This window comes from Ferrimonas futtsuensis DSM 18154 (genome assembly GCF_000422645.1).
In the GTDB taxonomy this organism is placed as follows: domain Bacteria; phylum Pseudomonadota; class Gammaproteobacteria; order Enterobacterales; family Shewanellaceae; genus Ferrimonas; species Ferrimonas futtsuensis.
The window spans coordinates 1-57417 of record NZ_AUGL01000008.1 but is presented as its reverse complement, the minus strand read 5'-3'; the positions used below and the strand labels follow the sequence as shown (position 1 = coordinate 57417).

Genomic DNA, 57417 nt, shown 5'->3' with positions numbered 1-57417 from the left:
GATGCCAAGCCTAAGGCTCAGGAAGGCATGGAGGCCAAGGCCGACGAGGTTCAGACAGAGGAAGGCGAGAACGACGAAGAGGGCGAGCGTGAAAACAATCGCCGCAGCCGCCGCAGCCCACGCCACCTGCGTGCCGCCGGCCAGCGCCGTCGTCGCAAGCGCGATGATGACAATGGTGAAGGCGAAGCGGACTCAGCCGATCTGGAAGCAGAAGCTCAGAAGGATCCTGTGACCGCCCGCTACCCGGAAGCCACTGAGATGGCCGAAGAGACACAGCTGGAGATGTTCGACGGCCAGGCAGACGCTCCGGAAGGCGAATCTGACGAGAAGGCGGAAGCCCCTAAGCCTCGCCGCAGCCGTCAACCTCGCAGTCGTAAACCGAAGTCCGACAAGGCCGAAGCCAAGAGCAGCGAAGCTGCCGAGCCTAAGGCGGTAGAGGCTGAGGAAGCCGACGTGCCCACGGCCGTAGACGCCCAAGCCGCCGAGCCTAAGGCCGTAGACGCCCAAGCCGCCGAGCCTAAGGCCGTAGACGCCCAAGCCGCCGAGCCTAAGGCCGTAGACGCCCAAGCCGCCGAGCCCAAGGCCGTAGACGCCAAAGCCGCCGAGCCCAAGGCCGTAGACGCCAAAGCCGCCGAGCCCAAGGCCGTGGAAGCCCAAGCCGCCGAGCCCAAGGCGGTGGAAGCCCAAGCCGCCGAGCCTAAGCCTAAGCCTAAGGCCGTAGACGCCAAAGCCGCCGAGCCTAAGGCGGTGGAAGCCCAAGCCGCCGAGCCCAAGGCCGTGGAAGCCCAAGCCGCCGAGCCCAAGGCGGTGGAAGCCCAAGCCGCCGAGCCTAAGACTGCTGGCAGCCGCTTTGCCAAAGCTGCGTTCTCGCAGGCCGCCACCCCAGAGGTTGAGGTTCCGGAATTTGAACCTGTGGTTGTGCCTAAGAGTGAAGAGGCCAAGGTGGAAGCCAAGCCGAACGACTTTGCTCAAAGCCGCTACCGCTTCTCCTCCAACGCCGGCATGACCAAGCCGACCGACGCAGAGTAAGCGAAGCGACAAGAAAAACCGGCAGCCCAGTCTGCCGGTTTTTTTATGCCCGTACCGAATCGTTCACCGGGCCGGGAGTGTGTGCGCCTCTGCCGCTTTTTATCAGGAATCGGGGCCAAAATGTGCCGTGGGTAACATCCTGATAAAAATCCTTTACGAGCACTGAACTTAGGCTATTAGAGTGAATACTAACAAGGTAGTTAACCGGTTTTAGGAGTGATTCTTGATGAATCCCATCAGAGGCCTGCTTTTAGGTCTGCTACTTATTTTCCTCTCTCCTCTGAGCCAGGCCGCCGATGCGGACTGGTTTACCCATGACAGTGCCGGGGAGCCCAGAGTCACCCTCTACTTCTTCTGGTCTGAAACCTGCCCTCACTGCGCCGAAGCCCACCCCTTCATCGAAGATAAACTGCTGGCTCAGTACCCCTGGATCGATCTCAAGGACTACAAAGTCCAGGATGCAGGCACCCGCAGCCACTGGCAGAAGGTGGCCAAGCTGACCGGCACCGAGCCCACTTCGGTGCCCTTTATGGCGGTGTGTGGCACCCCCATTGTCGGCTACACCAGCGAGCAGACCACGGGCCAGTTCCTGGAAAACCAATTGCGTGCCTGTTACCAGCGCTTGGGTGGCAGCCTCAGCGGCATTGCCCCAGTGGCCAGCGACAGCGTCGACATGAACGCCCCGCTCGACCTGGGCGCCCAGTGTGGCGATGGCGAGGATGGTACCTGTGGCATCACCGACATGAATGCCCCTGCGGTTCAGCCTGTCGAGTTGCCCTTCATCGGGGTGGTCAATCCTGAGAAACTCTCTCTGCCCGCCCTGACCGTGGTGCTGGCCGGTGTGGATGCCTTCAACCCCTGCGCCTTCTTTGTGTTGCTGTTCCTGCTGAGCGTAATGGTGAATGCCAAGAGCCGCGGCCGCATGCTGATTGTTGGCGGCATCTTCGTCTTCTTCTCAGGGCTGATCTACTTCCTGTTCATGACCGCTTGGCTCAACCTGTTCCAACTGCTGGGCGATGGTTCCGACGGCGGCTGGATCATTCTGGCGGCGGGGATACTGGCCATTGTGGCCGGCGTCATCAACGTCAAGGAGTTCTTCCTGCAGCGTGGAGAGATCTCCCTCTCCATGTCAGCAGAGAACCGAACCGGCCTGATCAAACGCATGGGCAAACTTTCCAGTGCGTCCAGCCTGGCGGCGATGATCGTCGGCTCCACCGTACTGGCGATCCTGGCCAATGCCTACGAACTGCTGTGCACTGCCGGTTTCCCGATGATCTACACCAGCGTGCTCTCCATGCACGATATGGCTGAGAGCACCCGCTACATGTACCTGGTGATGTACAACGTGGTGTATGTGATCCCTCTGGCGGCCATTGTGACCGTGTTCGCCCTGACCATGGGCAAGCGCAAGCTGACCGAGAAGGAGGGCCAGACCCTGAAGCTGATGTCCGGCGTGATGATGCTCTCCCTGGGCGGTACCCTGGCGGTCAACCCCAACGCACTTCAGAGCCCGGTGGTGGCCATCGGCATGATTCTGGTGGCCATACTGGTCACCGCCGTCATCGTGCCCATCAAGCGCCGCTGGGAGCGGAAACAAGCGTAAGGGCGTGATGGCCTTTCGACCCGACACCAAAAAGCCGGCTCTGAGAGCCGGCTTTTTCATGCTTTATGCCCCCTTAAGCCAGGGAGTTAGCGGGCCAGCCGCGCTATCCAGCTGTCCGCCGCCTGCTCCAGCAGGTCGAGCACCAGTTCGAAGCCATCGCTACCGCCGTAATAGGGGTCCGGCACCTCCCCGGACTGGACGATCATGGCCAGTTTGTAGGTTAGATGGGCCGGGCAGCGAGCCTTCAGATCCCGCATGTTGCTGCCATCGGCGGCCAAAATCAGGTCAAACTGCTCGAAATCCTCGTCGGTGACCCGCCGTGCACGCATGCCTGAGAAGTTATAGCCTCGCTGTCGCCCGGCGGCGGCAGAGCGCCTGTCCGGCTGCTCTCCGGCGTGGTAGGCATCGGTTCCGGCGGAATCCAGCACCAGCGGCAAGCCAGCGGACTCAAACCGGTGGCGGAACACCGCCTCCGCCGTTGGGGAGCGGCAAATGTTGCCAAGGCAGACAAAAAGTACAGAGGAAACAGTTTTGTAATTCATAAGGCTTATCTAAGTCGAATCTGCGGTAACGACCTCAGCCTATCAGAAGCCCGAAAAGACGGCGAGTCCGCTAAGCGGCACCAGTTCAGCCCCACTCAGTGAAAATGCAGATCCGCATCGATCTCTTCATCGGTGATCGATCCGGGCACATCGAAGCGCCAGCGGACCAGCCACACCCACCCCAGAGCCAGAGCCAATACGAAAACCAGTGTCAGGATAAAATGGATGATTGCGGTAACAAGGGTTGAAGATACAGACATGACCACCTCTCCAGTATCGATGACCTTGCCCCGCAGCAGGGTATTCTCCCCGACCCCATTGAGTCCGGCCGGCAGAAGACCTGCTGCACAGGCCCATTGCTTCATACCTAGAGGGTAATCCGAAATTTTAGGCATTTCCGCCTAATTATTGTTCACCCCTGACGTTGCCCGCGCTGAAATGGGCCAGAATGCCTGGTCGATGGCGGTGCTGGCCCGATTCAGGTCCGGGTCGCGGTCCAGTAGACGAATGCGACGATGGGAACGATCAGCAGCAGCTGCCCCAAGATATCCTGGGTGAATAAGACATGAGTGATGTAATACCAGTCCATGAGTACCTCCTGTACAGAGAAGGCAGGGAGGGAGGTTGACCAACTCGTCGGACGCCCCCTTGCACTGTGGAGTTGGCCCTTTAAGTATAGTCCCTGTTGTCTGGTGTTGTCGGCAGCTTACCCCTAGTTTACTGATAATGCGCGGGAAAAAGGGGGCATCTGACCGAAGTCAGACACCCCCTGGCTCCAGGGTCAGGATTGAAGCTTGAATCTGTCTACCAGGCCGCTCAGCTGCTGGTTGGCCGAGGCCAGGTTGCGGGCGCTGTTGGCCACCATTTCACCATTGTCACTGAGCTCCATGGCCATGGACTGGAGGGAGTGCACATTTTTGCTGATCTCGTCGCTGACGGCGCTCTGCTGGCGTGCCGCCTGATCGATGCGGCCACTGAACTGGTCGATATCGCCAATGACATTGCCCATCTGTTCCAGGCTGAGAGTCACCCGTTCGGTGTTTTCCGCCACCAGGGTGCAGCTGTGCCGGGTGTTGTGAACCATGGCGACCGCATCGCCGGCACTCCGAGTCAGCTGGGTGATGATCTGATTGATCTCGGCGGTGCTTCCCTGGGTTCGGGAAGCCAGGTTACGCACCTCATCGGCCACCACGGCAAATCCCCGTCCCTGCTCCCCCGCCCTGGCCGCTTCGATGGCCGCATTGAGCGCCAGCAGGTTGGTCTGCTCAGCGATCTCGCCTATCACCCCCAGTACCGAGGCGATCTTCTGGGTATCCTGGTTCATGGAGTCAATGCCGCCCGCCGCCTGTTCCATCTCCCCTATCAGCGCCCTGACGCTGTCCGAGGCCTGCTTGACGGTCGTCCGGGACTCCTGAGCCTGACCTGTGGCCGAACGGGTCATGGCAGAGGTGTCTGCCGCTCCCTCAGCCACGGTATCGGCACTGGCACTGACCTGGGTGATGGCGGTGGCCGCCAGGGAGGTCTCCCTGGCATGGCGCTCCAGCGCCTGGCTGTTACGCTGGGTCTGGTTGTCCAGCTCAGCCAGGGATTGGGTGATGTGATCACTGGTCTGTTTCACCTGCAGCATCATCCCCTGCAGATTTTCCACAAACTGATTGAACGCCTTGCGAATGGCCCCAAGCTCATCTTCGGTCTTGACCTCCAGCCTGGCGGTCAAGTCCGCATCTCCGGTACACAGGTTTTCGATTCTGGCCTGGAGATCCCGCATCTCAGCGATGATCTTGTTCAGCAGAAACACCGACAGCGCCATGGTCAACACCAGCAGTACCAGAGAATAGCTGATGCTCTTTAGCACCTCGGCACTGAACAGTTCCGCCATCGCCCCGCTCAGCCCCTGCTCGATGTCGGTCACCTCATGCTCGAACGCGCCGGTGACGATGATCCAGTCCCAACGGGGGAACACCGACCGGGCATAGGTAATGCGAGGTTCACGCTCGCCCGTTGAAGGGTTGGGTTCCAGGGTCTTGAGTACCGTTTCTGCGCGACCGGTCAGTGCCTGAGTCACCGCCTGGGTTGCCGGGGATACCGCCCCCACCAGGGCCGGATCCGGATGGGCGAGAATCTTCCCCTCACGATCCTGAATCCAGAAATAACCGAACTCCCCGAACCTGGACTCCGCCACCGCGGTCAACACCGACTCTCTGGCCGAGGTTTTCAGGGTGCTCAGATATTCGCCGGTGCCTATCACCAAATTCAGGGGTTCAAAGTAGAAGGAGGCGGACAGCTTCTCCTCCACCAGGCCGGTGGCCGGATTGGTAAAGAAGTAGCTGGCAAATCCAATCTTACTGCTGCGTGCGGATGCCACGATGTCTCGGGCGTAAAAGTTGCCCTTCTCATCCTGGGCATCCCTCGAGTTGCCCACCGCCACCTCGCCATTTCCCGAGGCTTCGTTGGCCAAAGAGTCTGCATCGTAGGCAAAGAGGTAACGACCCTCTCCCCAGCGGTACTCATTGATGAAGGTATAGAGCAGCATCATCTCATCGTCGGTCAGGTTGTTTTCATACATCCTTTCCACCGAGTCACGCACCGACGCCAGTTCCCTGGCCAGGGCCTGCCGAATCTCCTGCTCTTCCGTAGCCCGGTAGGCAACTCCCACCCCCCGGACCAGAGTCTCCACCTGTCCCGCCAGATTATCCCGAATCAGCCCCTCGACCCGTGCGGAGACCTGCTGCTGCTGCTGATCCAGCACTTTGGATTCAATCCAATACAGGTTGGCACCGAAGAAGCTGCTGACAGCCAACAGCACTCCGGCAATGAGAATGGCCAATTTCCAGCGAATGGTGAGGGTCATCAGGGGCTCCAGCCAACCTTCTAGTTAAGGTACATCTAATATAGCTGGAGACAATATTTCAATATCTGCAAAGAGGATTTTCACCAGTTGTGGGGGCACTCCTGTTTTGAGAGGCTGCCGAATAAATTTTGGCCGCCTGCACCCCGGGTTCTGTTAGGAAGATCACACTGAAAATCAAACGAGTTCAACTCACTAAATCAGTGCGGTCTGAAGCTGTTTCATCAGCCCCTCTCCGCCCTGTTGATCGACGTAATCGAGCAGTATCTGGCTGAAACTGGCTACCATCTCCGGCGAAAGTCCCAGGGAGGCGAAGGCATCATTCAGTCCCATCAGGGCACCACCGCTCTGCCCCAGAACCGTGCCGAGCAAACCCGAGGTTCCGTTGCCCTCCCCCGCCTTTGACAGCAGATCGCCCCCCACTTGCATCAGGCCATCCATTCCGGGCAGCACCTGAGACAGCTGACCCAGGGTTTCCGGCGCCAGGTTGGGTTCAGCAGTGGCCAACAGGGCACCGATTCCGCCACTGGCCTGCTCTTGAGAGACCCCCAGTTGGGAGGTCACCAGGCCCAGCAGATCATCCATCGCCTGGGCCGGTGAGCATACGCAGAGCAGAGACAGTAACAGAGGGGCAAACAGCTTCAACATGGGAGACTCCAAATGGCCAATGTTCATCAAGCATAGACCAGAGAACTGCTGGCCACTGCCTATTTAGGGGTAGCGTACGCCCTCCTACCCAGGTGGGGCTTACAGCCATTGATTCAGGGCATTCACCAGGGCTTCCCTGTGGATCGGTTTGTGCAGCACCGCATCCATGCCCGCATCCAGGCACATGCGGTGCGCCTCGGCGGTGGTGGTGGCGGTCAGTGCCAGAATCGGCATCCGGCATCCTCTGCGGCGCAGCGCCTCGGTGGCGGAATACCCATCCATCTCCGGCATACTGCAATCCATCAGAATCAGGTCAAATGAGTGGGCACTGGCCTGCTTGAGCGCCTCCCTGCCGTTTTCCACTATGGTCACTCGACACCCCTGACGCTCCAGCATCATCCGCACGACCAGTTGATTGGCCTTGGTGTCTTCGGCCACCAGGATGTTGCCGCTTTTGTGAATGGACTGCTGCTCACGCTCGGTGCTCTGCCGCGGGCAGCTCTCCAGATTCAGAGTGAAGTGGAAACGGCAGCCCTCCCCCGGGTGGCTCTCCACCTGCAGTTCACCACCGAGACGCCTCACCAGCTTTTGGCTGATGGACAGCCCCAGGCCGGTGCCACTGCCCTCCCCCTTCTGCTGGGAGAAGGGTTCAAACAGCCGCCCCATGAATTCGGCGTTGATCCCGGGCCCGCTGTCAGTCACCGAGGTGGTCACCTCAGCCCCCGAGTCGGACAAGGCCCCCTTGAGTCCAAGGATCACGCCGCCGGACTCGGTATGGTTGATGGCGTTACCCAGCAGATTGAGTAACACCTGCCGATAGCGGCTGGGATCGAGTTTGACCGACTCGGGCAGCCTGCCCTCCAGGCGGTAATCCAGCTCCAAGCCCTTATCCGCCGCCAGGGGCCGGACAATCTCCAGAGTATCCCGGCACAACTGATGCAGGTCGGTGGCCTTATCGTTCAGACAGAACTGGTCGGATTCGATCTTGTTGTAGTCCAGAACATCGTTGATAAGGGCCAGCAGACTCTGACCGGACTGAGTCAGAACCCGGAGTAATTGGCGCTGTTCACTCTCCAGATTGGTGGAAGCCAACAGGTCGGCACACCCCAATACCCCGTTCATCGGGGTGCGCAGCTCATGGGTCACCATGGCCAGGAACCGGGAGCGCAGGTTGGACATCCTGTGGGTCTCCTGCTCCGCCAGTTTCAACTGGGTAAAAGCCAGCCAGTTGTCATAGAAGGCGTTGAGCAAAGAACACAAATCCCGCAACAGAGACTGCTGAATCTCCTGCCAGCTCAATTCACCGTCAAAAAGCACCACCAGGCGTACCCCGGTGTCCACCGACTGATGGCCACGAAGGTAACCGGACTCTCGGAGCATCGCCTCGCCACTGGCCAGGGGGCCGCTCTGACGCTTGGGCCAGGGGCCGTTGTACAGACTGGGCCACCCCAGAGTACGGCCGCGGCCCCACTCCAGCCCCACCCACTGGGCATCGAGCAAAAGACCCAGGCGATTGAGACACTCTCGGATGGCATCGAAAGGGGCCACGACGTTACAGCCTAGCAACTCCCGGCTGACGCCGAGCAGGTAGGTGTCATACCTCTGCCGCAGGCGAATCTCACCGGCCTGCTGCTGATTCACCGCCTCCAGTCGCTGATTGGCCTGATAGAGCTCCAGACTCTTGCTTTCCAGCAACGCCTCCGCCTCCTCTCGGGCCTGGCGCTCCCTCTGATAGCGTTTCTGCCAGATCTCCGACATCAGTTCACCTGCTTGGTTAGCCTGAAGGCGACCCGTGTCTTACGTTCACCACTGAGATCTTCCATCTCTATCTCCACCCGCTCCTTGAAGTGATCACAACAGTGGGCAATCAGACCGTGGGCTACGTCGGCCAGGCCTCGCTCAGAGTTGTAGATCACTTCCATGTAACCGCTGTCGGTGTGGGGAAACTCGAAGGTAGGTACCTGTGCATGGGCGTGGATCTTTTTTACCTGGGTGTGGATCTCGTTCTCCACCACCTGAAGAAACTCAAAACTCTCGTGACAATCCGCCAGTCGCTGTGGGTAGAGGGTCACCAATCGGGGGAAGAGGTGATAACCGTAGGTATAGAGCAGTTCGGGGACGGGCTTGCCCACCAGGTCGCTGAGGGTCACCACCAGCTGCACCATCTCCTGGTGGTCATAATTGCCTACGCGGGTGTAGGCCCCGCCGCTGGCAGGCGAAACCCGCTCCAGCATCGCTTCGGTAACGTCCGGGCCGAAAGCGTTGTCGACTAGGTCCAAAAACTCCGTAAAAATAATACCTTGCATCTTGCCTCCCTGGCATGGAGATAGGCTCTGAAAATAAGCTTAGACCATTACTCTTCCTTAAGCCTATCCGCAAAGCGCTGATAAATAGAGGCAACTTTAGGAGAGATCACCACCTGGCAATAGGGCTGACCGCCGTGACGTTCGTAATACTCCTGATGCCCCTCCTCGGCGGCATAGAAGGGCGCATCATCGGTGATTTCGGTCACTATGGGGGCGGCGAACAGGCCGGACGCATCCAGCCGACCGACAAAGGCCTCGACCTTTTGCCTCTGCGTCGGATCATTGCACAGCACAATGGAGCGGTACTGGGTACCCACATCCGCGCCCTGACGATTCAGTGTGGTGGGGTCGTGGGCGGCAAAAAACAGCTCCAGCAGGGAATCCAGATCCACCAGGGCAGTGTCATAGCGGATGCGCACCACCTCGGCGTGACCGGTGCCGCCACCGCACACCGCCTGATAGCTGGGGTTCTCACTCTGACCACCGGCGTAGCCGCTCTGAACCGAGAGGACGCCATTGACCCGACGAAACACCGCTTCGATGCACCAAAAACAGCCTCCACCCAGGGTGAGGGTGTCGATGCCGGATGCCTGTTGAGGCTCGAAGGCCAGGCTCAGGGAGTTGACACAGTGACGCTCGTTGGCTGGGGTCAGCCTCTCTCCGCGAAAGACATGGCCCAGATGCCCGCCGCAGGCGCTGCAGAGTATCTCGGTGCGCCGGCCATCGGCATCCACCTGCTCGGTCACCGCCCCGGTCACCGGGGTCTCAAACGCCGGCCAGCCACACCCGGCATCAAACTTACCGTCGCTGTGGTAGAGGCGAGCCCCACAATCTCGGCACAGGTAATGCCCGTCACTGCTGTGATTGAGAAACCGGCCACTGAAGGGGGCCTCGGTCCCCTTATGGTGAAGCACCTGCTGTTCATCCGAGGTCAGAGGACGCTTGGGCATAGACTCTCCTAAGATTCAGCAAAGATCACCGCGCCCTAGTGGGCTTCCAGGCGCCAGCCAGCTGATTGCATGCAGATGGCAAAGCGATCATTGAAATTTGCCTGACTGTCATCGGTACGGCTGTTACATCTGTCCCGATCGGCCATAAAGGCCTGGCTGTCCTTGGTGTCGTGCACCCAGGTGGCATCGGGTTGTCCACAGCCACTGAGCAACAACACACCACATAATCCCAAAAATCCAAGTCGCATAGCAGTTTTCCTTTTCCAGTATTGGTCGTCACTGACCCTCAACCATAGTACGTCAAAGTTGACCGGCTGGGCACCGTCTCAAGACCCTCGCTGACTGCGGTTGCATCACCGCCATCACCGTGCCAAACTTCCGCCCGCAATTTTAGGAGTCCATTATGTCAACAGAGATCTACAAAGAGTTCTACTTTGAAGCGGCCCATAGGCTGCCCCATGTGCCTGAGGGCCATAAATGTGGCAGGCTGCATGGCCATTCTTTCCTGGCCAGGATCTATATCCAGGGAGACGTGGACGCCCACACCGGCTGGATCATGGACTTCGGCGATCTGAAAGCGGCCTTTAAGCCCATCTACGATCGCCTGGATCACCACTACCTGAACGATATCCCTGGGCTTGAGAACCCCACCAGCGAAGTCTTGGCCCGCTGGATCTGGGAGGAGCTCAAGCCCACTCTTCCGGAGCTCTCCATGGTGGAGATTAAGGAGACCTGCACCGCAGGTTGCCGCTACCGGGGAGAGTAACCCACAAAAAAAGCAGCCAGTTGGCTGCTTTTTTTCTTTGGCCTGCCGAGGAGTTTGACATCGACCTGGCCGAGGTGTTCTCCGGCAATTGCTCGGAATTACCTCATGGGCAATTCGACATTGGCGAACATCTCATCCACCTGCTGCTGATCGCGAAGCAGCTGCGCCTTCTCCACCCGCTCACGAGTGAGATGAGGTGCAAAACGCTCCATGAACTCATACATATAACTGCGCAGGAAACTGCCCTTTCTGAAACCGATCTTGGTGGTGTTGGGCTCGAACAGGTCGCTGGCATCCACCACCACCAGGTCGCTGTCCTCCATCTCATCCAAGGCCATGGTGGCCATGACACCCACGCCCAGGCCCAGACGCACATAGGTCTTCAGCACGTCGGCACTGGTGGCGGAAAACACCACTCGGGGCTCCAGCCCCTGGGCGTTGAACGCCTTCTCCAGGGCGCTGCTGCGATTGAAGCCGAACACATAGGTCACCAGGGGGTACTGGGCCACATCCGCCAGGGTCACCCGGCTGGCCGAGGCCAGGGGGTGATCACGGCGGAACACGATGGAGCGATTCCAGTGATAACAGGGCAACATCAGCAGATCGTGATACATGTGCATCCCCTCGGTGGCGATGGCAAAATCGGCATCACCGCGCACCGCCATCTCACAGATCTGATCCGGTGTGCCCTGATGCATATGCAGGTTGACCTGGGGATAACGCTCGATAAAGCCTTTGATCACCTCCGGCAGCGCATAGCGGGCCTGGGTGTGGGTGGTGGCAATCACCAGATCGCCACGATCCGGTTGGGTGTACTCCCGGGCCACCTTCTTGATGCTCTCCACCTTACCCAGCACCTCGGAGGCGATGTCGATCACCTGCTGGCCGGCAGGGGTCACATGGGTCAGGTGTTTGCCACTGCGCCCAAAGATCTGGATCCCCAGTTCATCCTCCAGCATCCGCACCTGCTTGCTGATCCCCGGCTGAGAGGTATACAGGCTTTCCGCGGTGGCAGAAACATTGAGGTTGTTGTTGAGGACTTCTACGATATAGCGCAACTGTTGCAGCTTCATGGGCTTCCCGACTATCTGAGCCTATTAATTCCTATTAGTTATAGCCAAAAGGCTTTTTGACATCAATCGGAATATGGTGTGACCTCCCATGACGGGATGCACATCAATCGACAATAGTGTAGGATTGACAAAAATTCTAACTCTCTGCTAAAGCATGTCATTTTTCGCCGTCGTCGTTATGGTCGTGGTTGCCCTGCTGGTGATCATCGCCATCAATCTGGTTTATCAACATCACGAAGCCAAAGAAGCCCAGCGACGCAAGGAGCTGGCGAGACAGCGCGCCGTCATTGAAGAGACCGAAGAGATCCTCTCCCAGGCTGCCCTCATCCCCATGAGCAACGCCCTGCTGCAGACCCTGAATACCCGGATCCTCGATGCCCTGAACCAGTCCAAACAACTGGCTGGCGGCAGCAGTGAGTTTGACTCCCGCATCAGCCACACCGTTGCCCAGCTTTCCGCCCTGGAAGCGGGCCAGCTGGGCCAGGAGAGCATCGACCTGTTCCAGTTGCCCAGCAACGAAAAGCAGACCCTGGTGCTGATCCAGACACTGAAGAAGCTGAAACCCGTGTTGCGCAATGAGCACAACAAGGGACGCATGGCCGCAGAGGTGTTTACCGATGAAGAACTCAAGGTAGACAAGCTGCAGCTTCGCATCCACATCGAAGTGTTGATGAACCGGGCCCGCAATCTGGTCAATGCCCGCCAGCATGGTTCCGCCAAGATGCTGCTCTCCAAGATCACCCTGGCCCTGAACAACCAGGTGTTGGCCGGCCCGGACTACCGGGCGCGCATGCTGGCAAAGACCAATGAGCTGCTGCAGGTGATTGAGGGCTCCAGGGAGGATCTCAGCAAGCAGAACAAGCCCAAGGATGACCTTGACGAGCTGTTCCAGCCGAAGAAGAAATGGTAAGACGGGGCCCTGCGGGGCCCTTTTCTCTTCCCCCCCGATTCCAGATTGGGATCCCCATTCCAAAATCATCACCCCTCCTTGCCGGTAGCCAGCCCCGGGAGTAGCATGGCCCTGCCTTCGGGCAACTATTCTCAGGGCGGGGTGAAATTCCCCACCGGCGGTATGTCCCTTGCAGGGATGAGCCCGCGAGCGCCTGCCATTAGGCAGGGTCAGCAGATCTGGTGAGACGCCAGAGCCGACGGTGACAGTCCGGATGAAAGAGGATAGGCGTAACAGCCCTTTCATAGGGACAGTACGTCCGCACGGCGGTGGTTCCACTGCCTGCCGGGTCGTGGCCGCTTGCCACGACCTAATCCTGATGCCCTGATTCTGGTAACTAACGTATTTTTAAGGACCTACCATGAATCAGTCTCTACTTATCGGAACTCCCCACTCCCGTGTGGAAGCGGCCATTGACGCGCTGAAACAGGGCCAGGGCATCATCCTGGTGGATGATGAGGACAGGGAGAACGAAGGCGATGTCATCTTCGCCGCCGAAACCATCACCAAGGAGCAGATGGCTCTGCTTATCCGCCACGGCTCCGGCATTGTCTGCCTGTGCCTGACCCCGGAACGGGTTGAGCAACTGGCCCTGCCGGCGATGGTGACGGACAACAACAGCCGCAACCAGACCGCCTTCACCGTTTCCATCGAGGCCAAGGTCGGCGTGAGCACCGGCGTCTCCGCCTCCGACCGGGCGGTCACGGTGCGCACCGCGGTCGCAGACGGCGCCCGCCCCGAAGACCTGGCCCGTCCAGGGCATGTGTTCCCCCTGCGTGCCCAACCGGGAGGCGTCCTCTCCCGCCGCGGCCACACCGAGGGCTCGGTGGACCTGGCCCGTCTGGCCGGCCTGTCACCGGCGGCGGTGATCTGCGAACTGAACCACGACGATGGCGAGATGATGCGCCTGCCGGCCCTGGCCGAGTTCGCCAAAGCCCGTCAGATGCCTCTGCTGACCATTGAGGATTTGGTGGCATACAGACTCCAACAGGAACGTCAAAGCGCCTGAGAATGCCTCTGAGGCGCTTTCAGACACAAAAAAGCCCGCTGACTGCAGCGGGCTTTTTCATTTCTCGTTGATTAACGCGGTGTTCAGGCCTTCTTCTTGGCGGTCGCACGCTTTTTGGCCTGCTCCTCGACCCATTTGCCATCGATGTACTTGGCGGTCCAGCCGGTGGCCTTGCCGTTGACCTCGGTGGCCACGTACTGCTCCTTGGTCTTACGGCTGAACTTCACCACCGCCAGGTTACCGTCGCCATCTTTGGCGGGAGCCTCGGTCAGGTAGTGGAACTTGGGTGAGATGCGCTCTTTGAAGCGAACCAGCTCCTCCACCTTGGGCGCACGGGTTTCACGGCTCTTGGGGAAGGTGCTGGCCGCGAGGAACAGTCCGGCGGCGCCGTCACGCAGCACGAAGTGAGCGTCGGACTTCTCGCAAGCCAGCTCGGGCAGCTGCACCGGATCCTCTTTCGGCGGCGCCACCTCACCACTCTTGAGCAGCTTACGGGTGTTCTTGCAGTTCTCGGTGTTGGTGCAGGCGAAGTACTTGCCGAAACGGCCGTTCTTCAGCTCCATGTCGGCACCGCAGCGGTCACACTCGATGATGGGGCCGTCGTAGCCCTTGATCTTGAAGCTGCCCTTCTCCACCTCGTAGCCGCTGCAGCTTGGGTTGTTACCACACACGTGCAGCTTACGCTGTTCGTCGATGAGGTAGCTGTCCATGGCGGTGCCACACTTGGGGCAACGACGCTTGTGACGCAGGGCTTCGGTTTCCAGGTCCTCGCCTTCGAGCACCGCCACCGCCTCCTCACCGGGAGTGAGGTTGATGGTGGTCTTACAACGCTCTTTGGGCGGCAAGCTGTAGCCGCTGCACCCCAGGAACACGCCTGTGGTGGCGGTACGAATGCCCATGGGACGCTCACAGGTGGGACAGGGGATGTCGGTCAGCACCATCTCGTTGCCCACCATGCCGCCCTCGTCGGCGGGCAGGCCGGCCTGGTCCAGGCGCTGGGTAAAGCCGCCGTAGAACTCGTTGAGCACCTGTTTCCAGTCGCGCTGGTCGTCGGCAATCTTATCCAGGGTCTGCTCCATCTCCGCGGTAAAGTCGTAGTTGAGCAGGTCGGTGAAGTTCTGCACCAGACGGTCGGTAACGATCTCGCCCATCTTCTCGGCGAAGAACCGGCGGTTCTCCACCTTCACATAACCCCGGTCCACGATGGTGGAGATGATGGAAGCGTAGGTGGAGGGACGGCCGATGCCGCGCTTCTCCAGCTCCTTCACCAGAGAGGCTTCGTTGAAGCGCGCCGGTGGCTTGGTGAAGTGCTGACGCGGGTCCAGCTCCTTCAGGCTGAGGCTGTCCCCCACCTTGACCGGGGGCAGGATCAGGTCCTCTTCGCCCTTGCGTCGCAGCGGCGGCTGAACCGCGGTCCAACCGTCGAAACGCATGATGCGGCCCTTGGCCTTGAGCTCATAGTCACCGGCGGTCACCGTCAGGGTGGTGGCGTCGTAGCGGGCCTCGGTCATCTGACAGGCGACAAACTGGCGCCAGATAAGGTCATACAGACGTTCTGCGTCGCGCTCCATGCTGGAGAGGCCGTCAGCCTTGACGGTGACGTCGGAGGGGCGAATCGCCTCGTGCGCCTCCTGGGCGCCCTCCTTGCTGCCGTACACCTTGGGGGCTTCGGGCAGGTAGGCGTCGCCGTGCCATTGCTGGATGTAATCACGGCAGTTGGCCACCGCCTCCTTGGAGAGGTTGGTGGAGTCGGTACGCATGTAAGTGATGTAACCGGCTTCATACAGGCGCTGAGCCAGGGTCATGGTCTTCTTCACCCCGAAGCCCAGGCGGGTGCTGGCCGCCTGCTGCAGGGTGGAGGTGATAAAGGGTGCCTGGGGACGGCTCTTGCTGGGCTTGTCCTCACGGCCGGCCACGGTGTAACCCGCCGCCTTCAGGGCCGCCACGGCGGTCATCGCCTCAGTCTCGTTGCCCAGCTCCAGCTTGTTGCCCTGGAAACGGGCCACCTGCATCCGCAGGGCATCGCCGGAGGCGGAGCTCAAGTCGGCGTGCAGGTCCCAGAACTCCTCGGGAACGAAGGCGCGAATCTCACGCTCACGCTCCACCAGCAGGCGCACCGCCACGGACTGAACCCGGCCGGCAGACAGGCCTCGGCCAATCTTCTTCCACAGCAGAGGCGACACCATGAAGCCCACCACCCGGTCGAGGAAACGACGGGCCTGCTGAGCGTTGACCCTGGCCTGGTTCAACTCCAGTGGGTGGGCAAAGGCTTCCTTGATGGCGCCCTTGGTGATCTCGTTGAACACCACCCGACGGTAGCGGCTGTCATCACCGCCAATCACCTGCTGCAGGTGCCAGGCGATCGCTTCCCCTTCGCGGTCCAAATCCGTTGCGAGATAGACGTGGTCCGCCTTGGCGGCCAGGGTCTGAAGCTCTTTGACCACCTTCTCCTTGCCAGGCAGGACCTGGTAGTTGGCCTTCCAGTCGTGTTCGGGGTCGATGCCCATGCGGGCAATCAGTCCCTGATACTCTCGCTCGCGCTTATAGGCGGCTTTGGCCTCTGGGGCCATCTTACGCACTTCCGCGGCACTCTTGGCCGGGGCTGCTGACTCAGATTGACTGGCAGAGGTGGGCAGGTCACGGATGTGCCCCACCGAGGATTTCACGATGAAGTCTTTGCCGAGATATTTGTTAATGGTCTTCGCCTTGGCGGGCGACTCCACAATTACCAGTGATTTAGCCATGGCGGGGGTTAGGACACCTGTCTGCAAGCGGTTTATACAAAGTGGCTCCATATATAGAGGGAAGACCTGTCAGTTTCAAGCCTTGAGCCCCAAGGAAGCCATCAGTTAGTCGAAATTTGTCCAATCGAGAAAATTTTTGGGACTAGATTCGCATATAAAAAAATTACTAATGCAATGAGAGAGGCAACGCAAGTAATAGTTATGCAAATGTTACTTTCGGGCGACAGTTCCCCCCTTGTCCATCACAGTTTGCGCCTTATACTGTTGACTTTCTTCATCTGCTTGTTCAGCCCTCCCCGGAGACCAGGCAGAGAGGTTTAACTATAAATAAGTAAAGGAATTTTCATGCGCGCTTTTGAAGCCAACTTCGATGGCCTGGTAGGCCCCACCCACAACTATGCCGGCCTCTCCTTTGGCAACGTTGCCTCCCAGTCCAACGCTCAGGCGGTTTCAAATCCCAGGGCCGCAGCCCTGCAGGGACTGGACAAGATGCTCTCTGTCCAGCAGCTGGGCATGGTGCAAGGGGTGCTGGCGCCCCAGCAGCGCCCCGACATCCACACCCTGAAGCAGTTAGGCTTCTCCGGCAGTGACGGGGAGATCCTGCAAAAAGCCTTCGACACGGCGCCACACCTGCTGATGGCCTGCTACTCCGCCTCCAGCATGTGGACCGCCAACGCCGCCACCGTCTCCCCCAGCGCCGACAGCGCCGACGGCAAGGTGCACTTCACACCGGCGAATCTGGTGAACAAGTTCCACCGCGCCATCGAGCATGGGGTCACCGGACGCATCCTCAGGGCCACCTTTGCCGACCCACAGAGGTTTGCCCATCACGATGCCCTGCCCTGCCACGAGATGTTCGGCGACGAGGGCGCCGCCAACCACACCCGCCTGTGCCGGGATTATGGCCAGCCAGGGGTGCAGCTGTTTGTCTATGGTCAGCACGGTTCGGATGCCACCGCCCCCAAGCCCAGCCTCTATCCCGCCCGTCAGACCCTGGAAGCCAGCCAGGCGGTGGCGAGGCTGCACCGGCTGACTGACGACAACACCGTCTTTATCCAGCAGAACCCCGATGTCATCGACCAGGGGGTATTCCACAACGATGTGATCGCCGTAGGCAACCACAACGTGCTGTTCTACCATGAGCAGGCTTTCCTGGAGACAGCGTCCAAGCTGGAAGAGGTGCGCCGTAAGTTTGGCGAGGGTGAACTGCATTTCATCCGGGTGCCCACCGAGGCGGTCAGCATCGACAATGCGGTAAGAAGCTACCTGTTCAATACCCAGATCCTTACCCTGCCCAGCGGAGAGATGGTGATCATCGCCCCCACAGAGTGCCAGGAGAATGCCCAGGTGGCCGCCTACCTGCAGAGCCTGGTGGCCGACGACAACCCCATCGCCAAGGTACACTTCTTCAACGTCAAGCAGAGCATGCAAAATGGGGGTGGCCCCGCCTGCCTGCGCCTGAGGGTGGCGATGAACGAGCAGGAACTGGCCGGGGTGAATCAGGCCACCCTGATCAATGACACCAGCCACGCCAGCCTGCGCGCCTGGGTCAGTAAGCACTATCGCGACCAGCTGACCCTGGATGATCTGCGTGACCCGTCGCTGCTGAACGAATCCCTCACCGCCCTGGATGAGCTGACCCAGCTGCTGAAGCTGGGCAGCGTCTACCCCTTCCAGCGGGGATAACCCTTGATTCTGGGCCCCGGAAGGAGCCCAGTGCCTTTGCTGGCACCTCTCTGTGCCACAGGGGCGGTGTTGCCCTTCGCTGCCCCTACCCTGCCGCTCAGGGGTATTCTGGGCTGCAGACACAAAAAAGCGGCCCCGATGGGGCCGCTTTTTCTCTCTCTCAATTCCCTAAGGCATTACAGCAGGGCTGGAATACCAGGCAGCTGACCCACCAGGGCCAGGGCGCCTACACAGATGATGAAGGCGATCAGCGGGATAACCAGACGGTCTGCGGTGGACAGCTGAGCGGAGCGCTCCTTGTCACCGATCAGGCCCAGGTTGTCCAGCAGCATGGTCAGGGCCCAACCAAATACCGGGTTGACGAAGGCACAGGAGAACATGCACACACCGGCGCTCTGGGCGCTCTGGTTGTCACGTACCATCTGCATGCCCGCTTCCAGCAGCGGCAGGAATACACCCACCAGCAGGGCCACACGCAGTACCGGCTCCCACATGGCCAGATCCATGGGGTAACCCAGAACTGCGGCCAGTACACACATCACACCGGTCAGCAGGGCGCCACCAGGAATAGGACGCTTGGCGATGGCCGCCGGAATCATGTAGGTACCCCAGGAGGAGGCCAGGTTACCGCCGCCCAGAACAGAACCTACGATCTGACGGATGGAGCACACGGTCATGGTGTCGTCCACGTTCATCAGAACGCCTTTGGCCTTCTTGGGATAGTTCAGCTCCTGGAATACGCGGTGGCCCAGGAAGTCAGGGGACCACATGGCAACCGCCAGGATGGCAAAAGGAATTACCGCGACGAAGTGGCTCAGCTCAGGCCAGCCCATCTGCCAGCCGGTGTTTTCACCCCACCAGAAGAAGGGGCTCAGAGGCGGCAGACCGGGTTCGGTCACGAACTCGAAAGGCGTGCCCATGGCCCAGGCCACGGCGCCGGCCAGGAAGGAACACAGAGGAATCGCCAGCCAACGCATCTTCACACGAGCCAGGTAGGCGTAGATCACCACGGTGGCAAAAATCACCCCGAAGGAGACATAGCCCATGCCGATGCCGGAAGACCAGGCTTCCAGCTTGGTGATCTGGCCGACCAGGCCGATAGCACCGAGGTAGATGAGCAGGCCGCCCTTCACACCCTCGCCGGTCATGGTCACCAGTCGGGATCCCCCCTTACTCCAGCTGAGCAACAGGCCAAAGACCCCCACCATGATCCCCAACGCCAGCGGGTGACCACCGGCAGCAGCAATCAAAGGAATCAGCGGAATCATCGGGCCGTGGGTACCGGCCAGGTTGGTATTGGGGTTCAGGATGGCTGAGAAGACGACTGCGAACAGGACACCCGCAATCAGCAGTTCGTAACGAACGTTTTCGGCAATGAACTCGGGAGACAGACCGAACTGGGCAGCAAAAGCCGCCGCCATGGCGGTCACCATCACCACCTTTCCGATGGTCGCCGCGAGCGCCGGGATCAGATCTTCGAACTCAATGCCGAAATCGCGAAACGGCAAGTGCACACGCCAGCGCCGGAAGTTCATGATGGTCAGTTCGTTTTCGAGATAGCTCTGACGATTCTCGAAGGAACTGGCCGGCTTATGGCGATCCTTATAGGAAGCAGTTTGTGTTGACATCGATAACCTCTGGGGATTAATCCAACAGTTAGCTGGAGAAATGGCTGACCACTAATTCCGCAACAGTCGGCTTACATTTCATTTTCGTTGTCGTCGAATTCTAGTTAGACGCATTCTGCAAATCAAACAGTGGAATTCAGGCTCTAATTTCACCAAAACTTTATCGACGCAGATTCACTCAAAGGGCCAAATACCTAAATCAGACATTTTTATCCCTTAAATATCAGTTGGATAAATTTGATTAACGACCAATATAACCAAAAGTTAGTTAGTGATAGATTGTGCCTATAATCGAATGTATATCAATGAATTAGCCCAAATCCATGTAGCCCAATTGTAACGAAGGCTCTTTTTTTACTTGAAATGGATCACGAAAATTAGCAGTGGATGATCTGGTTCGAAAAAGGGGGGAGGATTGAGGAAAACGGGTAGCTCAAAAGGGAGTCAACCAGAAGTTAAATGTGATCTTCAGCGGGCAAACCCAAATTATCTTGCCAGAGATCACAATTATGACATCTCGCATAATCCTTTTATTACTCATGCGGACTGCCTGCTTAGCTTTCAGGCAATTCGGCGGATACGGGTCGATTTCGCCCTCAGAGAGCAACAAAAAAGGATCGGTATCGTTACAAATCAAACCATTAACCAACAGGCACTGAGAATGCCCTTTTGTCTCCACTCAAGACGCAGAAGCAAAAAAAATCCCCGCCGAAGCGGGGATTGCTATTAACTGGTAATTTACAACGATCTTACGTTGCGCTGCATATAGTCGGAGAACTGCTCATACAATGAGGTCATCAGCTCGCTGTCCAGGGCAACGCCATCGGCATCCTGCAACAGAATCTGAGTGCCCAGCTCCACTTCAGTCAGCTTGACGCGGTACGCCCCAGAGGCCAGCGCCAGGATGTCGTTATTGCCCCACAGGTTGGCCCAGAAGCCTTCGTTAGGATCATAATCCACGTAGTAGGTGCCCTGGCTCTTATCCAGGTCCTTTACGGTAAAACCAAGGACCGGCAGGACCCGATCCAGACGGTTCCACACCCGCTCGAAGCCCGCCTCAGTCTCAAACGCGGTATTACCGTCGGCGTCCGTGGCCAGGCTCAGGGCCATCCCCTCGGCTCGCTCCAGGTCCCGTAACTTGTTCTGCTGGGTCTGCTTGAAATTCATGTAGGAGATGGCGTTATTCAGCATGTCGATGGTGTAGCGACGCTTATCCGAATCGGTCAGGGCGATATCCTGGTCCTGCTGGTCAACGAACTCTTCATGATCCAGCAGTTCAATGGTCAGGGAGCCGGTATGGCCGTTGTCACGAACCTGTACCTCGAATCCATAGCGTTGACGCAGCTTGTACTGCTCTTTACTCCACCAGGAACCGCCCAGCTCCTCAACCACCTCGATCCAATCGGTGTCAACTTTGCCCTGAACGTCATCCCGGCTGTCGATTCCGATCTTCTTGTGGTCGAGGAACTCAGTCAGGTTGGCCATGATCTGATCTTTCAGATTGACCTCATCCCGCTGGTTTTCAATCAATACGGTTACGCTGTCGGCGCCCTCCTGCAGCCTGACCCCTTCGCCCAGAGGCAACACCTGAAGTGGGGAACGAACATCGACTCTGTCGCCAAGAATCTTGTCACCAGTTGCAGAAGCAGGAATTACGAATTCGCTGCTCACCTTGGGGGGATTCAGCCCTTCGGGCACCACCAGAGGCACCGGCTCAGGCTGCTCAAGGTAGTTGTAGTTGCCCTCGGCCTGACGCCGCTCGAGTGGAGTGGAACATCCGGCCAGTGCCGATACCACCAGCACCCCCAATAAAACTCGCTTCATTCTTTTTTCCTTTTTATAAGGCACCGGCCTGGGCCAGTGCTTGGCGCACCTTGTCGTGGTGCGCTTCGGACAATGTTGTCAGTGGCAGACGCAGGTCCGCCAGGGGCATCTTACCCATTTCGGCCAAAGCCCACTTAACAGGGATGGGGTTAGCTTCCGCAAACAGAGCACCGTACAGACCAGTCATCTTGTCATTTTGCTCGGCGGCTGCAGCACGGTCACCCGCGGCGGCGGCGACGCACATCGCCTTGAATACACCGGGGACCACATTGTTGGTCACAGAGATCACCCCGTGGCCACCGAGGAGGATAAACTCCATGGCCGTCGCGTCATCGCCACTGAGCAGCAGAAACTCGTCGCGGCAGAGTTCCTTGAGCGTCGCCACCCTGGACAGGTCTCCAGTAGCCTCTTTGATTCCAATAATCCCAGGAAGTTTCGACAGCTCTGCTGCGGTTTCCGGCAAAAGGTCACAACAGGTTCGGCCAGGAACGTTGTAGAGGATGACGGGCTTGGCCGCCACATCGGCAATGGCGGTGTAATGGGCAATCAGGCCAGCCTGAGTAGGCTTGTTGTAGTAAGGGGTCACAGACAGGGTGCCATCCACACCCGCAGCCTCACAGGCCAGGGTAAGTTCGATCGCTTCCTGAGTGGCATTGGCACCGGCACCGCCGATCACCTTGACTCGGCCAGCCACGGCTTTGACTACCGCTTCCACCACCTCTATATGTTCCTTGGGGTTCAGAGTCGCGGACTCACCCGTGGTACCCACCGCCACGATGGCATCGGTTCCCTGCTCGATATGAAACTCAACCAATGCGTTTAAGGCATTGAAATCGACGGAGCCATCCTCATTAAATGGGGTGACCAAGGCAACAATACTTCCGCTAAACATCTTCCGAATTCCCTAGACCATAGAGCAAGCTATGGTACTTGTGGCCAGGGACATTGACAAGGTTATGGACAGGCCGGGCAGGCCCTGGCTCCCAGGGCTTAGGCCAATGAGGTTAACTCATAACCTTTATTGATAAGTTTTTCTCATGATTGGAGAGAAACAACTGTGCTAGGATGATTGACCGATATAAAAACAATAACAAGTTATTACCTGCCAAGTAAGGACCACCATGACCCAGTATCTTGCGGTAACGGCTATGGGGACCGACCGTCCTGGCATAGTAAATCAGTTGGCCAAGCTCACCGCCAGTTGTGACTGCGACATCATCGACAGCCGCATGGCGACTTACGGCAACGAGTTCAACCTGATTATGCTGGTAGCGGGCAGTCACACTGCCATTACTCTGATGGAAAACCAGTTACCCGCCAAGGCGGCGGAACTGGATCTGCTCACCATCACCAAGCGAACCAGTGAACACGTTCCACAAAACCATATTGCCCGTCTGGCCGTTGAGTACTCCGGTGAAAACCGCCGCGGAACCATGAAGCTGATCACCCAGAGCCTCGAAGATCTGGGCCAGGATCTGGCCGGAATGCGGACTCATGCGGACGCAGACGAGAATGGGACTGCCCTGCAGCAGTTGGAACTGTTCATCAACATCCCAGAAGGCACAGATACCGACCACCTGGAAGTGCAGCTGAGGGAGCTGGGTGATCAGATCGGCCTGGAATGCCGTATACGGCGAATGGATCTCAACGAAAACACCAACTAGGGACGTTATGCAACCACTTCAAGCCGGTGCCCAGGCACCCGATTTCACTTTGCAAAACCAGAACAATGAAGCGATCAGCCTGGCGAGCCTTCGCGGCAAGCGGGTATTGGTGTACTTCTATCCCAAGGCGATGACCCCTGGCTGCACCGTGCAGGCCTGCAGCCTGAGAGACACCAAGGCAGAGCTGGAAGCCCTCAATACAGTGGTCCTGGGGATCAGTCCGGACCCGGTGAAACGCCTGACCAAGTTTATCGAGAGAGACAACCTCAACTTCGATCTGCTCTCCGACGAAGACCACGCGGTGGCCGACCTGTTTGGCGTCTGGGGCCCCAAGAAGTTTATGGGACGCGAATACGATGGCATTCACCGCCTCAGCTTCCTCATCGATGAGCAGGGCAACGTGGCCCACAGGTTTGATAAGTTCAAAACCAAGGACCATCACGAAGTGGTACTGAACTACCTCAACGGTCTCTAGGATCAACCATAAAAAAACCCGCCGACCGGCGGGTTTTTTCTGACTGGCGCCACTGATTAACCAGCGGTGCGGCCGTCATCATGACAGGCATCACAAGCAGGACGGGAGCCCACTTCATCTTCGTGCATCATGTGACAGTCGGTACACTCCAGCATGCCGTCGTGGGCAGGGTGGGGAGCTTCCATATCCGCCAGGCCACCGTGACAATCGGCACAGGCAGCAGCTTCGTGGGCACCATCTTCAGAAGGCGCACCATCAGCATGGCAGGTTTCGCAGCCGGACATTTCGGCATGCATATCGGCCAGTACGTCGGCAGCGGCGGCACTGAAGGCCAGCCCCATGCCAAACATGGCGCACAGCAGTTGTTTAAACATTATTCTCATCCTCACACGCATTAAAGGCGGTCAGACCGCCAGTTTTTTTTCTTGTCCCCAACTAAGCTAGTTGATCAATATCAACCCTGCAATCGGAGGCGCGCTAACTTTATCAGCTAAGCCCCATGGAAAATGCCGCTCAGATCAAAAAAAGAGGGGAGAATTTGTTGCAGGTGTCTAAATTTAAAAACTAATTCTATTTAGCTCATAGAATGAAAACAGGCGGCCTCTGGGCCGCCTGTCGCGTCGGATTATGACTTTTTTTACGCAGAAGCCTGCAGCTCTGCGATGCGCTTCTCCAGTGGCGGATGACTCATCAGCAGTTCGCTCATGCTCTTTTTACCACTGATACCAAAGGCCGCCATGGTCGCCGGCATCTGGCTTTCCTGGCCACCGCGCAACCTCTCCAGGGCGGCAATCATCTTATGACGACCGGCCAGGGCGGCACCTCCGGCATCGGCGCGATATTCACGCTGACGTGAATAGTACATCACGATGAAGGAGGCCAGAATGCCAAACACCATCTCCAGCACCATGGAGACCAGGAAGTAAGTCATGTAGCTGGCTTCCTCACCACTGCCCTCTTCGTCTCCGCCAATCACGTTGCTGACGGTACCGGCAATCAAGCGGGCGATGAAGATCACAAAGGTGTTCACCACCCCCTGGATCAGCGCCATGGTGACCATGTCTCCGTTGGCGACGTGGCTGACCTCGTGAGCCAGTACCGCCTCCACCTCATCGCGGTTCATGCCATAAAGCAGTCCGGTGGACACCGCCACCAGAGAGTTGTTGCGGCTTGGGCCAGTGGCAAAGGCGTTCATGTCCGGCGACGAGTAGACCGCCACTTCAGGCATTTTGATGCCGCTGCGACGAGCCTGATCGGCCACGGTATCCAGCAACCAGGCTTCGGTCTCATCCCTGGCCTGCTCAATCACCTGCAGACCCATGGAGCGCTTGGCAATCCACTTGGACATCTGCAGAGACAGAAGGGAACCACCGAAGCCGAACACCAGAGCCAGCATCAGGATGCCGCCCATGCTGTGGAACTCAATCCCCAGTGCCGACGTCAGCACGGACAGAACAATACCCAACACCAGCACCACAGCCAGGTTAGTCGCCAGGAACAACAATATGCGTTTCATTGATTCTCCTAAAAACACAAGGTTCAAAGGTGGCCACTCCGGCCACCCCTGTATAGACACTATTTGGGGGCTAAGGCGGCCCGCTTCAAGGCCTTGTCTCTACGGAAAAGTCACACCAAATGCTCGATATAGCCGAAACTTTAGCGTCTTAGCCATGAAAATGACAGCATATAGGAAACTGGCTGAACCGCGGCTGTCACTCCCCAACGGCCAGACAAGAAAAAGCCACCGTTGGGGGCGGTGGCTTTTGACAGTGGTTTGGGAAACCAAATCGTATCGAAATACAGTATATGCCACAGAACTCATTGTTCAACCACAAGATGCGCCACAACCTAACTTTTGGTCTATATTTATATAACAATTGGTTCTCATGTTGCCGGCAGCTTGGCATCCTGCCCTATCCTTTTGATCCCTAAACGTTTTTAATCTTTCTGGAATTGTTGCAGACATCTTGCGGTTTTGGCTTTATTATCAGGTGGATAGCGCCAATTAAGGAATCAGCTTCATGAGTCAGTCCATCCTGCTGCTGAGCAGCTCCCGAGCCGGGGACACCCCCTACCTGAGCCACGCCCTGCCCATGCTGGAAAAGATAATGAACCCCGGCAGTCGCTGGTTGTTTATCCCCTATGCTGGCGTCAGCATCAGCTACGATGATTATCACCAGAAGGTGGTGGAAGCCTTGGGTGGCCTCGGCTGCCAGCTGGTCAGCGCCCATGAGACCCCGGACCCGGTCATCGCCCTGGAAGAGGTCGATGGCGTCATTGTCGGCGGCGGCAACACCTTCCACCTGCTCCATGAACTCTACCGCCATGGCCTGGTGGAGGCGATTCGTGACAAGGTGAACAACGGCATGCCCTACATTGGCTGGAGCGCAGGCTCCAATGTGGCGGGCAAATCGATCCGCACCACCAACGACATGCCCATTATCGAGCCGCCCAGCTTCGAGGCATTGAACCTGGTCCCCTTCCAGGTGAACCCTCACTACACTGACTACCAGCCTCCTGGCCACAATGGTGAGACCCGAGCCGATCGCCTGCGGGAGTTCACCTGTGTGGACCCCCTCTCCCCTGTGGTGGGAATCTGTGAAGGCAGCGCCATCCGCCGCCAGGGGGATGCCTTGGTGCTTCAGGGTGAACTGGAAGCCTACCTGTTTGAAGGCACCACCCAGAAGCAGCCCATAGAACCGGGCAGCGACATCAGCTTCCTGCTGTAACCCGCCTCAAACAACAAGAGGGCTCATCGCGAGCCCTCTTTGCTGTGTGTGGCTGCCTGAGGGGTCAGCGCCCCAGCAGTTGCTCCAGACTGCTGCCATTGCTGATGGCCGACACCAGCCTGGGCACCATCTCGCCGGCTCTGCCCTGCATATGATATTGAAACTGACTGTGGACCTCAGAAGGTTCGAGGTTCACCTCAATGGTTTGCGCATGGGCCTGACTGGCCATCTCCACAAACCCTGCGGCAGGGTAGACAGTGCCGGAAGTGCCGATGGAGATAAAGAGATCACAATCTGACAGGGACTGGTAGATGCGATTCAGTTGCAGGGGCATCTCGCCAAACCACACCACGTGCGGGCGCAACGGCTCACCCGGGATGCAACAGGTGCAACAGTTCTCTTCGGCGAAGGGCTGCGCCATGGGAAACACTTGCTGACTGCGGGGACACCTTGCCTTGGCCAGTTCGCCATGCATGTGGATCACCCGGCGACTGCCGGCCCGCTCATGCAGGTTGTCGATATTCTGGGTGATCAGGGTCAACTCCACCCCCTCCAGGGCCTCCAGTTCGGAGAGCGCCAGGTGGGCCGGATTGGGTTCGACCTTGCCATTTCTCAGCTGCTCCCAGCGGGCGTTGTAGAAGGCGCGCACCAGAGCCGGGTTGCGCTCATACCCCTCGGGGGTGGCCACATCCTCGATATTGTGCTGCTCCCAAAGACCATCTTCGGCACGAAAGGTCTTGAGGCCGGACTCGGCGGAGATGCCCGCTCCGGTAAGTACCACTATCTTTTTATACATCCTGTCTTCCCTGAGGTGACACAGTGGAGCTGGAATCAGGAAGTGAGCCAGCTCTCACTCCCTTTTTACCTTGTCGGTGCTCCATATTCCAGTTTGGAGAAAATTTCACCCCTTTTCGGAGTGTTATTTACTTTTTCCAGCGGCTCTTTTTGCCATAACCACCGGATATTCGCAAATACCTGCATTATCGAAGGTTTAATGTTGAAGGCAAGCTACCTATAATGGTCTAATTAGTAAATGTCAGCCCACTGACTTCAAGCAAGAGAATGCTATGACGGACGAAAACCAAGCACTAAAGAAAGCTGGACTGAAGGTCACCCTGCCCAGAGTTAAGATTCTGGAGTTGTTGCAGCACCCAGGCAATCAACACATCAGCGCAGAAGACCTTTACAAGCTTCTGCTGGACCAGGGAGAGGAGATCGGCTTGGCAACGGTCTACCGGGTTCTCAACCAGTTTGACGATGCCGGTATCGTGACCCGCCACCATTTCGAAAGCGGTAAGGCGGTGTTTGAATTGGCGACTCAACATCATCACGACCACCTGGTTTGCCTCGACTGCGGCAAAGTGGTGGAGTTCAGTGATGAGGTGATTGAGCAGCGTCAGCACGAGATCGCGCAAAAGCACAACATTAAGCTGACCAACCACAGCCTCTATCTGTACGGCGTCAGCACCGACGGCAAGTGTAACCACTGACCCGTCGCAACAGGCATAAAAAAAGCGGAGCCAAGGCTCCGCTTTTTTTATGGATGGGCGATCAGCCGCCCATCTTGGCCCAGGTGTCCCGCAGCCCTACGGTGCGGTTAAACACCAGTGCGTCCGCCTTGCTGTCGACGCTGTCGGCACAGAAGTAGCCGGTACGCTCGAACTGGAACGCCTTCTCCGCCTCGGCAGCGGTCAGGCTGGGCTCAACGAAACCGTTACGCACCACCAGGGATTGTGAGTTGATCACCGCTTCGAAGTCCTCAGCCGAGCCGGGATTTTCGACGGTAAACAGGCGGTCATAGAGACGAAACTCGGCAGGCACACCAGCCTGGGCAGACACCCAGTGAATCACCCCTTTGGGTTTAACACCGTCAGCCGGATCCACGCCCAAGGTGTCCAGGTCCACAGAGCAGTAGATGGCGGTGACCTTGCCATCCGCGTCCTTCTCTACCCGCTCAGCGGTGATCACATAGGCACCGCGCAAACGAACCTTCTTGCCCAGAACCAGGCGCTTGAACTTCTTGTTGGCCTCTTCACGGAAATCTTCCGCTTCGATCCAGATCTCCCGGGAAAACGGCACGTCACGGTTGCCCATGGACTCATCGGAAGGGTGGTTGGCCAGGTTCAGGATTTCCACCTGATCTTCAGGGTAGTTTTCCAGCACCACCTTTACAGGATCCAGCACCGCCATGGCACGGGGCGCATTGACGTTCAGGTCATCGCGGATGCAGGACTCCAGCGAGCCCATCTCGATGGTGTTCTCCTGCTTGGTGACGCCGATGCGCTTACAGAACTCACGGATGGACGCCGGGGTGTAACCACGACGACGCAGACCGGAGATGGTCGGCATACGCGGATCATTCCAGCCATCAACCAGCTTGTCATTCACCAGGGCGTTCAGCTTACGCTTGGACATCACGGTGTATTCCAGGTTCAGACGGCTGAACTCATACTGACGGGGCTGACACTCGATGCTGATGTTCTCCAGCACCCAGTCGTACAGGCGACGGTTGTCCTGGAACTCCAGAGTACACAGGGAGTGGGTGATGCTCTCCAGGGCATCGGAGATGCAGTGGGTAAAGTCGTACATGGGGTAGATGCACCACTTGTCACCGGTCTGGTGGTGGTGGGCAAACTTCACCCGGTAGAGTACGGGATCCCGCATCACCATAAAGGATGAGGCCATGTCGATCTTAGCGCGCAAACACACCTTGCCTTCAGGGAACTCGCCGTTGCGCATCTTCTCAAACAGCGCCAGGTTCTCCTCGACACCACGGTCGCGGAAGGGACTCGGCTTACCCGGCTCGGTCAGGGTGCCTCGGTACTCACGGATCTCCTCGGGAGTCAGCTCATCCACGTAAGCCAGTCCCTTCTCGATCAGCTCGATGGCATAGCCATACAGCAGATCAAAGTAGTCGGACGAATAGTGGATGTCACCATCCCACTGGAACCCAAGCCAGCGAACGTCTTCCTTGATGGACTCTACGTATTCGACATCTTCCTTCTCGGGGTTGGTGTCATCAAAACGCAGGTTGCACTTGCCCTGGTAATCCTGGGCAATGCCGAAATTCAGGCAGATGGACTTGGCATGACCGATATGGAGATACCCGTTAGGCTCAGGGGGAAATCGGGTTTGCACTGCGCTGTGCTTACCTGAGGCCAGATCGGCATCGATAATATTGCGAATAAAGTTGCTTGGACGAACCTCGTTGTCCGGCTGGGTCATGATTGCCCTCGACTCACTTCAACTAAAAACTGTAAACGGCTAATGATCCACTATCACCGGGGTGGGAGCAAGACCCAATCACCGATACCAACAGGAGTTTTCTGGATTTTTTAGCGGAATCCGCCCTTCCCGCCTCCTCTGAGGTTTAGCCCAACCGATTTACCAGGTCAAAAATAGAGAAAGGCAGCCCGAAGGCTGCCTTGAATCGCTTAGGGAAAATGAAAGCGAATCTTACTCTTTGATGGCCACCGGAATGTCGCCCACGCCCATCTGATTCCGCTTGCCGACCCGCCTCAGGTAGGCGATGCCGGCCACCAGGATCACCGCGATGATGCCAATGTGCATCAGGGCGTGAGCCGGCTCCACGGTCAGGCGTGAAGCCTGGTAGAACAGGGTGGCAGTGGCGTAGGCCACGACAAAGGTGTACATGGCGCTGAAGCTGGCCCAGCGACCGCCGAATTCGCCGGCCATGGCGCCCAGTACCGCAGCACAGGGAGTGTACATCAGGATAAACAGCAGGTAGGCAAACGCAGCCGCACCGGTTCCAAACTGAGACTTGAGGTTCTTCAGGGTGGCCGCTTCAAAACCAAACTCTTCACCCATGCTATTCACATCCTGAACATCACCGATGTTCAGACCCAGGGGATCGTCCCAGGCGATGCCAAACATGTTCTCGGGAATGGTGGCCAGGCCTTCGTTTACCGCGCCGAGCAGGCTGAATTCGCCCGCGTCCTCTTCGCCAGACTGGCTGTAGAGGCTGTTGAGGGTGCCGACGACCGCCTCCTTGGCGAAGATACCGGTGATCACCCCAACGGTGGCAGGCCAGTTCTCCTCTTTCACTCCCATGGGGTCAAACACCGGAGTCACAATCTGGGCGGCAGCGGAGAGCACCGACTTTTCGGAATCCTGGTTGCCAAAGCTGCCGTCGGTGCCCATGGAGTTGAAGAAACTCAGGATGGTCACCACGATAACGATGGTCTTACCGGCACCCAACACAAACTGCTTGGTGCGTTGCCAGGTGCGACGGCCAATGGCCCCCAGAGTGGGCATCTCGTAGTCAGGCAGCTCCATAAAGCCCTGGCTGGCATCACCGGGCAGCAGGGTGTGGCGCAGCAGCAGACCGGTGAGAATGGCCGCCACAATACCAATGAGGTAGAGGGCAAACACCAGGTTCTGGCCATTTTCCGGGAAGAACGCCGCCACGAACAGGGCGTATACAGGCAAGCGGGCACCGCAGGACATGAAGGGGGCCATCATGGCAGTGACGATGCGCTCACGCTTGGTGTCCAGGGTGCGGGTGGCGGTCACCGCAGGTACGTTACAACCAAAGCCAACGATCAAGGGAACGAAGGCTTTACCGGGCAGACCAATCCTCTGCATCACCCCTTCGATGACGAAACCTGCACGGGCCAGGTAACCGGACACCTCGAGGATGCTCAGGGCGATATAGAGGAAAGCCACCACAGGGATGAAGGTCGCCACGGTCTGGATGCCGGCGCCCACACCGTCAGAAAGGATGGCGCCAACCCAGTCAGGCATGCCCGCAGCGTTCAGCAGCAGGGCTGAGCCATCAACAAAGAGGGCTCCGGCCACGATATCGAAGAAATCGATGAAGGAGGCGCCAACGTTGATGGCAAACATAAAGGTCAGGTACATCATGCCCAGGAAGATGGGCACCCCGGTCATGGGGCTCAAGGCGTAATGGTCCAGCTTTTCGGTCATGGAATCGATGACCGAGGGCTTGGACACGACGGCTTTGACCAGATCGCCGATAAACTGATAGCGGCAGTCGGCGATGTATTCTGCGGGGGAGATATCCTGAGCCATCAGCTTGTTAGACGCCTGAATCGCGGCATCATCACTTTGGGAGAGCAACCGGGTAATGGCACTGGCACGACTGCCGCCCATCTCCTGCAGCGACTGCTCCACCTCTGTCCCCAGATGAATATCCAGGGTCTGGCTGTGATTGCCCGCCCTGGCCATCTCGGCAATGGCATCCTTGACCGCTTGAGGGCCGTTTTCCGTTTTGGCGCTGATCTGAATGACGCGGCAGCCCAGGCGCTGGCTCAGGGCTTCGATGTTGACCTGCACCCCGCGGCGCTCGGTCACGTCCCCCTTATTCAGCACCAGCAGCATGGGAACATTCAGTTCGCGCAGCTGGGTGGTCAGGTAGAGGTTGCGCTCCAGTTGAGAGACATCCACCACGTTGATCAGCAGGTCAATCTCCTGGCCCAGCAGGTATTCGCGGCTGATCTTCTCATCGATAAAGCCCTCGCCGTCGGCGGCCTCGAGATCGTACAGGCCAGGCAGATCGGTGATCTCCACACTGCGACCATCCAACTCGATCTTGCCAATTTTCTTATCGACGGTGACGCCGGCCCAGTTGCCGACAGAGACGTTGTTACCGGTGAGAGCATTAAACAGGGTGGATTTGCCGGAGTTGGGATTACCTACGGCAACACAGCGTACTACTTGTTGGGACATCAATTAAACCTCTACGTGGATCTGTGCAGCCAGGCGATTATTCAAACAGAGGCTTGCACCTCGCACCTTCAGCTGGACAGCACCACCCAGGGGAGCAGAGCGAACCATTCTGACTTCACTGCCTCGGGTGAAGCCAAGCGCCATCAGACGACGCTTAAGAGAGAGTGACATGGATTGGTCGCCTAAACGAACCACACTGCAACTTTGTCCCAGACCCAACTCTGATAAAACCATTGCGCTACCTGTTTCTAAATGGGAATTGCTATCATTTGCACTTAAGTATACACAACCTTCCCGAAAAATCCTTGACCTAGTTCGCCGTTTTTCACCTCAAATGGAAATAGTTCCTGTTTTGCCGCCCATCTTGAATCCGGGTCACCCATAAAACGGGCCAGAAGCCCGTTATGACGGGATTTGCAGCAATTTTTTGTGGAGCTGGGTCACACCTAAGTAAATAACACTCAAATGGGGTTCAAAGTTTTTCTAATCCCCTGAATTTACTGACCTGAATGTGATTCCGTTCACATTAGCGCCACAGCAACCCGATCAATAATCCCCGCGTTTTCAATCGTTTACTCTACATCTTATTAACAAAAATTAGGTGAAATTATGAACCGCGCTCACGCAAATCCCGCGCCACTGGGTCTGATGGGATTCGGCATGACCACCATACTGCTGAACATCCACAACGCCGGGTTCTTCCCCATCGATGGCATGATTCTGGGTATGGGTATCTTCTTTGGCGGCATCGCCCAGATCATCGCCGGCATCATGGAGTACCGGAACGGCAATACCTTTGGTACCACCGCCTTCACCGCTTATGGCTCCTTCTGGCTGACCCTGGTTGCCCTGATCATGTTGCCTAATATGGATGTGGGTGTTGCGGCCAGCCCTCACCACTTCATGGGCTGGTATCTGAGCCTGTGGGGCCTGTTTACCGGCTTCATGTTCATCGGAACCCTGGCCAACTACCCCCGGGTTAAGCAGTTTATCTTCGGTTCTCTGACCGTCCTGTTCTTCCTGCTGGCTGCCCGTGACTTCACCGGCAGTGCCCTGATCGGCACCATCGCCGGCTACGAAGGAATCGTCTGTGGTGGCGCCGCCTTCTACCTGGCCATGGCCACCATCATCAATGCCGAATTTGGCCGCACCGTGCTGCCCATCGGCGACTGGAAAAGCCGTGCGTCCGTCGGTCGTGCCGCCCTGGCCTAACATTGGCCCCGACGTAAAAAAAGCCGCCCCATGGGCGGCTTTTTCTGTTTATGGCTGCTGACTGAGCAGGGTCTCCATGGCCTCCGTATCCGGTATCACAAATTCACGACGGCTGCGGCGTTCCAGCATCCCCTCCTTAATCAGATTGTTGAGCAGTGATGAGGCGGTCTGACGGGTGGTGCCGATAAGCAGGGAGATCTCCTCCATATTGAGGTCACACTCAAACAGGACCCCCTCATGGGTGTCCCTGCCCCGCTCCTTCGCCAGAGCCAGCAGGAATTCCACCAGCCGATACTGCACATCGTGGAAGATGATCCCCTCAATCACGTCGAGAGTCCCGGCCAACACCTGCCCCAGGATGCCGGTCATCACCAGAGAGACTTCCGGAAAACGCACCACTTCCTGGCGAAAGCGAGAAACACTGATGGCCAGTATGGTGCTCTCCCGGGCCGCCTGAATCAGCATCCGGCTGTGGGTGCTGAAGATGTCTCCCGGCTCCAGGAAGGAGAGGGTGAACTCCCTGCCTTCGTAGGAGAGATACAGCCGAAGCCGGCCGGACACCAGCACAAACACCTCACTTTCCTCGTGGCAGGCCTGATCCAGCAGGCGACCCCGCGCCAGCTGACGACAATGAAAACCCGAAAGAAACCCCTCATATTTGGGCTTTTTCAGCAGCTCAATCATATTGAACCGGGACAGTTTCATCTTGGAGTACATCCGGCCCTTCCTCTGTATAGGGTTGAGATCCCCGGCTATCTTTCCGTACAGGAGATACAGGGGTCGATGCTGTTGACCATCAGCGGGACATCCCCCACCTTCTCGCCGGTCATCATGGTGTTGAGGGCATCCCAGTTCGGGTAGCTCGGCACCCGCCATTTCAGCCGCTCGGGCCGGTCTGAACCGTCGGTCTTGAGGTAGTAGATCAGCTCCCCCCTGGGGGCTTCGCTCTTGGCGATCGCCTCTCCTGCTGGGATCACCGGCAATCCACTGATGGCGGTGGGCCCGGCAGGCATCCGTTCCAGGCACTGACGAATCAGGTCCAGGGCCACCAGCACCTCATCCAGGCGTACCATGGCCCGGGACCAGACGTCCCCCCCCGTGCGGGTCTGGATTTCGATATCCAGCTGATCGTAGACCGCATAGGGCGCCTGGACACGAACATCGTACGCCAGTCCCGAGCCCCTGGCCACCGGCCCCACCAGGCCATGACGCTGCACATCCTCCAGGGTGAGCAGTCCCACCCCCTGAGTGCGCGACAACACGAAATGGTTGGATCCGTAGAGATCGCGAATCTCCTCCACCGCCGGCACCAGCCTGCCGATCTGCTGCAACAACCATTGGGTTTGCCCGGCATCCACGTCGTACTTGACGCCGCCGATGCAGTTGGCCCCCAGGTCCATGCGGTTGCCGTAGATGGTCTCCTTGACGTCCTGCATCACCTCCCGGGTCTCCAGCACATGCATGAACAGCGAGTCAAAGCCGATGATGTGGGCCATGATCCCCACGTTGAACAGGTTGGACGCCACCCGCTTCACCTCGTCGGCGATCACCCTCAGATACTGGCCCCGCAGCGGCACCTCGATGCCCGCCAGAGACTCCAGTGCCATGCAGTAGGTGGTGGGGTGGCTGTTGGAGCACAGGGAGCAGAGCCGCTCGGTCAGGGTAATGTTCTGGTAGAAGTTGCGTTTGACCGCCAGATACTCCAGGCCCCGGTGGACATGGCCGGCGGTGATCTCCAGGTCACGGATGGTCTCCCCCTCCACCTCCACCTTGAAGTACATGGGCTCCTCCAGGGCCACGTGCAGCGGCCCCACCGGGACTTTGTATCCACTCATCAGATCTCTCCTCGACTGTTCATGATCTTCTCCCACAGGGACTTGGTGCTGGCGGCGTTCACCAGATCCGAATAGGGAATAAAACGCTGCAATACGGCGGGGTCGATGCTCTCATCGATAAACAGCCGCCGTGGATTGGGGTGCCCGGTCACCTCAATGTCGTACAGCTCCACAAACTCCCGCTCGTTCCAGTCGGCGTTGAGGAACACCGGCGTCATTGAGGGGATCACTGCTCCCTGATCCGGCAGCACCACGGTGGCGGTCACCGTAGAGCCGTCCAGGTCGAAGTGATAGGCGATCTCCAGGTTGGGCACTACCTGGTAGGCAGTGATGGTGCTCAGCCGCCCCCCCAGCACCTTCACCAGCCGGGCGAAAGGCAGCAACTGCTCCGCCTGCTCCAGCCTGGCCCAGGCAACGCTGACCCCTTTGGCGTCCGTGGTCTGGTTCCAGGACGCCGGCTGCGCCAGGGTATTCCCCAGGCTGGCGGCGAAGCGTTGAAACATCGGGTTCATAGCATCTCTCCTTTGGTGAGCTGTTGGGCGGAGCGCGCGCGGCGGCAGTCCGGGCAGAGTGTGGCCAGGGTGCGGATATCCCCGTTGCTGCCGGCGTAGGCCCGCCCCAGCAGGCTGGTGGTGGTCCGGGTGATCTTCCTGCCGCACTCGCCACAGGGCAGAAGGGGGATCAGGTCGTGCTCCACCATGGTGTATTTCTGCGACTGAGGGTGAGCCAGATGCCAGTCCTCGGTCAGCCGAATCGCCCCGGGAATGCAGTAGTGCTGGCACAGGCCGCAGAAGGTGCAGCTGTTATGCCAGACGGTAAAGGTGGTGCCCTCCTCGGTCTCCTCGAAACGAATCGCCCCACCGGCACAGACGTGTTCGCACATGCGACAGGCACTGCAGCGGCTGGCGTCGAAACGGATGCGTCCGCGCAGCCCTTTCGGGGTAAAGGTGTCACCGAAGGGGAAGGGATCGGTAGAGGGCCCCTTCTTGAGGTTCTGCCAAAGCAGTTTCAGTATCTTCATGACGCCTCCTGCAGCCGCTGTTTCCAGATCTCAATGGCCTGGGCCACCCCCTCGAGGATCGCCTGGGGCCGGGGTGGACAGCCGGGGATGTTCACGTCCACATCGAAGTAACGGTCGATGGGTCCCTCGATGGCGTAGCTGTCGCGAAACACCCCGCCACTGATGGGGCAGATCCCCACTGCCACCGTCACCTTGGGATCGGGGATCTCCTGATACACCCTGAGCACCTTCTCTTTGACCCGGGCGGTGAGGGGCCCGGTGATCAGCACGATGTCCGCGTGCTTGGGACTGCCGCAGTACTGGCAGCCGAGGCGCTCCACATCGAACCTGGGGATGCAGGCGGTGGTCGCCAGCTCCACATCACAGCCGTTGCAGGAGCCGGCATTGATCCGGTACAGCCAGGGCGAGCGGGCCGCCACGTTGGAAAACAGAGCCATGATTACCCCCTTAGAGAGCCGAGCAGCACCAGAGCCAGACTCAGTACACCGAGCAGCTCGGGCCACTTGAAATAGAACAGGAACGCCTGGTCGATGCGCATTCGCCCCACCGAGGCCCGAAGCAGGGCCCTGGCCAGCAGGAACAGCACCAGGCACTTGAGCAGGTGGGCGGCCAGGGCGGCGATGCCGCTCAGGGCACCGGGCCAGAACAGCACCACCGCCAGACTGAACACCACCACGGACTTGAGGGTGGACATCAGCTTGAACATCGCCAGGGCCGGCCCGGAGTACTCCAGCAGCGGCCCCTCGAGCAGTTCAGACTCCGCCTCAGGCACATCGAAAGGCGGCACCCCGAGGTTGGCGGGGATGACACTGAGAAACGCCAGCAGCGCCGGCCACAGCCAGGGGTTGGTCACCAGGCTGCCGTTGACCTGCTGCCAGGCGATGATCTCGGTCAGGCTGAGGCAGATGACCCCACCCTGGGCAACGCCGACGTGGATGGCCACACTCAGCAGCACCAGCAACAGCGGCCCCTCGTAGGCCAGCATCATGCTCATCTCCCGTGAGAAGCCGATGGCACCGAAGGTGGAACCGGAGACCGAGCCGCTGAGCATGATCACCACCGCAGGCACCGCCAGCAGGTAGAGCAGCACCAACATGTCCCCCAGCGCGGCTGGCGGCTGATACCAGCCGGGCACAGGCACCAGCGCCAGGGCCACCGCCATGGCGCAGACGCCGGCGGCAGGCAGGTAGAGGAACAGGGCGGCAAAACTGCCCTCGGGCACCATGGAGTGCTTACGCATCAACTTGGCGACGTCAAAAAAGGGCTGCAGCAGCGGAGGTCCTATGCGCCGCTGCAACCGGGCCAGCAGGATGCGGTCCGCCCCCTTGGCCAGCAGTCCAATGGCCAGGCCAGACAGCGCCACCACCATCACCCAGATGGGGATCAGCAGGGACTCAAATTGATTCATGATTCTCTCCGTTTAAAAGGGCTGGCCAGAACGCGCAGCAGCGCCTTCGGGGACTCGTAAAGGGCGGCGGCGCCCATGTGGCTGTCGGCATCACTCAGGTCGTCCACCCCACAGGCGTGATGGTGAATCGCCACTCGCTGGGGTGCACTGAGGCGGTAGAACCCCCAGCAGGCCAAAGCCGGCAGCAGCAGAGTCAGGGTCAGCAGCCAGGAGGACCAGCCACCGGGCAGCGGCCCCCACAGGCTCACCTCTGGGGCAGTCATCCCCAGGGAGGTGACGATGACGGCGATGGGCACCAGCGCCAGGCCGGGGAACAGACCCAGCCCCAAACAGGCAACGGCGGTCAGCACCATGGGCCAGGCCATGGAGGTCGGGGCGTCGGTCAGGTGGCTCAGTCTGGGTGAAGGCCGTCCGAGGAAGGCCACATGGGCAAACTTGAGCACCGCCGCCAGGGTGAACAGGCTGGACATCAGGGTGGCCAGGGCAAACAGGTAGTGGCCGGATTGCAGGCTGGCCTGGTAGATAAGCCACTTGGAAGCAAAGCCATTGAGCGGCGGTATCCCCGCCAGGGAAAGCCCGGCGAACAGGAACAGGCCGAAGGTCAGTGGCATCTGTCGTCCCAGCCCGCCCAGGTCATCCAGGCTGTGCAGGTGCGCCTGGGCCAGAATCACCCCGGCACCCATAAACAGCAGGTTCTTCAGCAGCATGTGGTTCACAAAATGCAGCAGGCCGGCGCTGACACCCAGGGGAGTCAACAGTGCCAGGCCCAGCAGCACATAGGCCAGCTGGCTGACGGTGCTGTAGATCAGCAGCCGCTTGATGCCGGTCTGGATCATCGCCATCGCCCCGGCCCCCAGCAGGGTCAACACCGCCACCAGGGCCACCAGGAAGGCGGGCCAGGGCAACCCCTGAACCTCGCCGAAGCGGGCCGCCAGGGTGGTGATGCCGATGGCTGCAAAGAATTTCAGCATGCCGAAGGGGCCGCTTTTCAGCAGAACCGCCGAGATGTAGCCACTGACCGGCGTGGGCGCCGTCGGTGGGTGCATCTGTACATCGATGCGCAGTGGCAGCTGGGCAGCCTTCATCAGCAGCCCCGCCAGCACCAGCACCAGCGCCGATGCGCTCCAGGCCTGGGGCATCGCCTCCAGCCTCTGCCCCAGGCCCTCGAACGCCAGCTCGCCTGAGGGGGCCGCCAGCATCACTGTTCCCAGGAACAGGCAGCTGGCCCCGGCCAGATTGAACATCAGGTACTTGAACCCCTCGTCCAGGGCATCGTCGCTCTCCTCATGAACGATGGCGAAGTACAGGGCCCAGCTGCTCATCACCTCCCAGAACAGGAAGAAGTTGAACAGATCGCGGCTGGCACAGATCCCCAGCAGGCCGCCAATCATCAGCAGGAAGAACATCAGGAACCTGGGCAGGCTGTGACCGTGGGCCATGTAGCCCTTGGAGTAGGCCAGGCTCAGCAGTCCCACGGCGGCGATCAGCAGGGCGAACCACCAGGAGAGCGGGTCAAACTGCTGGGATTGCTGCAGCACCAGCATCAGAGACAGCGCCATCACCGTCAGGGCAACAGGCACCGCCAGGGCGGGCACCCGCTTGCCCAGCAGATACACCGTCGGGGCACCGATGCAGGCCACCAGGGCCGCCCAGGACCACTCCAGTGCCAGAGAGGGAAGCTCGCCCCCCGCAGGGGAGAGCTGTGCCACCACCGGCTGAACCAGGCCCAGCACCGCGTTGGGAAACAGCCCCGCCGCCAGCACCAGAGCCGCCAGCAGCAGTTGCGGCAACAGCATCCCCACAGGGGCTTCCGTCGCCTGCCCCTGAGCCGGGGTGAAGAACAGCACCCGGAAGATGCGCAGGTAGTAGACAGCGCCTATCAGGCTGCCCACCAGGATCACCACCGGCAGCACCAGGTTGCCCTGGTCGACGGCGGCAAAGATCATCAGGTACTTGGAGAAGAAACCGCTGAATGGCGGAAGCCCCATGATCGCCAGCAAACCGGTGGCCAGACAGACGCCGGTGATGGGCATCCGTCGTCCGGCGCCAGCCAGCTCGGTCAGGGTCTTACTGCCGTAGCGGTAGATGATGGAGCCGGCACAGAGAAACAGCAGGCTTTTGAAGATGGCGTGATTCACCAGATGGGCCAGGCCTGCGGCCAGGGCCAGATAGCTACCCAGCCCCAGTACCGCGGTGATCTCCCCCACCTGGGCCAGGGTGGAGAACGCCAGCATCCGCTTGAGATCCGGCTCGCGCAGGGCCGCCAGTTCGCCGTAGATCAAGGTCACCGCGCCGAGCAGGGTGATCACCAGCGGGATGGAGAGGGCCCCCTCCCCCGTCAACCGCGATAGGGCGGCGGACCCGAACACCAGAAACAGCAGCTTCAGGATGCCGTACAGGCCCACCTTGGTGAGGATGGCTGACATGGGTGCGGAGATGGAGGAGGGCGCCACAGGGTGGGCATCCGGCAGCCAGCCATGGACGGGCCACAGCCCGGCCTTGACCCCAAGTCCTACCAGGAAGCAGGCGAGGATCACCAGAGCGTCCCCGGTGGGCAGCTGCCCGGCCGCCGCAGCAAGATGGGCAAATTCGAAACTGCCCAGATTGGCGTGCAGCAGCAGGATGCCGAAATGCATGATGTAGGCGCCGCCGGCGCACATCAGAAAGTACTTACGTCCCGCCCGCAGAGCCTTGGGTGTGCGGGGGTGGATCACCAGCAGATAGGAGGTCCAGGTCATCAGCTCCCAGAACAGGTAGAAGTTACCCAGATCCGTTGCGGTGACCACCCCCAGCAGGGAACCGAGCATCAGCAGCAGGAAGAAGTAGTAGAGGTTGGCCCTGGGGTCTTTGCGCATATAGGGGCCGGAGTAGACGCAGACCACCAGCATCACCAGGGCGATGATCACGGCGAACAGCCAGGAGAGGCCATCGGCCATGGGCAGCTGCCAGGCCATCACCAGGGTGACGGCGGCCACCGCCTGCACCATCAGATCCCGCAATCTGGGGCTGAAGTGCCCCAGCAGGAACACCCCGAAGCCACTCAGGTAGGGCAGCAGCACCAGAGCCTGCCAGGGGGACTCGAACCTGGGCATGCCATGGCCCTCAGTCAGGCCATTGAGGGCCCCCACCCAGTGCAGCAACGGCTCGGGATCCAGGCTGAGCCCTACCGTAGTCAGGGCCGCCAGCAGCATCAGCAACAAACTGGCCGCCCCCTGCCCCGCCTCGCTCAGCACCGGACGGCTGGCCGGCGCACCGAAACAGATTTTGTGGATCACCGTCAGCGTGTAGATGGCCGCCACTATCCCCGCCAGGGTGGCGGTCACCGCCAGAGCCCAGTGCCCCTGGTCCACGGCGGCGTACAGGATGATGAATTTGCTGAAAGCCCCCTTGAAGGGGGAGAGCCCCATCACCGAGAACAGCCCAAAGCCGAACATCAGCCGGCTCAGTGGCATCTGGGGCGCCACCTCAGCCACCCGGTCCAGGCGGTCGCTGCCGGCGGCGCGGATCAGCCGCCATGCCGCCAGGATCACCAGCAGTCGCATCACCGCCTGCAGGGCCAGATGGAACCAGGCGCCAGTCTGCGCCAAGGGCTCGCCCAGCCCCAGGCCCATGATCAGGTAGCCCAGCTCGGCGGCGGTGGCGTAGAGCAGCAGCCTGCCAAGGCTGGCTCGGTTGCGCAGGGCCCACAGCTCCCCGAGCAACAGCAGCCCGGCACCCAGCCAGGCCAGAATGGAAAACTCTCCCATGGTCATCCTCATCTTGTTGTCGTTGTCAGGCCCACTCTAGGCCCGGGCGGCCCCCCCTTCTGTCAGCGGGCTGACAGGGGGCGACCCCAATTCAGAAAACGTTGCGCCCATCACTCTTTGGGTGAAAAAAAGGGGCGCCTCTGCGCCCCGGTTCAGGGTGTCAGCCGCTGCTGCAGCCAGCTCAGCCAGGCGGCCATCCCTTCGCCGCTTTTGGCGGAGATGGGCAGGGTCTGCTCCTCCAGCCCCAGGGTCTTCAGGTAGTGCTCGGCCCCCTGAAGGCTGAAATCATCGAAATGGGCCAGCAGGTCCAGCTTGGTGATCAGCACCAGATCCGCCGCCCGGAACATCACCGGGTACTTGGCCGGTTTATCCTCCCCTTCGGTGACCGACAGCAGCACCAGGTTGAGGTGCTGCCCCAGATCAAACCCCGCCGGGCACACCAGGTTGCCGACGTTTTCGATAAACAGCAGATCCAGCTCATCCAGGGGCAGGCTGTGCAGGGCGTCGTGCACCATGTGGGCATCCAGGTGACAGGCCATCCCGGTGGTGATCTGCACCACAGGCACCCCTTTGGCGGCGATGCGCCGGGCGTCGTTCTCCGTTTCCAGATCCCCCTCTATCACCCCGGCGCGAATCCCCAGCGCCTTGAGCCGTTCCAGGGTCTCCTCCAACAGCCGGGTCTTGCCGCTACCCGGGGAGGACATCAGATTGATGGCCAGGATGTTGTGGCGCTGCAGGTGCTCCCGGTTATGGGCCGCCTGATGATCGTTCTCATCCAGCAGGCCGGTGAGAAGCTGCACCGCATCGCCGGGCTGATGCAGGTGGCCGCCGGGTTCCACCAGGTGTTGATTGCCCGGTGTCAGGTTACAGCCGCAGTTATTGCACATGGCTACCTCCTCGATGTTGGTCGGTATGTTGAGGCACCCGCGCCAGGGTGCGGTTCAGGGCTTCGCCAGTGCAGCGCATCTGCTCCACCACCTCCAACAGAGAGTCCGCCAGTTCCGCCAACTCGAGGCGAATCAGCTGCTCTCGCCAGCGCTCCATCTCACTGATGTGGGCCTGGTTGTGCTCCTCCCAGTGGGGCAACAGGGTGCGGATGCGCTGAATAAGTTGTTGTTGCTGCGGGTTCATGGGGCCTCCACCGGCTCTAAGTGAATCTGACCCTGCATCATGTCCAGCAGGGTGATGCGGTAGCCCGCCAGTGTCCTGGGGGCGTCAAACAGGGTCTCCAGGCTGAGGCCAGGGGGAATCACCTCCACCCGGCTTACCTGGGAGACCTCCTCCCAACCATGGGCGTGTTTGATTCGGGCGGTGAAGTTACACATGGATCAGCTCCTGTTGCAGTTGAGATTGGATGGCGGCGGCCTGGGCCACAAAGGGGCCCTGGCAATCGAAAGGGGCCAATCCCTGGCGGTCGGCGGCGCGCAGGGCCTCGCTCCAGCTGAGGTGACCCAGCAGCTTGCGCCCGGGCCCCAGCCGCTGGCGGATAAAGGCCAGATCCTCCTCGCCCTGGACCTTGCCCGCCACGAAGGCCACCCGGGCAATGCCCAGCTCCCTGGCCAGGGTTTCCGCCTGCTCTGCGGTCTGCAGGCTGCGCTGACCCGGCTCCACCACCACCAACAGCATGTCCACCGCCTCGGCGGTGCCCCGCCCCAGGTGTTCGATGCCCGCCTCCATGTCCATCACCACCCACTCGTCGCCCTTCACCAGCAACTGGCGCATCAAAGCGCGCAGCAGGGTGTGCTCCGGACAGACGCAGCCGCCGCCAGCCTGCTCGACACTGCCCATCTTCAGCAGCTTCACCCCCTGATGCTCCAGGGCAAAACGCTCCGGCAGATCCGCCACCGACGGGTTGAGCTTGAACAGGCCGCTGCCGTTGGCACCGGTTCGCTCCTTGGCCAGGGATTTCATCTGGGAAAAGGGCACCAGTTCGGCCGCCCGTTCCGCCGGGAGGCCGATGGCCCCGGCCAGGTTGGCGTCCGGGTCGGCGTCCACCGCCAATACCTTGATCCCCTGCCTGGCCAGGCCCCTGGCCAGTAGGCCCGCCAGGGTGGTCTTCCCCACCCCACCTTTGCCCGTTATGGCAATTTTCATCGCTTCTCTCCTTAGGGGGAGGCACGCCTCCCCCTATCTCGGATTACAGTCCCAGTGCGGCGCGCTTACGGCGGATCACCTCCACCAGCTTGTCACCGGCGGCGTCCGGGTCGGTCTCTACCAAGAAGTAGCCACCAAACAGCTGCTCGGCGCCCTGGGTCATGAGATCGGTGACCACCTGAGAGCCGGTCACCTGGGGCATGGTGCCCAGATGAGTCGGCAGCCCCAGAGCCACCGACCAGGAGGCGATGGCCACCGCCTTCTCCGACATCGCTTCCGGCGCCGAGGCCACCAGAGGCAGATCGCTCAGGTCCAGATCCAGGCGTTTCGCCAGGGCGGTGGCCAGGGTGACGGCACGGCTGTTGTCCACACAGGAGCCCATGTGCAGCACCAGGGGCAGAGGCCCGCCCAGACCGGCGGCTTCGCCGATGGCGGTTAACACTGCCTTGAGGCCGTCTCCGGCGTAGGTTTCGGTGGCCTGCTGGTTCATCAGGCCGTTTTTGGCAAAGGCGCCGGCGCCGCAGCCTGTAGCCAGCAGCAGCACGTTGTTGGCGGCCAGCTTCTTGGCAATTTTCTGGTAGCTGTCGTCCTGAACGCTCTGGGTGTTGTTGCAACCGGCGAACAGGGCGATCCCCTGGATATTGCCGTTGGTAAGGTTGTCCAGCAGCGGCTTGAGTGGATCCTCGGCGTCCACCTTGGCAAGCGCCTCCACCACCGCCTCGGCAGAGAAGCCCACCACGGCGGTACGCTTGATGTTCGGAATGTTGATCTTCTTCGGATCCCGGCGACGGAAGGCGTCGATGGCCAGACGAATCACCTGGGAGGCGTTCTCTCTGGCGTCCTCCTCGCGGAAGGGCACATGGCGGGCCCCCTGCATCTTGTTGTCCCCCATGGTGGTGATCACCTCGGTGTGGAAACAGTCGCCCACCTGGGGCAATGACGGCATGATGCACTGCACGTCCACCACCATGGCGTCCAGGGCGCCGGTGAGGATCGCCATCTCCTGGCTGAGGTAATTGGTGGCCAAAGGCACACCGTGGCGCATCATCACCTCGTTGCCGGTGCAGCAGATGCCGACGATGTTGATCCCCTGGGGGGCACCGGCGGCGATCGCTTCCTGGTTCAGCTCGTCGGCCATCTCGCAGATCACCTCACTGAGCAGGGGGTTGTGACCGTTGACGGCGATGTTGACTGCGGAGGCGTCGATCACACCGATGTTGGCTTCGGTCACCACCGGAGAGGGCGTGCCGAACATGGCGTCGGAGAGCTCGGTGGCCAGGGTCATGCCGTTGAAGTCCGCCAGGGCGCCTTTTACCCCGCCCAGGAACAGGTTGGTGGGGTCGGCGTCGCAACCGATGTGGGTGCGGGCCATGATCTGGGCCACGGTGGCATCGATGTTGTGGGGCAATGCGTGCAGGGACTCCAGCTTCTGCAGCCGCTTGGGTGGCAGGCTGGCTCGGATCCAGCGACATGGGGTGTGGTGATCCTGGTTCTGATAATCCTCCAGGGTCAGGGTGGCCACTTCGTGGGCCAGGGAGAGGGTGTCGCGACCGGTGGTGTCGATGCCCAGCCGCTGGGCCAGGGCGTCCAGTTTCTTAGGGTCGCGGATGGAGTAGGCGGGCAACTCCCCCTTACCGACCCGCTGCATCGCCAGGGCGATATGACGGCCGTGCTCTGAGTGAGCGGCGGCACCGGCGGCCATCATCCGCACCACGTTGCGGGCGGCGATGGTGTCGCGGTTGGCGCCGCAGATCCCCTCGCTGGGTCCGTCACCGAAGGGATCGATGCGGCAGGGCCCCTTCCAGCACACCCGGCAACACAGACCCAGAGAGCCAAAGCCACACTGAGGCTGCTGCGCCTGATGGCGGTCGAATACGGTGGCGATCCCCTCTCGCTCGGCCACGGGGCAGAGGGCGGCAACCGCCTGATCTACAGATTTCACTTTAATTTCCATCAGGGTTTCCTCAGTGTCAGGGTCATGTGTTTCTGGGATTGGGCCAGCTCTTTGGCACGGGCCTGGATCAGCGCCGCCCGGTAGGCTTTCATCTCCACCAGACGGATCGCCTTGGTGGGACAGGCTTCGACACAGGCGGGGTCACTCTTGCCGGTCTCTGCCCGCCAGTCACGGCAGAGATCGCACTTGAGTGCCACTCCCTGATTGTTGCTGCCGTCGGCCTGCCGATGACCGTCGCGACGCACCGTGATGGCACCGAAAGGACAGACCATGACGCACAGCTTGCAGCCGACACAGCTCTCCTCGGTGATCTGTACCTGACCATCCTGCTGACGACAGGCGCCGGTGGGACACACCATGGTGCAGGGGGCGTTTTCACATTGACGACACTGCATCGGCATCATCACCTCGTCGCTGACCACCACCTTGGTGCGGGAATGGAGAGGCTTGCGCTCGCGCACCGCCTCCAGCAGACTCCCGCCACCGTGGGCCACCGCACAGGCAAGCTCACAGCTATGACAACCCAGGCAGCGCTCTGCGTCGGCATAGATGATGACGTTTTCCGTTTCTCTCATAGCTTTCGCCTTCTTCAGATCTCAAAGCTCTCAATGAACAGCTCCTCGCCCTGAGTCAGTTGCAGTGACGCACTGTCACAGCCGGGGCAGCGGAAACAGAACCGCCGCACCTCGAACGACTCAGAACACTCGAGGCAGGTGGCCCGGGCCTCCACGGTGTCGATCACCAGTTCCGCCCCCTCCAGTACCGTGTCCCTGACAAACATCTCGAAGCAGAAACGCAAAGAGTGGGGTTCCACCGCCTTTAATCGACCCACCTTGAGGGTGACCCGGCTGACCGAGCCCACCCCAAGCTCTGAAGTTCGGCTCAGCAGTATCTTCACCAGCCCTTGGGTTAAAGCCGCTTCATGCATTGCCGTGTCTCCTGAACAACGTTGGGTTCACAGGCATGAAACCCCAGGGGAAAGGGGATTACTGTCGGCTGGATGACAGATGGCGTTGGGGAGGGAAAAAGTGGGAGCCTGCGCAGGCCGCAGGCAAAAAAAAGCGCCGGCGGATGCCGGCGCTTTAGTGCGGTAATACCAGGGGTTAAGGCTTCTTGTGGGCCACCTTGTACTTATGGCAATCGATGCAGGTCTTGCCCATCTTGTCCATCTTCTGGTGCATCTTGGCGGCGACCTTCTTCTGTTTGCCGAAGTTCATCCGCTCTACATCGTGGCAGGTGCGACACTCACGAGAATCGTTGGCTTTCATCTCGGCGATGATGCGGGCGGCACCATCTTTCTTGTAGGCGAGGAACTCATCCTTGGTGGTGATCTCCCCCTTAAGCTCCAGGTAAACCTCCTTCATGGCGGAGATCTTGCGGATCATCTTAGGCACGAACTCCTTGGAGACGTGGCAATCGGCGCAGTTGACCACCATGCCTGAGGCACTGGTGCCGTGCTTACTCATCGCCACCTCTTCGGCGGCAAAGGAGGGCACGTGACAGTTCACGCAGAAGGCGTCACTGCTGGTGGCGTGCAAAACGGTATTGAAACCCACGGTTCCGACGGCGCCGACGGCCACCGCCAGGAAGGCACCCAGGGGAATACCCAGTAACCATTTGGATTTAGGCTGCTTCCACAGTTTGGACCAACCGGATTCTTGTTGGTTGTTGTTCATCTCTCATCCTCAAAAAAACAAGCCGCGTCAAAGGGAAGCGGCAAGACAAAATCTGTGTGAGGCGATTTTAATGAGGGTAAAAATGCAACATAATGACCGAAATCACAGAATAACCACCTGGAATAGCGTTCGCCTCACAGCCTGAGATCCCGGTCATCTTTTGGACCGGCCGCCAACTGCTCGGCACGACCGAAACCAGACCTAGGCTTTATCTTTTTCAAATCAGTACCTAATGTTGAATGAGTCGGGTTCAATGTCAGTATTTTTTAACATTACTGACGGCGAACTGAACTGCACTCACTGTTTTTGCAATATCAAGTTTAAACTTTTGCAATTGTTGACGTTGATCACGACGGGTAACTGGAAGTCTGGGGTATCTTCGTGGTGTTCATTATGCATACCCAAATTTAGGTATATGCATGAACAACCTAAACATTGCAGGGAAAAAGTAATGATGATGATGATGAAACCCAACGCCCTATGGCGCGCCATGGCCTTTGCTGGCCTGGGTGCCGTAGCCCTGAGTGGTTGCGGCAGCGACGGTTCCGATGGATCCAATGGTGAAGATGGTCAGCCCGGCCCCGTCGGCAAACCTGTCTCCTCCGCCTCCGCTGTTGTAAGCACTATCACAGGTGCCAGCTTTGATGATGCCGGCATTCTGACCCTTAACTTCTCCTTGGCTGACGCCAACGGAGTCGCCCTCTACGGCTTGAAAGATATCGATATCGCCGGTGTCTCTCTGGGCCGTATCGGTAACGAAGATGAGATCGGATCCACCGACATCGAGGGCGAGCCCCGCGATGTGTGGCTGAGCTACTACACCAAGACCAAGGGTGAGTTTGACGGCGAAACCCTGTTCGCAGGGTCCGGTTACTTCTCCGGACTCTCCTATCGTGGTGATGTGAACTGTACCGACTGTCTGACCGACAACAACGACGGTACCTACACCCTGGTGACCAAGGGCACCAAGCCCGACGGCTCCGCCTACGAGGTGGCCATCAACACCAACGATCTCTACAGCGTCAAGACCGACGTCACCCATGGTGTCTACATGGCCATCAAGGTACGTAACGACGACGCCAGCGAGATCCACCTGCCTAATGGTGACTATCTCAACACTGCCGGCTTCTACTACTGGCTGCCCAGCGCCGACACAGTAGCAGAACGTCCCAAGCACGTGATTGCCAATGAGACCTGTGAAAGCTGTCACCGCCCCGGTCATGACGGCAACCTGGGTAACATGCACCACCCGGGCAAACACACCCTGATGGACTCCTGTACCTTCTGTCACGTGGAGTTCAACGAGTACCAGACCAAAGACGATGACGGCAATGTCATCGGCAAGCACGATGGCTCCATCAAGGGCATCGCCCACGAGTTCCACAGCCACTCCTTCTTCGCCGACGATGGCCTCTATCCTCAGAACGCCGCCAACTGTCAGACCTGTCACCAGGCTGATGAAGCTGTGGCCAATGCGGATGCCTGGACCGCCGACAAGGACACCGCCACCTGTCTGAACTGTCACGACAGCCAGTACGGCGTGCCCAGCTGGCACTGGGACGCGGAAAACAGCCAGATCGGTGAAAACTACCAGAACTGTGTCTCCTGTCATGGTCAGGGTGCCCGTGGCGCCGAAGCGGCCCACTACGACGCCAACGCCAACGCCCGCTCTACCGAGTTGAAGGTAAGCTTTGACTCCATGACCGTGGCCGTCGACGGCTCCTCCATTACCACCATCTTCAAGATCATGGATGGTGAGGATATGGTGCCTCTGAGCCAGATCGATCCGCGCCCCTACAAGTACGGCGGCTTTACCAGCGCCATCGTGCTGAACGGCGTACTGGGTGACGACTTCCTGGTGAACTACCAGAAGGTCGGATTCGATACCTTCACTCAGTTGGGTGACGGTCGCATCCAGTCAGTCATCAGCGATGCGGACTTTGCAGTGAAAGAACTGGTCGACGCCGGCGCCACCATCGCCCTGAGCAGCCAGATCCACGTCTGCTTCGGCAGCAAGGGCAAGCGTGAAGACTGTGTGGTCGACGCGGAAGGCAACCTGGACGGACAGGAAGCGCCCTACCTGGTGAGCGACACCTTCTACTTCCAGCAGGACGGCGCTGCCGTGGCCGACACCCCGCGCATCCAGCATGCCGAGATGACCGCCTGTCAGGATTGTCACACCACCGCCATCAAGCACCGTTACACCAACGACATGGATGGCTGCGCCACCTGTCACAACGGCACTCGTGACAAGAAGGGCACCGGGTCCTCCAACCTGGCATACATCGTACACAGCAAGCACTACATCGGCGGCTTCTTCAAGAAGACCGACTGTGCCACCTGTCACGGTGACTCCGGCTTCTCCCTGAGCCTGATCCCCGCCAGTGCTGCACCAGTAGCGTTCGGAACCACCGACGGCGGCCGCTTCGACCCGGCCACCAACGAGCAACTGCTGGTGTCGCCGCAGACCGCGGCCTGCGTGAGCTGTCACCTGCCTCCATACGGCCTGAGCGACTCCACCGTGGCTCACATCAAGGCGATGGGCGGCGTGATTGACCACGACGGTGACATCAATACCATCGGCGTGCCATCCAGCAGCTACCCAGCTCAGGTTGAAGAGACCTGCTCTACCTGTCACAGCGACAGCCAGGTCCTGGAAGCTCACGCCAACTGGAGCTCCAGCCACTAAGGCATAGACCCTAACGTTGAAGCGGCCCCCTGGGCCGCTTTTTTTTTGCGGTCAATTTCTGCCGGGCGAAATTGTTTCAAAATGTCTGTAAAGATCGACAAAAAGGGAAAGATTGACCAAATTTTATTGGGAATGCCGCTCTTTAAACTCGGTTTTTCAGACTTAAAAGCAGACCTGCCCAGGCTTTTCGCTGAACCCCGACTGAACCGGCTGTAAACGCCGTTCACATTTCCCTTTTTTGCAACTAAGTTATTGCCTAAGTGAAATTTTTCACTTACTCCTTTCTGGGTAGAGCAATGTAAATCGCTGATGCAAGTCACAGTATTTATGAGAGGAAGTTGATATAAATTGCATTGAATAGGCGCACAACTGAATCTTAATCAAGGCAGTAAGCGTCACTTGGTAAGGTGGTTAACAAAAAACCATCTCCAAAAGCAGGGAAATGATAATGATGATGATGAAAACCCCCAACTGGCGCCTGATGGCTACCGCAGCGGTAGTCAGTGCAGCGCTGTCCGCCTGTGGCGGCTCCGACGGTAATGATGGCAATGATGGCAACCCCGGTCGTCCCGGCGGTGAGCCAGCCACCGAAGTCAACCAACTGAACCTGTCCGTTACCGAAGTCAGCTTCGACAATGGCCTTCCTGTCTTCAAGGTGCTGGCCACCAACGAAGAGGATGAGTCCGTTGTCGGTCTGCAGGGCATGAAGATCAACGTAGCTCAGCTGCTGCCCGCCGGTCACAAGACCGTTGGTGACAGCACCATGTGGCAGGTTGCCGGTCACGACAGCAAGTACGGTGCTGCCGAGATCGTCGACGAGAAGAACGGCTACTACAGCGTCACCTTCTCCGCCCTGGAAAAGGCTCAGCTGGATCCTGACTTTACTCGCCGCCTGAACGTGATCGTTCCTGCCGGCACTCTGGTAGACGGCACCACTACAGTTCCCCAAGCGGAAGTGGCCTTTGATTACAATGCAGCCGGCGCCGCCGCCGACTACACCCGCAACATCGTAGCCATCGACTCCTGTGCCACCTGTCACGGCGAAGGCATGGCGATTAAGCACAGCTACACCAATCCACAGACCTGTGCCACCTGCCACGACGGCATGAAGGCAGACGGTGGCCGCACCAGCCGCAGCCTGACCGTTCTGGTTCACGATGTGCACCAGGTTGCCGCCGAAGCCGGTGAATACCCCACCGACCGCGCCGCCTGTAACGTCTGTCACCTGACCTCCGAGCCAGAGGCCGACCTGGCCCTGACCGAATGGGGCAACTGGTCCATGGTCCCCACCAAAGAGACCTGCTCCAGCTGCCACACCAATAATGCTCACATCACCGAGCAGCCTGACAGCTCCACCTGTGCCACCTGCCATACCGCAGAAGGCACCGGCGTAGTGGCCGGCACCATCGACGCCCACCTGGGTGAGTGGAACGACGCCGCCAAGGTGATTGCCCAGTGGGGCACCGATGTTCAGATGAGCTACGTGGCTGCAGACGACAGCGTCAACGTTACCGTCTCCATCCTGGACTCCGCAGGCACCAAACTGGATGCCTCCGAAGTGCTGACCAGCATCGAGCGCCTGGAACTGACCACCAACATCGGCCCCAACTTCCCAGTTCTGGGCTACGGCCAGAAGAGTGGCTTTAATGCGGTTGAACAGGGTGAACTGGCCAATGGCGCCACCATTGTTGAGGGCAGCATTGTTGCCAACACCGGAACCTTGGCGTTCGGCAGCGGCGACGCTGACACCGCCTTTACCTTTGTTGGTCTCTCCGCCTGCTCCAAAGATGGCCAGATCATCAGCTGTGAAGGCCTGCCTCTGGACGACACTGGACACTCTCTGGATGAGAACTTCACTGGTATGAAAGCCAACCTGGCCTTCGTCACCAAGTCCGGTGAGGCTGCCTCCATGCGTCACACCGACTCCCTGGACTTCGCCAAGTGTGAAGGCTGCCACAACGAGAACTTCCAGATTCACAAAGGTACCCACCACCCTGGTTTCGTCATGGGTGACCTTGTTGAAGGCCTGGACGGTTGTGTAAGCTGCCACACCCCTGAAGGCACCTACTCCTACGCCAACCAGGGCGCCTTCGAGCAGAAGCTGCACGTGACCCACAAAGGCAAGGCCATCGTTGGTGACTGTGCCCAGTGCCACACCAGCTTCAACCTGGACTCCTTCAAGAAGAAGGACGTGATCAACACCGGCATCGTTGATGGCGGCAGCGGCTTCAACCCCGCCGACGCCCGCTACGGCACCCCGATCACCGCCACCTGCGCCAGCTGTCACGATTATGAGGGCGCCATCAGCCACATGACCGGCGGCACCTTCGGCAACGGCGTATACAACGGTGAGAAGGCGGATGCCCAGCTGGCCGTGTCCGCTGAGAACTGCCTGGTCTGCCACGCTCCCGAAGTGGTGAACCACGGCAACGTCAAGTTCTAAGGCGTTGGGGAGGGCTCAAGCCCTCCCCCTGTTCGGATCACAGTTAGGAATACGTTATGAAACAGATGAAATGGTTAACCCCCCTGGTAGCCGGCCTCGCCCTGCTCACCGGTCTGGGTGCAACCGCCGCGCCCTGGGACAAGATGCCCGACGCGGAAGTGGAGCAGATCCTGGACACCAAGTTTGCCGAGGGTAAATACTCCAAGAAGGGCGCCGACGGCTGTCTGATGTGCCACAAGAAGAGTGACCAGGTGATGGCGATCTTCGACGGCGTTCACGGCAGCACCAACAGCAGCAAGAGCCCGATGGCCGGCCTGCAGTGCGAAGCCTGTCACGGTCCCCAGGGCAAACACAACAAAGGTGGTAAGGAGCCGATGATCCAGTTCGGTGCCGACGCCCCCATCCCTGCAGCCAAACAGAACAGCGTCTGCCTCTCCTGTCACCAGGATGGCGAACGCATGGCCTGGCACTCCTCCACCCACAACCTGGAAGAGGTCGCCTGCGCCTCCTGCCACAAGGTACACACCGACAAGGATCCCATCCTGGATCGTCATACCGAAGTGGACACCTGCACCGCTTGCCACAGCCGTCAGAAAGCGGACATGAACAAGCGCTCCTCTCACCCACTGAAGTGGGCGGACATGAGCTGCACCGACTGTCACAATCCGCACGGTTCCATGTCCGAAGCGGCTCTGAACCAGGTCTCTGTCAACGACAACTGCTACCAGTGTCACGCCGAGAAGCGCGGCCCTTTCCTGTGGGAGCACGCTCCTGTGACCGAGGATTGCTCTCTGTGTCACAACCCTCACGGCAGTGTTAATGAAGGCATGCTGACCAACCGTGCTCCTCAGCTCTGTCAGCAGTGTCACACCAACCCTCACAGTGGCAACAGCATCAACGGTAAGCCCAGCGTGTTTACCTCCGGTCAAAGCTGTTTGAACTGCCACAGCCAGATTCACGGGTCTAACCACCCTGCCGGCAAAGCGCTGCAGCGCTAAGGAGAGGGAAGCATGAGATTCAGATATAACCTGATCACCCTGGCCCTGGCCGGCGTTTCCGGCATGGCAATGGCGGGTGGTTACAGTATCCAGGAAGCCAACCTGGACAAGGTCAACACCGACAAATGGTCCTGTAAGCGTTGCGTCGTCGAGTACGGTGCTCAGGGCAGTGTTGGCGTCGCCGCCGGTGCGGTGGACAGTGAGAACGAGCGCTCTGCCAACTACTTCGGGGCAGAAGACGGCGCCTTCGGTGCCTTTAACTCTGACCTGAAATACACCTCAGAGTCCGGCTATGGCGCTTCACTGGAAGCCCGTAACCTGGGCATGGACAATGGCGAAGCCCGCCTGGCTGCCGGTCACGGCGACACCTGGAACGTGGCGGTAGAGTACGGCAAACTGGTGACCGTGAAGAACGACCACGCCCAGTCCAACTACTCCGTCGTTGGCAACACCTGGGTCGCAGGCGATCTGCAGGAGCAGACTCTGGAAACCGAGCGCGAGCGCTATGGTGCCGAGTTGAGCTTCGGTGGCGAGATGTGGCAGACCTATGCCAACTTCCGTCGCGAAGATAAGAGCGGCCTCCAGAAAGCCTCCATCTGGGGTGGAACCCCCACCAACGTCGCCAAGCCGGTAGACAGCAGCACCGACACCTGGGAAGCCGGGGTCAAGCTGCAGGGTGAGCAGTGGTTTACCCAGCTGGCTTACCTGGCCTCCAGTTACGACAACAAGGTGGACGTGCTGAAATTTGGCGCGGTTCAGGGTGCCTATCAGGATGCCCCGGACAACGACGCCTACCAGGTGATGGCCAATGGCTTCTACAGCTTTGGCCGCACCCAGGTTTCTGGCCGCGTCGCCTCTGGTGAGATGACTCAGGATCAGGACCTGCTGGTGGTCAACAACGGCATCGCCGGTTTCGACGGCAAGATCGAGACTCTGGATGCCAACCTGAAGCTGACCTCCATGGCGACCAACGCCCTGCGCCTGACCGCCTCCGTGGACTACAGCGAGCGTGACAACTCCTCTGACATCCTGGTGACCGAACTGGCTCTGGATCCCAACTCCGGCGACGCCGCCGAGTACCAGGCCTACGACGTGGATCGCACCACCTACAAGCTGGGTGCAAGCTACCGCATCGCCCGCGGCTACCGGGTGGATCTGGGTTACGACCGCAAGGAGGTAACCCGCAGCGCCCAGGATCGTGAAGACACCACCGACGATGCCGTCTGGGGTCGTGTTCGTGTGACCGCCTTCGACGCCTGGGACATCGCCCTGAAGGGTGGCTTCTCCAGCCGCGACGGTTCCACCTACCGCGTCACCGGCGACAACAACGACCTGATGCGCCGCTACAACGTGGCGGACCGGGATCGCAGCGAAGTGGAACTGCGCGTCAGCCACACCCCTCTGGACCGTTTGACCGTAGACTTCAGCGGCTACTACGCCCTGGATGACTACGACAAGTCCGAAGTGGGCCTGACCGAAGCCGAGGATTATGGCTTTGACGCCACCCTGGCGTTCCAGCACACCGAGCGTTTCAACACTCACCTGTTCTTCGGCAAACAGTGGATCTTCTCCGAGCAGTCCGGCTCGGTGTCCGGTCCCGCCAGCTGGGATGCCAAAGTTGAGGATGAGTTTGAGCACTTCGGCCTGGGCTTCACCTACAGCGGCCTGATGGCAGAGAAGCTGGTACTGGGCGGCGACTATGTCTACGCCGACTCCAACAGCGACACCACCTCAGGCTTCAGTGAGTACGACGGCTACTTCGCCACCAGCTACAACCTGAACCTCTACGGCACCTACGCGGTGAACACTGCCCTCTCCCTGAGGCTGGACTACCGCTACGAGCGCTACGAGGACGCGGACTACGCCGCCATTGAGCAGGATACCCTGCCCAATCTGGTGACCCTGGGTGATCTCAACAGTGACTACAACGCCCACATGGTGATGTTGTCCGTCAACTATAAGCTGTAACCCAGTCCCTGAATCAGAAAGGCCGGTCACTGACCGGCCTTTTTTTTGCCTCTGAACCCCTTCTGAACCAACTCCCGATAGTTTTGGCGATTTCTTGAGCAAAGCCGGCCCCATCGGTATTCTGCCCTGGCTGGCGCTGAGGCGTCCTAATCTGGGCCAAGGAGTGGACCTTCTCACCCCCTAAGAGGAGATACACCATGACCGACTTGACTGTACTGGGCAATCCCGCCTCCATGGAGTTTGTGAAGCTGGCTTTCCTGGCAGGGCTGCCGCTGCTGGCCTACCTGATGTACGACATCATCAGCATCGACCGCCAACCCAGGCTGTGGCAGATGCAGACGAAAAAAAACCGGCCCTGAGGCCGGTTTTTCCGTTTCCGTCATTCACCCTTGAAGCGGCTGTCCGCCACATAGGGATTGAGGCGACGCTCGCGGGCAATGGTGGAGTTGGGGCCATGGCCTGGCACAAACTCCGTCTGTTCCCCCAGGGGCCAGAGCACCTGGGTGATGGAGCGAATCAGATCAGTGTGATTCCCCCCCTCAAAGTCGGTACGCCCCACGGAGCCGGCGAAGATCAGATCGCCAACAAAGGCGATGCCCTGTTCGCGATTATGGAACACCAGGTGGCCTGGGGTGTGGCCCGGCGTGTGCAACACCTCCAGGGTCACGCTGCCCACCTGAATGCGATCCCCCTGTTCTAGGTAGCGCTCGGGCACAAAGGCCTCGACCATGGGAAAGCCATAGGTGCGCGCCTCCTCGGGCAACATGTCCAGCAGGAACTGGTCATCCCGATGCGGCCCCTCAACCGGCACGCCCAGTCGCTCGGCCAACACGCACGCCGCCCCAACATGATCGATGTGACCGTGGGTCAGCAGCACCCGCTCCAGGGTGAGCCCCCTCTCTTCGATGGCATTGAGCAACAGCTCGGCATCGCCGCCGGGATCGATGATGGCCGCCCTGTTGGTCTGGCGACACCAGAGCAGGGAGCAGTTGGTTCGGTAGGAGCTTACCTGTAGCACCTGATACTTCATTGTCACACCTCAAATCTTGCAGTGGCGCAAGCCTACCATGGCACGCCCCCCTTGGCCGGAACGACGCTTAGGGGAAGCACAGATCTTTGATCCCGAACGCGAATTCGCTTTCCCAAGGCACAAAAAAGGGCTGTGTCTTATGTAACTGTTGCACCCCACCCAGCAACTTCGCTAAGACACTGCCTTTGATTCAATTGGTACCGGTAGCGGTCCAGCATTCGGTGCCATCCCAAGTAGTTGTGCAGATATTTAGTCGCTACACCTCGAAATCGCACCATCCAACTTTTCAATCGACTGTCGTAGGCGTTCACATTCTGTATGTGGAATGGCCCTCGCTTTCTCGGCCCTGATGCCTTAATCGTTTCATGCTTTATTCCCGCTCTTTTCGCGTACGCAGCGTAGACCGATGCCCTGTCGGTACATAGACAAGCATCCATCGATAACACCGAACTCAGGGCGGCACCGACATGTTTTGCATCAAGTCTTTCCAGCATGAAATCCGCAGTTTGCCCAGACCTGTCTCGCACAATGAGAACAGAAACCTGGTCTTCGCTTCCTCCACCTTTGGTTTTACTTACTCCGCCGCGGACGCGGGCAGGTCGCTCTAACGTTTTCTGGCCTTTGTTCGACTTCAGAAAGAAGGTTTCATCGGCTTCAACGATACCATGCTCTTGGGTAGCTTGTTTGTTGGCAATGAACTTGAGAAACCGGTGGCGCCAGAGAAAGGCCGTGTTCTTGTTTATTCGGCACTCTTTTGCAGAGCGCCGGACGGTGAAGCCATCAATCAAACACTGAGCATACGCCAGCCAATGCTCCTTTTTCCGCAAGCGAGCCAAGGGAGTGCCAGTTAATGGGTTGAAGGTTTTGCTACAGGACTTGCAACGATATCGAGGAAGACCGTGGCTTGAGCCCCAAGGACGCAACTCAACAGAGTGGCAATGGGGACAACTATCTGGATGATTCTCTATGAGAAATGCGCTGGCAGAGGCGCCATCAAAGCAAAGAAGATTGAGTAGCTGTTCGCGCTGGCTTGGCGACAGCTCCTCAATATGGTGAAGCAACTGTGTGAATTGCTGCTGTTTCATACCTGAACTCCCAAAGCGGAGAGGTACCTTAAGTATACGCCTTCAACAGCTAACTAAAACACAGCCCAAAAAAGCC

The 57417-nt window shown here is 59.2% G+C and carries 52 protein-coding genes and 1 riboswitch (1 of these 53 only partly in view); of the genes, 16 read left to right on the top strand and 36 right to left on the bottom strand.

Translation table 11 applies throughout. The features are described 5' to 3' along the window. A protein-coding gene (gene rne, locus G505_RS0106485) for a ribonuclease E (protein WP_028108836.1) crosses the window boundary here: on the top strand, positions 1-1029 show its end. 2430 nt of this gene lie to the left of the window's left edge; the window shows 1029 of its 3459 coding nt (coding positions 2431-3459); the start codon falls outside the window, past its left edge; the stop codon is at positions 1027-1029. Positions 1030-1255: 226 nt separating this feature from the next. Continuing rightward, positions 1256-2632, top strand: coding sequence for a cytochrome c biosynthesis protein (locus G505_RS0106480; RefSeq protein WP_028108835.1), 1377 nt, complete (start codon positions 1256-1258; stop codon positions 2630-2632). An 86-nt stretch (positions 2633-2718) separates the two neighbouring features. Here G505_RS0106480 and G505_RS0106475 read toward each other — a convergent pair whose 3' ends face one another. From G505_RS0106475 to G505_RS0106435, 8 genes are all read right to left on the bottom strand, one after another. Then, the gene (locus G505_RS0106475) at positions 2719-3174 is read right to left on the bottom strand and encodes a low molecular weight protein-tyrosine-phosphatase (protein ID WP_035385142.1); all 456 of its coding nucleotides are present in this window, start codon (positions 3172-3174) and stop codon (positions 2719-2721) included. A 95-nt stretch (positions 3175-3269) separates the two neighbouring features. Continuing rightward, positions 3270-3539, bottom strand: coding sequence for a hypothetical protein (locus G505_RS0106470; RefSeq protein WP_028108833.1), 270 nt, complete (start codon positions 3537-3539; stop codon positions 3270-3272). Between the two features lie 416 nt (positions 3540-3955). Further along, a complete protein-coding gene (locus G505_RS0106460) occupies positions 3956-6025 on the bottom strand; it encodes a methyl-accepting chemotaxis protein (protein ID WP_028108832.1) in 2070 nt (689 codons plus the stop codon). A 192-nt stretch (positions 6026-6217) separates the two neighbouring features. Beyond that, on the bottom strand, positions 6218-6670 hold the full coding sequence (locus G505_RS20755; protein ID WP_051215939.1) for a DUF2780 domain-containing protein: 453 nt from the start codon (positions 6668-6670) through the stop codon (positions 6218-6220). Positions 6671-6769: 99 nt separating this feature from the next. Then, positions 6770-8428, bottom strand: coding sequence for a hybrid sensor histidine kinase/response regulator (locus G505_RS22355; RefSeq protein WP_051215938.1), 1659 nt, complete (start codon positions 8426-8428; stop codon positions 6770-6772). Continuing rightward, positions 8428-8976, bottom strand: coding sequence for a heme NO-binding domain-containing protein (locus G505_RS0106445; protein WP_028108831.1), 549 nt, complete (start codon positions 8974-8976; stop codon positions 8428-8430). Before G505_RS0106445 ends, G505_RS22355 begins: the two co-directional genes overlap by 1 nt. 47 nt (positions 8977-9023) lie before the next feature. Next, positions 9024-9926, bottom strand: coding sequence for a bifunctional methionine sulfoxide reductase B/A protein (locus G505_RS0106440; RefSeq protein WP_028108830.1), 903 nt, complete (start codon positions 9924-9926; stop codon positions 9024-9026). A gap of 35 nt (positions 9927-9961) precedes the next feature. Then, positions 9962-10174, bottom strand: a complete 213-nt coding sequence (locus G505_RS0106435; protein WP_028108829.1) for a hypothetical protein — start codon at positions 10172-10174, stop codon at positions 9962-9964. Between the two features lie 155 nt (positions 10175-10329). Between G505_RS0106435 and queD the strand changes: the two genes are divergently transcribed. Then, the gene (gene queD / locus G505_RS0106430) at positions 10330-10692 is read left to right on the top strand and encodes a 6-carboxytetrahydropterin synthase QueD (protein WP_028108828.1); all 363 of its coding nucleotides are present in this window, start codon (positions 10330-10332) and stop codon (positions 10690-10692) included. Between the two features lie 98 nt (positions 10693-10790). Here queD and cysB read toward each other — a convergent pair whose 3' ends face one another. After that, complete coding sequence (gene cysB, locus G505_RS0106425) at positions 10791-11765, bottom strand: HTH-type transcriptional regulator CysB (protein ID WP_028108827.1); 975 nt, start codon at positions 11763-11765, stop codon at positions 10791-10793. A gap of 154 nt (positions 11766-11919) precedes the next feature. On the opposite strand from cysB, the gene G505_RS0106420 reads away from it, so the two are divergent. Both G505_RS0106420 and ribB read left to right on the top strand, forming a co-directional pair. Further along, positions 11920-12675 (top strand): hypothetical protein, encoded by a 756-nt coding sequence (locus G505_RS0106420; RefSeq protein WP_028108826.1) that lies wholly within the window; start codon positions 11920-11922, stop codon positions 12673-12675. A 123-nt stretch (positions 12676-12798) separates the two neighbouring features. Further along, positions 12799-12944: riboswitch (FMN riboswitch) on the top strand. Positions 12945-13075: 131 nt separating this feature from the next. Next, the gene (gene ribB, locus G505_RS0106415; RefSeq protein ID WP_028108825.1) at positions 13076-13723 is read left to right on the top strand and encodes a 3,4-dihydroxy-2-butanone-4-phosphate synthase; all 648 of its coding nucleotides are present in this window, start codon (positions 13076-13078) and stop codon (positions 13721-13723) included. A gap of 83 nt (positions 13724-13806) precedes the next feature. Here the strand turns inward: ribB and topA are convergent, their stop codons facing one another. Continuing rightward, complete coding sequence (gene topA, locus G505_RS0106410; protein WP_028108824.1) at positions 13807-16467, bottom strand: type I DNA topoisomerase; 2661 nt, start codon at positions 16465-16467, stop codon at positions 13807-13809. A 345-nt stretch (positions 16468-16812) separates the two neighbouring features. Here topA and astB point away from each other — a divergent pair, with 345 nt between their 5' ends. Then, a complete protein-coding gene (gene astB, locus G505_RS0106405; RefSeq protein ID WP_028108823.1) occupies positions 16813-18153 on the top strand; it encodes an N-succinylarginine dihydrolase in 1341 nt (446 codons plus the stop codon). A gap of 176 nt (positions 18154-18329) precedes the next feature. On the opposite strand, the gene G505_RS0106400 is transcribed toward astB, so the two are convergent. The 3 genes from G505_RS0106400 to dapA form a co-directional block, all read right to left on the bottom strand. Then, positions 18330-19781 (bottom strand): DUF3360 family protein, encoded by a 1452-nt coding sequence (locus G505_RS0106400; protein WP_028108822.1) that lies wholly within the window; start codon positions 19779-19781, stop codon positions 18330-18332. Positions 19782-20519: 738 nt separating this feature from the next. Beyond that, entirely contained in the window at positions 20520-21605 is a 1086-nt protein-coding gene (bamC, locus tag G505_RS0106395; protein ID WP_028108821.1) for an outer membrane protein assembly factor BamC, read from the bottom strand. A 13-nt stretch (positions 21606-21618) separates the two neighbouring features. Continuing rightward, on the bottom strand, positions 21619-22497 hold the full coding sequence (gene dapA, locus G505_RS0106390; RefSeq protein ID WP_028108820.1) for a 4-hydroxy-tetrahydrodipicolinate synthase: 879 nt from the start codon (positions 22495-22497) through the stop codon (positions 21619-21621). 229 nt (positions 22498-22726) lie between these two features. On the opposite strand from dapA, the gene G505_RS0106385 reads away from it, so the two are divergent. Then, positions 22727-23269 carry a glycine cleavage system transcriptional repressor gene (locus tag G505_RS0106385; protein WP_028108819.1) on the top strand — a complete coding sequence of 181 codons (543 nt, stop codon included), beginning with the start codon at positions 22727-22729 and terminating at the stop codon, positions 23267-23269. Between the two features lie 7 nt (positions 23270-23276). Further along, positions 23277-23744, top strand: a complete 468-nt coding sequence (gene bcp, locus G505_RS0106380) for a thioredoxin-dependent thiol peroxidase (RefSeq protein ID WP_028108818.1) — start codon at positions 23277-23279, stop codon at positions 23742-23744. A gap of 56 nt (positions 23745-23800) precedes the next feature. Here the strand turns inward: bcp and G505_RS0106375 are convergent, their stop codons facing one another. Both G505_RS0106375 and htpX read right to left on the bottom strand, forming a co-directional pair. Further along, positions 23801-24118 (bottom strand): cytochrome c3 family protein, encoded by a 318-nt coding sequence (locus G505_RS0106375; protein ID WP_028108817.1) that lies wholly within the window; start codon positions 24116-24118, stop codon positions 23801-23803. A gap of 263 nt (positions 24119-24381) precedes the next feature. After that, the gene (htpX, locus tag G505_RS0106370) at positions 24382-25260 is read right to left on the bottom strand and encodes a protease HtpX (protein ID WP_028108816.1); all 879 of its coding nucleotides are present in this window, start codon (positions 25258-25260) and stop codon (positions 24382-24384) included. 505 nt (positions 25261-25765) lie between these two features. Between htpX and pepE the strand changes: the two genes are divergently transcribed. After that, entirely contained in the window at positions 25766-26473 is a 708-nt protein-coding gene (pepE, locus tag G505_RS0106365) for a dipeptidase PepE (protein ID WP_028108815.1), read from the top strand. A 64-nt stretch (positions 26474-26537) separates the two neighbouring features. Here the strand turns inward: pepE and cobB are convergent, their stop codons facing one another. Beyond that, positions 26538-27269: a Sir2 family NAD+-dependent deacetylase gene (gene cobB, locus G505_RS0106360; protein WP_028108814.1), complete on the bottom strand. Its 732-nt coding sequence runs from the start codon at positions 27267-27269 to the stop codon at positions 26538-26540. 271 nt (positions 27270-27540) lie between these two features. Here cobB and fur point away from each other — a divergent pair, with 271 nt between their 5' ends. Beyond that, positions 27541-27963: a ferric iron uptake transcriptional regulator gene (gene fur, locus G505_RS0106355; RefSeq protein ID WP_028108813.1), complete on the top strand. Its 423-nt coding sequence runs from the start codon at positions 27541-27543 to the stop codon at positions 27961-27963. Positions 27964-28024: 61 nt separating this feature from the next. On the opposite strand, the gene glnS is transcribed toward fur, so the two are convergent. The 3 genes from glnS to G505_RS22690 all read right to left on the bottom strand — a co-directional run bounded on the left by glnS (position 28025) and on the right by G505_RS22690 (position 32416). Then, positions 28025-29698 carry a glutamine--tRNA ligase gene (gene glnS / locus G505_RS0106350; protein ID WP_028108812.1) on the bottom strand — a complete coding sequence of 558 codons (1674 nt, stop codon included), beginning with the start codon at positions 29696-29698 and terminating at the stop codon, positions 28025-28027. 231 nt (positions 29699-29929) lie between these two features. Beyond that, positions 29930-32182, bottom strand: a complete 2253-nt coding sequence (gene feoB, locus G505_RS0106345; RefSeq protein WP_028108811.1) for a ferrous iron transport protein B — start codon at positions 32180-32182, stop codon at positions 29930-29932. A gap of 3 nt (positions 32183-32185) precedes the next feature. Next, the gene (locus tag G505_RS22690) at positions 32186-32416 is read right to left on the bottom strand and encodes a FeoA family protein (protein WP_084643886.1); all 231 of its coding nucleotides are present in this window, start codon (positions 32414-32416) and stop codon (positions 32186-32188) included. A gap of 375 nt (positions 32417-32791) precedes the next feature. Between G505_RS22690 and G505_RS0106340 the strand changes: the two genes are divergently transcribed. After that, positions 32792-33394: an acetate uptake transporter gene (locus G505_RS0106340; protein WP_028108810.1), complete on the top strand. Its 603-nt coding sequence runs from the start codon at positions 32792-32794 to the stop codon at positions 33392-33394. A gap of 48 nt (positions 33395-33442) precedes the next feature. Here the strand turns inward: G505_RS0106340 and G505_RS0106335 are convergent, their stop codons facing one another. The 15 genes from G505_RS0106335 to G505_RS0106265 form a co-directional block, all read right to left on the bottom strand. After that, positions 33443-34111, bottom strand: coding sequence for a Crp/Fnr family transcriptional regulator (locus G505_RS0106335; protein ID WP_028108809.1), 669 nt, complete (start codon positions 34109-34111; stop codon positions 33443-33445). A gap of 35 nt (positions 34112-34146) precedes the next feature. Beyond that, complete coding sequence (locus G505_RS0106330) at positions 34147-35229, bottom strand: hydrogenase large subunit (RefSeq protein ID WP_028108808.1); 1083 nt, start codon at positions 35227-35229, stop codon at positions 34147-34149. Continuing rightward, entirely contained in the window at positions 35229-35741 is a 513-nt protein-coding gene (locus tag G505_RS0106325) for an NADH-quinone oxidoreductase subunit C (protein ID WP_028108807.1), read from the bottom strand. Before G505_RS0106325 ends, G505_RS0106330 begins: the two co-directional genes overlap by 1 nt. Next, positions 35738-36250 (bottom strand): 4Fe-4S dicluster domain-containing protein, encoded by a 513-nt coding sequence (locus tag G505_RS0106320; RefSeq protein ID WP_028108806.1) that lies wholly within the window; start codon positions 36248-36250, stop codon positions 35738-35740. The genes G505_RS0106325 and G505_RS0106320 overlap by 4 nt, the downstream gene beginning before the upstream one ends. Then, positions 36247-36687 (bottom strand): NADH-quinone oxidoreductase subunit B family protein, encoded by a 441-nt coding sequence (locus G505_RS0106315; protein WP_028108805.1) that lies wholly within the window; start codon positions 36685-36687, stop codon positions 36247-36249. The genes G505_RS0106320 and G505_RS0106315 overlap by 4 nt, the downstream gene beginning before the upstream one ends. Positions 36688-36689: 2 nt before the next feature. Next, positions 36690-37658: a respiratory chain complex I subunit 1 family protein gene (locus tag G505_RS0106310; RefSeq protein WP_028108804.1), complete on the bottom strand. Its 969-nt coding sequence runs from the start codon at positions 37656-37658 to the stop codon at positions 36690-36692. Beyond that, positions 37655-41404 (bottom strand): proton-conducting transporter transmembrane domain-containing protein, encoded by a 3750-nt coding sequence (locus G505_RS0106305; RefSeq protein ID WP_028108803.1) that lies wholly within the window; start codon positions 41402-41404, stop codon positions 37655-37657. The genes G505_RS0106310 and G505_RS0106305 overlap by 4 nt, the downstream gene beginning before the upstream one ends. Before the next feature lie 152 nt (positions 41405-41556). After that, the gene (hypB, locus tag G505_RS20745; RefSeq protein WP_051215937.1) at positions 41557-42291 is read right to left on the bottom strand and encodes a hydrogenase nickel incorporation protein HypB; all 735 of its coding nucleotides are present in this window, start codon (positions 42289-42291) and stop codon (positions 41557-41559) included. Beyond that, positions 42281-42535, bottom strand: coding sequence for a DUF8180 domain-containing protein (locus G505_RS0106295; protein WP_028108802.1), 255 nt, complete (start codon positions 42533-42535; stop codon positions 42281-42283). Before G505_RS0106295 ends, hypB begins: the two co-directional genes overlap by 11 nt. Then, positions 42532-42729, bottom strand: coding sequence for a CooT family nickel-binding protein (locus G505_RS0106290; RefSeq protein ID WP_028108801.1), 198 nt, complete (start codon positions 42727-42729; stop codon positions 42532-42534). The genes G505_RS0106295 and G505_RS0106290 overlap by 4 nt, the downstream gene beginning before the upstream one ends. Then, positions 42722-43498, bottom strand: coding sequence for an ATP-binding protein (locus G505_RS0106285; RefSeq protein WP_028108800.1), 777 nt, complete (start codon positions 43496-43498; stop codon positions 42722-42724). Before G505_RS0106285 ends, G505_RS0106290 begins: the two co-directional genes overlap by 8 nt. Positions 43499-43541: 43 nt before the next feature. Beyond that, positions 43542-45452 (bottom strand): anaerobic carbon-monoxide dehydrogenase catalytic subunit, encoded by a 1911-nt coding sequence (gene cooS / locus G505_RS0106280; protein WP_028108799.1) that lies wholly within the window; start codon positions 45450-45452, stop codon positions 43542-43544. Then, a complete protein-coding gene (locus tag G505_RS0106275; RefSeq protein WP_028108798.1) occupies positions 45452-46027 on the bottom strand; it encodes a 4Fe-4S dicluster domain-containing protein in 576 nt (191 codons plus the stop codon). The genes cooS and G505_RS0106275 overlap by 1 nt, the downstream gene beginning before the upstream one ends. Before the next feature lie 14 nt (positions 46028-46041). After that, entirely contained in the window at positions 46042-46380 is a 339-nt protein-coding gene (hypA, locus tag G505_RS0106270; RefSeq protein WP_028108797.1) for a hydrogenase maturation nickel metallochaperone HypA, read from the bottom strand. Positions 46381-46555: 175 nt separating this feature from the next. After that, positions 46556-47128 carry a NapC/NirT family cytochrome c gene (locus G505_RS0106265; protein WP_028108796.1) on the bottom strand — a complete coding sequence of 191 codons (573 nt, stop codon included), beginning with the start codon at positions 47126-47128 and terminating at the stop codon, positions 46556-46558. A 451-nt stretch (positions 47129-47579) separates the two neighbouring features. On the opposite strand from G505_RS0106265, the gene G505_RS0106260 reads away from it, so the two are divergent. The 5 genes from G505_RS0106260 (at position 47580) to G505_RS23000 (ending at position 55585) form a co-directional block, all read left to right on the top strand. Further along, positions 47580-49817 carry a multiheme c-type cytochrome gene (locus G505_RS0106260; protein ID WP_028108795.1) on the top strand — a complete coding sequence of 746 codons (2238 nt, stop codon included), beginning with the start codon at positions 47580-47582 and terminating at the stop codon, positions 49815-49817. Between the two features lie 448 nt (positions 49818-50265). Beyond that, positions 50266-52260, top strand: coding sequence for an OmcA/MtrC family decaheme c-type cytochrome (locus tag G505_RS0106250; protein WP_028108794.1), 1995 nt, complete (start codon positions 50266-50268; stop codon positions 52258-52260). A gap of 65 nt (positions 52261-52325) precedes the next feature. After that, complete coding sequence (locus G505_RS0106245; protein WP_028108793.1) at positions 52326-53258, top strand: DmsE family decaheme c-type cytochrome; 933 nt, start codon at positions 52326-52328, stop codon at positions 53256-53258. A gap of 12 nt (positions 53259-53270) precedes the next feature. Next, the gene (locus G505_RS0106240; protein ID WP_028108792.1) at positions 53271-55226 is read left to right on the top strand and encodes an MtrB/PioB family decaheme-associated outer membrane protein; all 1956 of its coding nucleotides are present in this window, start codon (positions 53271-53273) and stop codon (positions 55224-55226) included. 197 nt (positions 55227-55423) lie between these two features. Then, a complete protein-coding gene (locus G505_RS23000; RefSeq protein WP_157509077.1) occupies positions 55424-55585 on the top strand; it encodes a hypothetical protein in 162 nt (53 codons plus the stop codon). Positions 55586-55605: 20 nt separating this feature from the next. Here the strand turns inward: G505_RS23000 and G505_RS0106225 are convergent, their stop codons facing one another. Both G505_RS0106225 and G505_RS0106220 read right to left on the bottom strand, forming a co-directional pair. Continuing rightward, a complete protein-coding gene (locus G505_RS0106225) occupies positions 55606-56256 on the bottom strand; it encodes an MBL fold metallo-hydrolase (RefSeq protein WP_157509076.1) in 651 nt (216 codons plus the stop codon). A 137-nt stretch (positions 56257-56393) separates the two neighbouring features. Next, positions 56394-57341 (bottom strand): IS1595 family transposase, encoded by a 948-nt coding sequence (locus G505_RS0106220; protein WP_028107711.1) that lies wholly within the window; start codon positions 57339-57341, stop codon positions 56394-56396. Positions 57342-57417 lie beyond the last annotated feature (76 nt).

Bases quoted from the DNA above. Each gene is read 5' to 3' on its own strand.
- pepE (WP_028108815.1), top strand. From the start codon at position 25,766: ATGAGTCAGTCCATCCTGCTGCTGAGCAGCTCCCGAGCCGGGGACACC.
- G505_RS0106275 (WP_028108798.1), bottom strand. From the start codon at position 46,027: ATGAGAGAAACGGAAAACGTCATCATCTATGCCGACGCAGAGCGCTGC.
- cysB (WP_028108827.1), bottom strand. From the start codon at position 11,765: ATGAAGCTGCAACAGTTGCGCTATATCGTAGAAGTCCTCAACAACAAC.
- G505_RS22690 (WP_084643886.1), bottom strand. From the start codon at position 32,416: ATGGTTTTATCAGAGTTGGGTCTGGGACAAAGTTGCAGTGTGGTTCGT.
- G505_RS22355 (WP_051215938.1), bottom strand. From the start codon at position 8,428: ATGTCGGAGATCTGGCAGAAACGCTATCAGAGGGAGCGCCAGGCCCGA.
- G505_RS0106315 (WP_028108805.1), bottom strand. From the start codon at position 36,687: ATGGCTCTGTTTTCCAACGTGGCGGCCCGCTCGCCCTGGCTGTACCGG.
- G505_RS0106305 (WP_028108803.1), bottom strand. From the start codon at position 41,404: ATGGGAGAGTTTTCCATTCTGGCCTGGCTGGGTGCCGGGCTGCTGTTG.
- G505_RS0106440 (WP_028108830.1), bottom strand. From the start codon at position 9,926: ATGCCCAAGCGTCCTCTGACCTCGGATGAACAGCAGGTGCTTCACCAT.
- G505_RS0106220 (WP_028107711.1), bottom strand. From the start codon at position 57,341: ATGAAACAGCAGCAATTCACACAGTTGCTTCACCATATTGAGGAGCTG.
- dapA (WP_028108820.1), bottom strand. From the start codon at position 22,497: ATGTTTAGCGGAAGTATTGTTGCCTTGGTCACCCCATTTAATGAGGAT.
- G505_RS0106460 (WP_028108832.1), bottom strand. From the start codon at position 6,025: ATGACCCTCACCATTCGCTGGAAATTGGCCATTCTCATTGCCGGAGTG.
- G505_RS0106400 (WP_028108822.1), bottom strand. From the start codon at position 19,781: ATGTCAACACAAACTGCTTCCTATAAGGATCGCCATAAGCCGGCCAGT.
- G505_RS0106320 (WP_028108806.1), bottom strand. From the start codon at position 36,250: ATGAAGATACTGAAACTGCTTTGGCAGAACCTCAAGAAGGGGCCCTCT.
- G505_RS0106470 (WP_028108833.1), bottom strand. From the start codon at position 3,539: ATGAAGCAATGGGCCTGTGCAGCAGGTCTTCTGCCGGCCGGACTCAAT.
- G505_RS0106250 (WP_028108794.1), top strand. From the start codon at position 50,266: ATGATGATGATGAAAACCCCCAACTGGCGCCTGATGGCTACCGCAGCG.
- G505_RS0106260 (WP_028108795.1), top strand. From the start codon at position 47,580: ATGATGATGATGATGAAACCCAACGCCCTATGGCGCGCCATGGCCTTT.
- G505_RS0106295 (WP_028108802.1), bottom strand. From the start codon at position 42,535: ATGAACCCGCAGCAACAACAACTTATTCAGCGCATCCGCACCCTGTTG.
- G505_RS0106240 (WP_028108792.1), top strand. From the start codon at position 53,271: ATGAGATTCAGATATAACCTGATCACCCTGGCCCTGGCCGGCGTTTCC.
- G505_RS23000 (WP_157509077.1), top strand. From the start codon at position 55,424: ATGACCGACTTGACTGTACTGGGCAATCCCGCCTCCATGGAGTTTGTG.
- G505_RS0106265 (WP_028108796.1), bottom strand. From the start codon at position 47,128: ATGAACAACAACCAACAAGAATCCGGTTGGTCCAAACTGTGGAAGCAG.
- G505_RS0106245 (WP_028108793.1), top strand. From the start codon at position 52,326: ATGAAATGGTTAACCCCCCTGGTAGCCGGCCTCGCCCTGCTCACCGGT.
- G505_RS0106435 (WP_028108829.1), bottom strand. From the start codon at position 10,174: ATGCGACTTGGATTTTTGGGATTATGTGGTGTGTTGTTGCTCAGTGGC.
- G505_RS0106335 (WP_028108809.1), bottom strand. From the start codon at position 34,111: ATGTACTCCAAGATGAAACTGTCCCGGTTCAATATGATTGAGCTGCTG.
- bcp (WP_028108818.1), top strand. From the start codon at position 23,277: ATGCAACCACTTCAAGCCGGTGCCCAGGCACCCGATTTCACTTTGCAA.
- htpX (WP_028108816.1), bottom strand. From the start codon at position 25,260: ATGAAACGCATATTGTTGTTCCTGGCGACTAACCTGGCTGTGGTGCTG.
- G505_RS0106285 (WP_028108800.1), bottom strand. From the start codon at position 43,498: ATGAAAATTGCCATAACGGGCAAAGGTGGGGTGGGGAAGACCACCCTG.
- G505_RS0106385 (WP_028108819.1), top strand. From the start codon at position 22,727: ATGACCCAGTATCTTGCGGTAACGGCTATGGGGACCGACCGTCCTGGC.
- hypB (WP_051215937.1), bottom strand. From the start codon at position 42,291: ATGTGCAATAACTGCGGCTGTAACCTGACACCGGGCAATCAACACCTG.
- astB (WP_028108823.1), top strand. From the start codon at position 16,813: ATGCGCGCTTTTGAAGCCAACTTCGATGGCCTGGTAGGCCCCACCCAC.
- cooS (WP_028108799.1), bottom strand. From the start codon at position 45,452: ATGGAAATTAAAGTGAAATCTGTAGATCAGGCGGTTGCCGCCCTCTGC.
- G505_RS20755 (WP_051215939.1), bottom strand. From the start codon at position 6,670: ATGTTGAAGCTGTTTGCCCCTCTGTTACTGTCTCTGCTCTGCGTATGC.
- G505_RS0106225 (WP_157509076.1), bottom strand. From the start codon at position 56,256: ATGAAGTATCAGGTGCTACAGGTAAGCTCCTACCGAACCAACTGCTCC.
- G505_RS0106330 (WP_028108808.1), bottom strand. From the start codon at position 35,229: ATGAGTGGATACAAAGTCCCGGTGGGGCCGCTGCACGTGGCCCTGGAG.
- G505_RS0106445 (WP_028108831.1), bottom strand. From the start codon at position 8,976: ATGCAAGGTATTATTTTTACGGAGTTTTTGGACCTAGTCGACAACGCT.
- G505_RS0106310 (WP_028108804.1), bottom strand. From the start codon at position 37,658: ATGAATCAATTTGAGTCCCTGCTGATCCCCATCTGGGTGATGGTGGTG.
- G505_RS0106475 (WP_035385142.1), bottom strand. From the start codon at position 3,174: ATGAATTACAAAACTGTTTCCTCTGTACTTTTTGTCTGCCTTGGCAAC.
- G505_RS0106420 (WP_028108826.1), top strand. From the start codon at position 11,920: ATGTCATTTTTCGCCGTCGTCGTTATGGTCGTGGTTGCCCTGCTGGTG.
- cobB (WP_028108814.1), bottom strand. From the start codon at position 27,269: ATGTATAAAAAGATAGTGGTACTTACCGGAGCGGGCATCTCCGCCGAG.
- fur (WP_028108813.1), top strand. From the start codon at position 27,541: ATGACGGACGAAAACCAAGCACTAAAGAAAGCTGGACTGAAGGTCACC.
- queD (WP_028108828.1), top strand. From the start codon at position 10,330: ATGTCAACAGAGATCTACAAAGAGTTCTACTTTGAAGCGGCCCATAGG.
- topA (WP_028108824.1), bottom strand. From the start codon at position 16,467: ATGGCTAAATCACTGGTAATTGTGGAGTCGCCCGCCAAGGCGAAGACC.
- bamC (WP_028108821.1), bottom strand. From the start codon at position 21,605: ATGAAGCGAGTTTTATTGGGGGTGCTGGTGGTATCGGCACTGGCCGGA.
- G505_RS0106325 (WP_028108807.1), bottom strand. From the start codon at position 35,741: ATGAACCCGATGTTTCAACGCTTCGCCGCCAGCCTGGGGAATACCCTG.
- G505_RS0106290 (WP_028108801.1), bottom strand. From the start codon at position 42,729: ATGTGTAACTTCACCGCCCGAATCAAACACGCCCATGGTTGGGAGGAG.
- G505_RS0106340 (WP_028108810.1), top strand. From the start codon at position 32,792: ATGAACCGCGCTCACGCAAATCCCGCGCCACTGGGTCTGATGGGATTC.
- ribB (WP_028108825.1), top strand. From the start codon at position 13,076: ATGAATCAGTCTCTACTTATCGGAACTCCCCACTCCCGTGTGGAAGCG.
- G505_RS0106375 (WP_028108817.1), bottom strand. From the start codon at position 24,118: ATGTTTAAACAACTGCTGTGCGCCATGTTTGGCATGGGGCTGGCCTTC.
- feoB (WP_028108811.1), bottom strand. From the start codon at position 32,182: ATGTCCCAACAAGTAGTACGCTGTGTTGCCGTAGGTAATCCCAACTCC.
- G505_RS0106480 (WP_028108835.1), top strand. From the start codon at position 1,256: ATGAATCCCATCAGAGGCCTGCTTTTAGGTCTGCTACTTATTTTCCTC.
- glnS (WP_028108812.1), bottom strand. From the start codon at position 29,698: ATGACCCAGCCGGACAACGAGGTTCGTCCAAGCAACTTTATTCGCAAT.
- hypA (WP_028108797.1), bottom strand. From the start codon at position 46,380: ATGCATGAAGCGGCTTTAACCCAAGGGCTGGTGAAGATACTGCTGAGC.